Raw genomic sequence first — 54,337 nt, 5'->3', positions numbered from 1 at the left:
AGCGTGCCGTTGGCCCGGGTGACGAACGTGCCGTTCCACGGATCGGGGAGCCCGAACCCGGGCGCGGTCTGCGTGCTCTGCAGCAGGTCGGTCGCCGTCTTCGGCTCCGCCCCGTACCGCTCGTCCCACGCGGTGAGGAACGCGGCCCACGCGGCGGCCTCTTCGTCCTGCTGCTCCAGCTGGGCCGTGTTTCCGAGGAATCCGCCGATCTCGTGGAAGGCGAGGAAGCCGCCGGCGCCGCGCGCCCACCGGCGGAAGGACCGCATCGCGTAGTTCCCCTTCGGGGCGCCGCCGACGATCCAGGCCCGGGCCAGGAGCAGCAGGCTGTGCAGGAGGTGGGCGCGGTTGCCCGGGTCCTCCAGCCACTCGTCGAGGTCGGGGATCCGGAACCCAGTACGGAGGTCGGGGCGGGCGCACTTCGGGTCGAGCTGCACGAGGACGGTGCGCTGCGCGAGGTCGCCGCCGAAGCGGATGTTGTTGCCGGTGACGAGCCACAGCCGGTCGTTGGTGAGCCGGGCTTGCTCGCTGCGGCCCAGCACGCGGTCGTCCCACGCGGGGCTGGTGAGCAACTTCGCCAGCGTGGGCGCTTCGACACTGTCCTGATCGCCGACGTTGTCGAAGGTGACGACCGCGCTGGTCCCCATCAGGGCTGCGGTCACGGCCTTGCGCAGCTCGTCGTCGTCGCTGACCCAGGGCCGGACGACGGCGCCGTACAGGGTACCGATCACGTCGGCGAGGAGGGTCTTGCCGGAGCCCCGGTCGGAAGCGCTGATCGCGCCAAGGGGGATGAGGCCGCCGACGTACGGGCGGAGGATTGGCGAGACGAGGAGGGCGACGAAGTTCGCGCGGTCCGAGTCGGTCGCCCAGGGGAAGTCGCCGAGGACGTGGTCGAGGACGAACTCCAGCGCGGCGGCTACCTGCTCGGCCGTCGGGGTGGCCGGGACGACGGGCAGTTCGGAGTGCGGTGCGTAGTAGAACGCGGTCGCCGCGTCGTAGCCGGGGGTCTGGAGCACGGTGCCGTCCGGCCGGAGCACGGGCGCCCCGACGAGGTTGACGAGCGGCTTGACCCCAGGCCAGTTTGTTTCGGTGAGGACGGCCTTGCAGATGGCAACGGCCGGGCTGGCCGGGACCTCGGCCGGGGGCTCGTCCTTCTTCCCGGCCTTCAGCCGGTACACGTCTGCGTGTCGGGCGAGGAGTCGGCGGAGGCTGTCGGGTCCGATGCCCTGGATGGTGCTCTTCAGCATCTGCCGCTGCTCGGTGAGGACGTCGCCGCTGACCTCGGCGACCTGGACGAGCTCGCCGTTGCGGACGTACGAGTCGGGGATGGTGCCGTTGCACACGGCGTCGGTGATGTGGATGATCGCCTCCGGGTCGTGGGAGATGTCGACGCCGTAGCGGGTGGGGATCTGGTGGGGTTGCGGGGCGAGCGCGGCCGTGCCGTCGACGGCCGGTCGCGGGCTGGGTACCGAAGCGAGGTGCCGTACGGGCTCGGTCCGCTCGCCGTAGCCCTGGCGGCGAAGCTCGCGCGCGGCGCCGCTGTGGTCGCCGCCGTGGTTAAGCAGGGCGTACGCACCGAACTTCGTGTACGGGCGCTCGGCTACGAACTCGGTGCTCGTGGTGAAGACGTACAGCCGGTCGCGGTCCATGCGGTGCCCGGTGGTCGCGGACGGTTCACGGCCGTCCTTTCCGGGGCGCTGCCAGTAGGTGGTGCCCCCGGACTGGAACAGGGCGCGCCAGCCGTGCGGGGTGAGGATGTCCGTCCAGGGGGTGCGCTGCTCGAAGTCGTCCCCGGGGGTGAGGCCACCTGCTTCCGAGCTGGCCGGGCCTCCACCGCCGAAGAGGAACGCGGCCGCCTCGTCGAGGGGCGGGGTCGGCGCGGGCCGGTCCGTGGCGTGGTCGGTCGGCTCGTCGGCCGGGACGGTGTCGAGCATGCGGCACACCGCGTGGAGGGCCTGGTGCTCGGCGGCGGTGATGGTCGGCATGGACGCGGGCCCGCCGGCGAGGAGTTCGTACGGGCGGCCGGTCGCGTGCACGGTGCCGTGGCTCGGCGCGGTGACGACGAACCCTCCCTCGCCGCGGGTCTCGATCAGGCCCCGGAGGATCTTCTTGCGGGGGTGCCGGGCGAGAAGCTCGCGCTCCTGCTCGGTGAGCTCCTCGTCGCGGGCCAGGCGGGACGCGAGCTTGGTGTTCCCGGGGGCGCCGCAGTCGACGAGGTAGTGCAGGTGCAGGCCCCCGCTGGGCGAGCGTTCCAGCCACCCGGTGGCGAGGCGCTGCCACAGCTCGGTCATCCCGGAGTTGGCGAGGATCTCGACGAGCTGGTCGAGGACGCCCTCCTCGACGGCGCGGCCCTCCAGCTCCAGCATTTCCAGGCCCCCGGAGATGGCGCCGGTGATGACGCCTACTCCCTGATGGCCAGCGGAGAACCAGCGGTAGACCTGTTCCTCGGTGGCACGATCAGACTGGTAGGTCTTCCACTTGCCGAGCGGATGCTTCGAGCCGTCCGTCCTGACGGCGACCACCGAGCAGCCGGCCGCGTGCAGCGCGAGCGCCGCGGCGAGCATGTCGGGTGTGGTGTCGCTCAACTTCGGCTCCTCGTACTGTGCGGTGGGGTGGTGCGTAGAGCCCCGGGCGGGAGTCGACCCCGCGCCCTCGCGGCATGGATGCCGGGGCGGGTGGCAGGTCAGGGCTTGGGCTTCGCCGCGCACGGCTGGCAGAGGTCGCGCCAGGGCGTGCACACCCAGCCCTCGTGCTGCGTGAGGTGGTTCCTGGCGATCTCGTAGCGCTCGGCCTTGGTCATGTCGTCGCTGACGATGTAGTCGTGTTCGACGGCGTCGCCGCACTGGTCGCAGAAGACGCCGATGCGCGTTGGGTACTTCTGGCCGACGGGCTGGTCGCTCTCCGTGTAGCTCATGTGCTGCTCCTGGTGAGGGCGGTGCGAGGGCGGTGGGCTGGTCCGTCCGGGGCTGCGGAGGGGAGGGCGCGCAGCCCCGGACGGCGATCAGGTGGGGCCGGACTAGAACGGCGGGGGACTCAGCGGGGGCGCCGCCTGCTGGGCCTGCTGCTGTGCGACGAGCGCCTGGATCGCCGGGTTGGCGAGCTGCCCGGCCGGGGGCGCGGCGGCCGCGTACTGTGGTGCGGGCGCCGGGGCCGGGGCGGGCGCCGGGGCCGCCGCGGGGACGTACTGCTGCGGCGCGGGGGCCGGGGGTGCCGCGTACTGCTGCGGGGCCACGGTGCCGGGGTCAGGGGTGTGCAGGGCGTTCGCGGCCGCCGCGGTGTAGTGCGCGACGTACTGCTTGGGCGGGCTCATCCCGACGCCGGACGCCGTTCCGTCGTGGGTGTACTTCACGGCGAGGGTGCCGCCGACCTCGAGGCCCCTGGCCCCGGCGGCGCGGACTGCGTCCGCGATCGCGTTCTTCATCTGGCCCTTGACGAAGAGCCGACGGCGGCCGTCGTCGTCCTCGATGGCCGGGTCCCGCTGGTCGGTCTGGACGGTGACGACGAGCTGCATCATCGGGTTGCCGTCGGACCAGAACTTCTTGTCGCCGCTCTTGATGTCCCGCTGCTGCTCGACGGTCGGGCGCTCGGCGACGCGGCCGCTCACCGTGGTGCCGTACACGCCCGTCGGGAACTTGGCCGTGGGCGCGCCGCCTCCGCCCATCAGGAAGTCGTCGGCGTTGGGCGCCTGGTACTGCTGCGGTGTGGTCATGATCTGCTCCTGCTTCTGCTGGTGATCAGGCGATGAGCGCTTCGAGCGAGGCGCCCGCGTTGGGGTTGGCTGCCCCGGGGCAGCCGGTGGAGAGGTCGGTGCTGCCGGGCTTGAGCCAGGGGCAGAACCGGCAGTTCGGCTTGTCGGGGATGGGGATCTGCGCCCAGTTCTCGGGCTGGTGGTCGAGCTCCAGGGCGGCCGCGTGGTCGCGGATCCGGTCGAGTCGGGCGAGCGCGTCGAGCGCGATCTGCCGGTCATAGGCTTCGGACCACACGTGGACCATGAGCTCGTGGTGCCGGCCGATGAAGGTGACGGCGACCCTTGCGGGCGGGTGCCCGGCGTTCTCCTGGCCGAGGCCGTAGAGGTGGGCCTGCACGCGGTACTTCTCGCCGGGGCCCTGCCGCCGGTACTTGTCGTGCGACGACTTCCCGACGAGCTTCCAGTCGTTGTTCAGCTGGGCGAGCCGGTCGAACAGGTCGGAGCTGCCCGCGAGGGTCCCGGCCTCGGTGTGGCCCTGCCGTACGGTGACCCGCTCCTCGATGCGGTACCGGGGCCGCCCGTCGGGGAGCGGCGCCTGCCGGGCCTCGAACTGCTCGGCCATCCACATGTGGAACCCGGTGCCGATGATCGCGGCGATCGGGTCGCGGTTGGTGTTCGTCTCCGGCCAGTCGAGGATCTTGTACGAGAGCTGCCGCTCGCACGGCTCGCCGACCTCGCTCGGGCCGATGGCCCGCTGGCGGGACCTGCCGGAGTTCCTGTCCGCGTCGATGATGAACTCGCCGATGCGCTGCGCGAGGAGCTGCCCGTACTCGTCGCTCCCGGTGGCGATCACGACGCCGCCTCCGTCCGCGGCTTGTCGTGGCGGCGCTGCTGCCAGCGGGCCCCGGCCATCACGGCTTCGCTGTTCAGGCCGAGCGCCTCGTCGAGCTGGGCCTGCAGCTGGTCGGCGCGGCGGTCCTTCCGGGCGAGCGCCGCCTCGTGGGCGGCACGCTGCTCGGCGAGCTCGGCGCGGTACCGGCGGCACGCCGCGGCCAGCCGGTCCCGGCGCACCGCGGCCGGCGCGGCCTTGCGGTTCTCGGCCCGGCGGGCATCGGTGTACGCCTGCGCGTAGGCGTCGGCCCTCGCGACGAGCCGCTGGTAGGTGCTGCGGCGGATGAACATCAGGCGTCCTCCTTCGGGTAGTTCGGGGTGTACGAGACACGCCCCGGGGTGCGGCGCTCGCGCAGGTAGCCGTGCGCGGCGAGGGCCTGGAGGGAGTGCCGGGTGAAGTGGATCGGCGGCTTCGGCGTGACGTTCGCGGCCACCCACTGGTGGGCCTTCCCGGTGGTCCACTCCCCGCCGGTGTTGACGATGTGGTCGGCGAGGCGCAGCGCCCGCTCGTCGAGCCCGGGGGCGGAGCGTCCGCCAAGGAGCCCGGCGAGCTTGGCCCGCGTCTCGTTGTCGAGGAGCAGCGCCACGGGGCGCCCGTCCTCGGCGACGCAGCACACGGTCAGCGCGGCCTCGCCGGACTCCAGGTCGGGCTCGATGGAGCAGTCGATGCGGCGGACGACCAGCGGGTCGGCGGTGCTCATGCCGCCCTCCGGTCCTGCTGCCGGGGCAGCCACACTCCGTCGGCCGCGGCCGCCATCTCCGCGTCGTCCATGCGGTACTCGGCCTGGAGGCTGGTGCACCCCGGGTCGTGGCCGCAGGTGTTGCAGCAGGCGCCGCAGTCACAGCTCGGCATGGGTCGTCTCCTTCGCGAGGTGGTCGTTCGCGTCGTGGCGGTCGGCCGCGTTCCGGCAACGGGTCGAGCAGAAGGCGCGGCCCCCGGGGCTGGGCTCCTGGCACTCCGCGCACGGCGCGGGCAGGTCGCGGCCCTTGCTGTACGCGTGGTGCAGCGGCGAGTCGTGCGGGTCCTCGACCGGCGCGGACTGCTCGACGGCGATCTCGCGGATCCCGGTCGCCATCGCGTCGAGGAGGTTCACCGCGTCGTCGTCGCGGCCGGTGTCCTCCAGCAGGCGGGCCGCCTCGGTGAAGTGGCCCGCGCGGACCCGCTCCGACGCGGTGCTCGTGTCGAGCAGGGGCGCCGGCCTGGACCGTTCCGCCTCCAGCTCCGCCACCCGGGCCGCGAGCTGCGCGGCCTTGGCCTCACTGTTCAGCAGCCGGCGCAGCACCGGGGCCATGCGCTCACCCATGTACGCGGTGAGGTTCGTGCAGTACCAGTCCTCGTTCTGCGACGTGTGGTCGTGGCCGCGTCGGTCACGGACCGCTTCGCCGAGCGCCAGCAGGACGCTGACACGGGCAGGCTGAACGTCGCCGATCATCTCGGCCAGCAGCGCCGCCTGCTCCGTCTCCAACGCGGGCGCCCGCTCGGCCCGCAGCCGGGCCAGCTCGGCCGCCGTCTCCGGGGACTGGAGCAGCTGCGCCGCCTCCAGGTCGTACGCGAAGCCGGACGGCAACGTCTTGCCCCGCTCCATCGCAGCCCGGATGACACCGGCCGCGGTATCTACACGCTTCGTGTTCATGCCGCACGCTCCGCCGGGCTCGTCGCCACCAGCTCCAACAGCGCAACCGCGTCGTCCGTCGTCCGGCCGGCCACGTCGTTCCACCCGTCGACGTGCGCCTCCAGGGAGAAGACGTCCCCGTAGTCCGGACCGTCGTCGATAGCCAGGGCCAGGACCCCAATCGCCGTGGTCGCCAGCTGCGAGTCGCGGTGCGGGTTACCGGAGACCACGCACCGGATCGCCGCGACGATCGACATGGGGCGCAGGCAGTGCGGGATGCACATCTCGCGGTCCGACATGTCCGGGACGAAGTCGCCCTGCCACAGGCCGCGCTTCTCCAGCAGCCGGGCGGCAGCGAGGAACGTGCCCTCGACGGACGTCGGGGCAGACGGGCGGACCGGCAGCGCAACGCGGATCGTACGGCGGGAGCCGTGGGGGAGATCGGTGGGGCTAGGCTGGTGGTTCACGGTGTACCTCTCGTTCTTGTGGGTGAGGTGTGCCGAGGGGCCGCTGAGTTGGACCGGGCCAGGTCCGCGCGGCCCCGACCTATGCGGTCAGGCGGCGGCCGGAGTGTTCTCGGCGGCCGGGGCCCGGCGCCGGGCCGGGCTGGTGAGGATCGGGCGCAGTTCGTCGAGGTGCGCGTCGTCCGGGTCGGGGGCCTCAGCCACGCGGCGGTGGAGATAGGCCATGAACTCCGGGCCAAGGTGCGCAAGGCGCTCGGCGCGGGTCATGCGGCGATCTCTTCGATGAAGTCATCGACCTTGCCGCCGTACGTCCGCTTAAAGACGAGCAGCGTCTCCACGAGCGGCTTCCCCCGGTGGTTGATCAGCTTGGAGATGTGCGACTCGGCGAGTCCGGTGCGCTTCGCGATGGCGTACTGCGTGGTGTCGCCGCGATTGCCGGCCGTGTCCTTGAGGTGCGTGGTGTTGAGTCGGTACGTGGTCATGGGTCACCCCCTTGAGTCTGCCTACCTAGGCGGTTCTGCCTCGGTAGGCAGGACTCTACGCACAAAGCACCCTGCCTAGCAAGACAGGGTGCCCGCGTGGAAAGTAAAGATCCGGTGGAGAACAAGCGTTCGAGCGCCGATTCGAGCTGCCGCAATGCTTCTACCTGGCCAAACGTGCACCCTTGCTAGCAAGCAAGGGTGCTGCATCTCTCTACCTGGGCAGATACCTTGCATGCATGCGGAGTGAAGAGACGGTTCGACAGCGGTTCGGCAGGCTTATCGCCAGCGCCGCCCGGGCCACGGGCAGGTATGACCTTGACGGCCACGGCGGCAAGGCAGCGCTCGCGCGCGCAGCTGGCCTTTCAGAGAGCACCATGGGACGCGTACTCAGGGGGGAGGCCCTACCAGACCCGCGCTTCTTCGAGCCCCTCGCCGAAGCCGTCGACCTAGACGTCATGGACCTACTTGTCGAGGCCGGAATCCTCTCCCCCGAGTCGCAGTCAACCCCTGCGCAATCTCGGGCAACAGGGGTAGGCTCGCGTTCAATCACTCTGGACGAAGCAGCCGATGCGCTGGGCATTCAGACCGCGGTGGGGCGCGAGATGTTCGCCGCGGCAGTGGAACGGCTCCAACGCTCGGAGCGCACAGAACGCGCCACCGAAGAAGACGGCGGGGGCGCGACAGCACACGCATAACGGGGGTACGGATGGATCAGACAGGAACCACAGCCCGGGCCCGAGCGGCAGCCGCAATGTCGGGTGCAGTCATGACTTTCTCAGCCGGCATCGTCGCCTACGGAATCGCAGACAGCAGTACCCCCGCCGCGATCGGCGGCGGCCTCGTTGGGCTCGGGGCCGCAGCCATGATGCACCTCGCCAAGACCCGCGCCTGGAACGTCGAAGACACCATCGAACGCCGGCGCCTCGAAGATGAGTGTCGACGCCTCAAGGACGCACGACAGGAAGCCCGCGACGAGCGCACCCGCTATGTGGCTCTCGGAGCAGCCCAAGCGGAGGAGCACCGGCGGCGGGTACGCGACCTTGAGGCTGAACGCGTAGCGAACCAGCACGACCTGGCCGCAGCGAAGGCAGCCTTCGAGGAGAAGTTCGAGGCGCAGCGCGAAGCTCTCATCGTTGAGAGCATGGAGAGCGGCGTCCAGTACTTCCTTGCCGGGCTCCGCAAGGCGTCGACCACCACCACCGAGGCGAAGATTCTCCGCCTCCCCGAGCAGCAGCCCGCCCGCAGCCGGGCCGCCGCCCACCCTGCCGACGCGGCTACTCAGCCCGTCCGCGAGCGCGAGGCACGGCATCCCTAAATCCCGGCTCCCCGTACCACGAGAACGTCACCCGCTCCGGAGTCAGACGCCGCGCGCCAGCCCCCGCCGCGCGGTGCACCCGCACCGTCACCACCCGCCGGATCACCGTCCGCTGCTGCTCCAGATCCAGCGACTCCCACTCCGCGCCCACGTTCTTCGCGTCGATCAGCTTCTGTACGGCAGGGTGAGCTCCCCGCGGCAAGTTCGCCGCCGTACGCGCCTTCTCGATCTGCGGTTCCAGCGTCTTCTCCAGCGCGGCCAACGACCCAAGACTCAGCGCCGGCTCCCCGTGCTCGTTGAAGGTGCTGGCCATGTCCCGCGCCTCCTTCAACTGCCGCTCCAGCCCGCCCAGCCGAGCCTTGGCTGCCGACGCCGCGGCCCGGTCCGGCACAGCCCTGAACGCGGCAGCGTACTGCGGCGTCTCCAGCCGCAGCACGACGGCCTCCTCGATTGCGGCGTGCAGCATGTCCTCGTTGATCGAGACGTGCGTCCGCTGTGAACAGCGGTACGACCACGACTTCCCGTTCCGGTACGGGCGCATCACCGGCTCACCGCCCGTCTGCGCCAGCTCCGGATGCAGGCCGCACAGTGCGATTCCTGACAGCAGATGCCGCGGCTCAGACCCCTCCCCGCGCCCCCATGTCCGGCCCTCCTCGTTCAGGAAATTCTGTACAGCCTCGAACACGTGAGGCTCAACGAGCTTGGGCCACTTCGCGTCGCCCGTCTCGCGGCCCTGATGGACACGGCGACCCATGTACGCCGGGTTCCGTAGAACGCCGAGGACGAACTGCCGGGTGAGCGGCACCCCGTGCTGCGTGGTCAGCCCGTCGTCGTTGCATCGGATGACGATCCCGCGAATCGACCGGCCAGCCTCGGCCTCCTTGAACAGCCGACGGATGAGCGGGCCCTGCGTCGGGTCCTCGATCTGGTCGATCAGATCGCCGGACTTCGGGTCGTAGCGCCGCTGGTAGCCATCGAGCGGACGGCCGTGCGGCATGCCGGCTGCCGCGTTCAGCCGAACGGTACGCAGGTTCCGGGTGCGGATCGCGTCGCCCTCGACCTCCGCCTGCAGGGCGTCCTGCGCCGTGAGCTTGCGGTCGGTTGGGTCGCTCAGGTCGTAGATCTGGTTGTTGTAGCAGAGCAGGACCCCTGCCTCTTCGCAGGCGTTGCGGAGGCGGACGTACACCTCAAGGTCTCGGTAGTACCTGCTCGCCTCATAGGCAACAACGAGGCGGACGCGCCGCTCCCGGATGCCGACGAGCATCTCCTCGAAATCGTCGCGGGCACGGTGGGCGTAGCGGGTGGCGGAGACGCCGGTGTCCGTGAACTCTTCGACCACGGGCCAGTGCCAGGTGTCGGCGAGGTCGCGGCCGTCGTGAAGCTGGTCGCCGACCGACCTGCCGCGCTTCTTCGGGTCGCGGCTGCTGCGCCCGTAGAGGTAGCAGGGGAACGGCCCCTGGTGGACGAGGTGCAGGTACTGCGGGGCGATCGGCATAGGCGGAGCCTAGCGTCAACCTATGCGCTGTAGAAGGTTGTCGCCCGACAGCACGCACACCGTCGCCGGCGCCCGCGGCCCCGTCCCCACCTCCTCGATCAGGTCCGTCAGCGCCGCGAACGAGGCCGGGAACGCCGGCCAGTGCTCCAGATCGCTGCGGCGCCGCAGGTTCTCCCCGATCCGCGCCCACCGCGGACCCCGGGCACCCCGGCACAGCGCGGCGTTCCACGTCTCGGCGTCGTGGATCAGCGGCGGCATCAGCCACGGCAGCGAGGAGCCGATCAGCAGGTGGTCGTACGCCCCGTGCCCCGCCAGTGCGTTGTCCCGCAGCCACTGCTGCTCGGTCGGATCGAGCATCGCCCGCGCGTCCTCCGCCAGGACCCGCGCCGCCCGGGTGTCCACCATCAGCAGCCTGGTCCGCCCGAAGTCCCGCCGGTAGCTCCAGCGGACCGTCGCCGGATCGGTGTCCGCCCTGGCCGCGAAGGCGCGCAGCGGCTCCGTACCGTCCGGGGTGGCGCAGATCTCGGCATACAACCCGTCCTCCGCGAGCTCGGCGGGGGAGAGGTTGCCCAGGTGCTGGTGCACCCAGTACGACATCAGCCCGCTGAGCACCCGCTCCCGCCACCACGGGGTGGCCCGCATCTCCGCGACCCACGCCTCGCTCGTGTTCCAGTCGTCGATCACGTCGTGGTCGTCGAATATGTGCAGGCTCGGCACGGTCGACAGGAGCCAGCGGATCTCCGGGTCCAGCCAGGACTCGTAGTAGAGCCGGGTGTACTCCTCGTAGTCCGCGACCTGGGCGCCGGGGGCCTCCCGAAGGTCCCGCCGGGCCGCGATCCAGGCCCGGGTCTCGCGCGACAGCGCATCCGCGTACACCTGGTCGCCCAGCAGCAGCAGGACGTCCGGGCGCACCGCCTCGGGGTCGGCGGCCAGCCGCGCCGCCAGGGTGTCGAGCGCGTCCGCGCCGTGCGGCCCGCGCAGCCCTCCGGCAGGCGGCGCGGCCTGTCTGCAGGAGCCGAACGTGACGCGCAGCCCGGGCCCCGGCGCGGTCCGGCCGGAGCCGGCCACCGCAGGAGTGCTGATCGTGCTCGGCGGGAAGGAGCTGTCGGCGAGCGGCCACACCCGGGCCCCGTCGAGCAGTACCTCGTACGCCGTGGTGGCCCCCGGCGTCAGGCCGGTGACCGGCACCAACGCGTAGTGGTGGCCCGCCACCTGAAAGGTGCGCGCACGGCCGGACGCCCCGTCGGCGCACCGCACCTCGGCCGTGCACGGGCGGTCGGCCTCGACCCATATCGTGGCCGAACCGCCCGTGTCCCAGTCGACGTAGCGCAGCAGTGGCCCCAGACGCAGTCCGGCCATGCGACTCCCCCTCCTCCGTGTCCCCGATCCCCTGTGATCACGGTACGACGGGGAGGGGCGGCCACGCCTCCCCCTGGCGGGGGATAGATCGGCCGGAGGGGCCGGTCCGGGCGGGTGTCAGCAGCCGCTGAGGACGTTGCCCAGGGCGGTCTTCTCGCCGGAATCCATGCTCAGCGCGTAGTGCTGCTTCACCTGGACCCACATCCGCGCGTACGTACAGCGGTAGGCGGTGCGCGAGGGCAGCCACTTGCCGGGGTCGAGGTCGCCCTTGGCCTGGTTGACGTTGTCGGTGACGGCTATGAGCTGCGGGCGGGTCAGGTCGTTGGCGAACTGCTGGCGCTTCGACGTGGTCCAGGCGTTGGCACCGGAGCGCCAGGCCTCGGCGAGCGGAACCATGTGGTCGATGTCGATGTCGGAGGCCGCGGTCCAGGTGGCGCCGTCGTACTCGGAGTACCAGCTCCCGCTCACGGCGGCGCAGGCGGAGTCCTGGACGACGTTGACCCCGTCCCGCTTGAGGACGGTCTCGCGGGTGTTGCAGCTGCCCGAGACGGTGCTCCAGTGCGGGAAGAGGTCGCGGCTGTAGCCGCTGGTGGAGCCCTCGGCCTTGGGCGTGACCGTCGCGAGGTAGGAGCGGGCGGCCGCGGCGCTGATGGGGGTGGGCGGGGCGGCCTGGGCGGCGGGCGCGCTGACGAGGGACGTCAGGGCGGCGAGAGCGGCGGCCGAGGCGAGCACGCCGATTCGACGCGCGTAGACAACGGAGGTGAGTGCCATGAGGGCTCCCTGGATGCGGGGGGTGTGGCCGTACGGCCCCGGCGGGGCGTGGCCATGCTTGCGGCGCCGGGTTTCGCTCGGGTGGGCGCCAGGTGACAGCCTGACGACATGAGCACGTCACATCAAGGCGTCCAAGGCCCCTCATTTAAACGGAAGTTGAGATTCCGCAGTCGTTGGCGGTTCTTCGGTGCGCCTGCCGCGCGGGCCGGGGTGCCGCGGGGAGCGCCGGGCGGCGTCGCCCGTGGCGCGGTCTGCGGGGGGTGGGGGCGCGGTGTCCCGGTCGAGCGGGCGTTGTGCCGTCGGGGCCGGTGAGCGGTGTGGCTGCGCCCGCTAGGAAGGGGGTGTGGCGGCGGCGTGCCGGGGAGTGGTGCAGGCCCGCTGTGCCGGCGATGCCGGGCTCTCAGGCGTACGGGGTGCGGGCTTGGCGTGTGACCGCGGGGCGCGGAGTGTCGGGCCGACGACGCCCGGCCGTCGGGGAGTTCGGCGGGGTGGAGGGCGTGTCGAGAGCGATTGCTGCGGTGCGGAAGCCCGGCGTGTGCCGCGGTAGAACCGGGAGCTCGGGGATCGCTTCGGTGGTGGTCCGCACGCTGTCCGAGCGCGCCCGCCCGCGCGGGACGACCGAGGTCTGCGAGCGGGGCCGGGTGAGTGCGGCGCCGTCGGCGATCGGACCGGGCGGTCATGGCCGTGGTGGGTGCGCGCGGTCGTGGATCCGTGGCAGGTTGCCCGACCGGCCGCCGGGTTGCCGGGCCCTCGGACCGGAGGGGCGGCGTGGAGCCGGTGCTTGGGGTCCGCGGCGAGCCGTGCCAGTCCCTGGCCGGCCAGGTGGGGCGGCGTGCGTTCCGTCGCCAGGAGGCCGAGTTCGAGGCCCGCTGCCCCGGCGTCGCTGGCGAGCCGCTGGTCGGGGGTGTCCGCGGTCAGCGCACGCGGGCGTCCTGTCCACCCGCCCGTCGCCGACGCGGGGTGATCGTCCGGGAGTGGGAGTTGAGTGCGTGCCGCGACCGAGGCGCGATCTTGGTGGTCGGTTCGGCGGCGATGTGTACGTCAACCGGGGCGGTCCCGCTCGGGACGGCGAGGCCCGCGATGGGTGTCGTGCCTGTGGCGGGGTGTGTGCGGTCTGACGCGCGGCAGGTGCCCGACCGGACCGGCCGGCTCTGAGGGCCGGACGTCCGCCCCGGCAGGGTGGCCCGCGCCGGCCTCCCGTGAGGTGTGCACGGAACGACGTCAGCCGCCCACCGGGCGGTGGGCGGCTGACGTCGTGCTGCGGAAACGGGGCGGGCGAGTGTGCGGCTCCGGCTTACGCCCCGGACACCGTCACGTGGATCGAGCCGTCCGGGGCCGACGTGACGCGCAGGGCGGTCAGGTCGGGGACGTGGACCGTGGGGGCGTGCGCGCCTGCGCGCGGGCCCACGCCGATCACGCGCATGCCCGCCGCCTGACCGGCGGCGATGCCCGCGGCGGAGTCTTCGAAGACGATGCAGTCGGCCGGGTCCACGCCCAGGGCGGCCGCGCCCTTGAGGAAGCCCTCGGGGTGGGGCTTGCTGGACTCGACGGACTCGGCCGTGACCCGTACGTCGGGCATCGGCAGGGCGGCGGCGGTCATCCGCGCCGTGGCCAGGGCCGCGTCGGCGGAGGTGACCAGGGCGTGCGCCAGGCCGTCGAGCGAGGCCATGAACTCGGGGGCGCCCGCGACGGGGACCACGCCGTCGGTGTCGGCGGTCTCGCGGGCGAGCATCACCGCGTTCTCGGCGCGGTTGACCTCCATCGGGCGGTCCGGGAGCAGGACGGCCATGGTGGCGTACCCCTGGCGGCCGTGGACCACCTTGAGCGCTTCCTGCGGGTCCAGGCCGTGGGAGACGGCCCAGTCGCGCCAGCAGCGTTCGACCACCGCGTCGGAGTTGACGATGGTGCCGTCCATGTCCAGGAGCAGGGCCTTGGCGCTGAGGACGACGGGTGCGGTGGTGGTGGTGCTGGCCGGCATCGGCGGGGCTCCAGACGGGCGGGAAAAGAGAACAAGTGGTTCCGCCCACCGGTCAGGGAGTGAGGGCGGAACCACTTTGTTCCTACACGATACAAAACGCGGAGCGGTTCGCGCCACCGAGCGGGGTGTGACCCCTGTCCCTTCCGGTCCGGCCCTCCAGGGCCGCCCTCCAGGGGGTCGCCCTCCAGGGCCCGGCCGTGGCCGACGCCGCGTCGTCCTAGCCCTCCAGGGCGCGGCGGGTCACGGGGCCGTAGACGCCCCACTCCTCGTCGTCGATGCCGTTCTCGAACTGGAACGTCGACACCGCCCGCTCCACCCGCTCGTCGAACCGGCCGTTGATCTTGCCGCGGTACAGGCCCTGGTCCGCCAGGAGCCGCTGCAGCTTCTCCACGGCCGCACCCGAATCCCCGTACCGCAGGGTCGGGCCCTGCGCGGGCGTCGAAGGCTTGGGGCTGGGGGAGCGGCTCGCGCTCGGCGACGGGCTCGCGGAGGCGGACGGGGACGCCGACCGGGACGGGCTCGGCGAGGCGGACGGCGACGCCGACCGGGAGGCGCTCGGCGACGGGGAGCGCGAGGCCGAGGGCGACGGACCGGACGCCGAGGCGGACGGGGTCGGGGAGGGGTCGGCCGGGGCGACGCTCACCACGGGCGCCGAGGGTTTGGCGTCGAGCAGTGTCACCTCGTCGCCCGAGGAGTCGGGCATCGTCCACAGCGCCATGGCCGTGCCGCCGAGGGCGACCACGGCGGCGGCGCCGAGCAGGAGCGGCAGGAGCCGCCGGGGAACGGAGCCGGTGCGCTTCTCCGGGTCCCCGCCCCCGCCCCCACCCCCCGCCCCGAACTCGTACCCGTACGCGTGCTCGACGCCGGACGCTCCGCCCCGCGGGTCGTCGGGCGCGGGAGAGCCGCCCGGCGGTACGGCCTGCAGCTGCACCGTGTCGGCCGACCCCGGCGTCGAGCCAGGCCCGGGCCCAGGGGTCGCCCCCCGGCCCGCAGCCGGGCCCGCACCCGGCACTCGTCCCGCCCCGGCGCCCGCAGCCGGCGCGGAGCTCGGGCCCGGCCCGGCACCCGCAGCCGTGGCGGCTTCCGGGCCCGTCGGCCACGTCGGGTGCGACGGCGGTACGGGTGTGCCGTACGCCGGTGTGCCGTACGCCGGGGTGCCGTAGGCCGGGGTGCCGTTCGGTGACGCCTGAGCCACCCCACGTGATATCGGCGGTCCCGGCGACACCGGTGGCTGCGGAGCCGGGGTCACCACGCGCGGTACGGACGGCGCGGACTCCGGGGCGTCCGGTACACCGGGGTCGGACAACGTCACGTACGGACGGATGCGCATGGGGTCGAAACCCGCACTCGGCGCACACCCGCATCCGGCGCCGGACGCGCCGCAGTCCGGACAGTGTTTACCGCTCACTGGAATCCCTCCCTGGCCATTGCCTGCGATTATGCAGACCCGTCAAGGCCCTCCCAACCCGCCCGAGAGGCCATAACCGGACACACCGCTCAGGATGGAGATGTTGATCCGGCCTGAGGAGGAATCGATGGCGCAGGATGTGACCAAGGAGGCCGCGGACTCCGGTTCCGGCCCGCAGAAGTCCGGCCCCGCCGCCGAGCACGCCTCCCGCGAGGTGCTCGTCTCGATCGGCGCACTGCTGCTGGGCCTGCTGATCGCCGCGCTCGACCAGACCATCGTCTCCACCGCCCTGCCGACCATCGTCAGCGACCTCGGCGGCATGGCCCACCTGTCCTGGGTCGTCACCGCCTACATGCTCGCCTCCACCGCGGCCACCCCGCTCTGGGGAAAGCTCGGTGACCAGTACGGCCGCAAGAAGCTCTTCCAGTACGCCATCGTCCTCTTCCTGATCGGTTCGGCCCTGTGCGGCATCGCCCAGAACATGCCCCAGCTCATCGGGTTCCGCGCCCTGCAGGGCCTGGGCGGCGGCGGGCTGATGGTGTTGTCGATGGCGATCGTCGGCGACATCGTCCCGCCCCGCGAACGAGGCAAGTACCAGGGCCTCTTCGGCGGTGTCTTCGGTGCGACCAGCGTGCTGGGCCCGCTGTTGGGCGGCCTCTTCGTGGACCACCTGTCCTGGCGCTGGGTCTTCTACATCAACCTCCCCATCGGTCTCGTCGCGCTCCTCGTCATCGCCGCCTCCCTGCACATCCCGGCCCGCTCCTCGAAGCACACCATCGACTACCTCGGCACCTTCCTCATCGCCTGCGTCGCCACCTGCCTCGTGCTCGTCGCCTCCCTCGGCGGCACCTGGGGCTGGGGCTCCCCCCGGATCGTCGGTCTCGCCGTCCTCGGCGCCGTCCTCCTCCTCGTCTTCGTCCTGGTGGAGCGCAAGGCCGCCGAACCCGTCCTGCCGCTCGGGCTGTTCCGCGTCCGCACCTTCACCCTCTGCTCGGTGATCAGCTTCGTCATCGGCTTCGCGATGTTCGGCGCGATGGTCTACCTGCCGACCTTCCTCCAGGTCGTCCAGGGCGTGTCACCGACCATGTCCGGTGTCCACATGCTGCCGATGGTGATCGGCATGCTGATCTCCTCGACCGCGTCCGGTCAGGTCGTCAGCCGCACCGGCCGGTGGAAGGTCTTCCCGATCGCCGGAACCGCCGTCACCGCCGTCGGTCTCCTCCTGCTGCACCAGCTGCACCGCACCACCTCCACCTGGGAGATGAGCGTCTACTTCTTCGTCTTCGGTGCCGGACTCGGCCTGGTCATGCAGGTGCTCGTCCTGGTGGTGCAGAACGCCGTCAGCTACGCCGACCTCGGCGTCGCCACCTCAGGTGCCACCTTCTTCCGCTCCATCGGCGCCTCCTTCGGCGTCGCGATCTTCGGCACGGTCTTCACCAACCGCCTCGACGACCAACTCGCCACCGCCTTCGAGGGCGTCACGCTGCCGCCCGGCGTCGGGCCCGCCCAGCTGGAGGCCGACCCCCGTTCCGTCGCCGAGCTGCCCGCCGACCTGCAGACGCGCGTGCTCGACGCCTACTCCACCGCCATCACCGACGTCTTCCTCTACGCGGTGCCGATCGTCCTCATCGCCTTCGTCGTCGCCTGGTTCCTCAAGGAGGACACGCTCCGCGGTTCGGTCACCGCGCCCGACGTGACGGAGACCCTCGCCTCCAATCCGGTCCAGCGCTCATCCCGCGACGAGGTCGCCCGCGCGCTGTCGGTGCTCGGCACCCGCGAGGGCCGACGGCACGTGTACGAGAAGATCACCGAGAAGGCCGGCTACGACCTGCTGCCCGCCGCGAGCTGGCTGCTGCTGCGGATCAAGAAGTACGGCTACGCCGACCCCGCCGAGCTCGCCGAACGCACGAACGTGCCGCTGAAGGTCATCACGGACGCCGCCCGCCAGATCGAGGGGCGCGGCCTTGCCGTTCGGGACGGGCTGCCGCTGGTCCTGACCGACGCCGGGCGTGAGAGCGCGGCCAGACTGTCCGCCGCCCGGGAGGACTCCCTCGCCGAACTCCTCGGCGACTGGTGGGGCCCGAACCGCCCGACCGACCTGATCGCCCTGGTCCGGGAGATCAATACGGAACTCTGCGGTTCCGACGCCGAGGAGCCCTACGACGCCGCCCCGCGGCGCGACCACGCCGCGCCCTAGCCCCCCGCCCGGCCCCGACCCCGGCCCCGGCCCCAGCGCAGTCCGGCCCGGCCGCAGTCCGGCCCGGCCCCGCCGTCAGGCGGACGGTGCCGGCCGCAGGGTCTTCTCGAACCAGTGCTCCGCGTACGGGCCGGAGTTGTACGCCGGTATTTCCGCGTACCCGTGCCGCGCGTACAACGCCCGGGCTTCCACGAGGTCCGACCGGGTGTCCAGCCGGACGCGCTCGACGCCCATCTCGCGCGCCTGTGCCTCCAGGGCCCCGAGCAGGGCCGCGCCGCCTCCGGTTCCGCGGGCGCGGGGGTCGACGTACACCTTGGTGAGCTCGGCCGTGGCGGGGTCGAGCCGGCGTATCCCGCCGCAGGCCAGGGGCTCGCCGTCCCACCGGCCGACGACGAACCGGCCCGTCGGCGGTACCAGCGCGTCGTCCGGGAACTCCACGAGTCCCTCGTCGACCTCCGCCTCGGTGACCGGGCGGTTCCAGTACCGGCCGGCGACCTCCGCGTAGTACGCGCGCCGCAGGAGGACGGCGTCCGGGGCGGTGACGTGCTCGGGCACCACGGTCCACGCCCCGGACCGGGGAGGGCCCCCGCCGTCCGTGCCCGTGCCACCGGTGCGGACCGTGCCCGTGGCGGGCGGCAGGGCCCTCGCGCTCTGTTCGCGCTGTTCGCTGTATGTGTTCATGGGGTCATTGTGGAGTTCGCGCCCGAACTCCCGCGTGGAATATCCACAGCCTCGGACCGATGATAGGAAAAAGACCATCCGTGCACGTGGAGGGTGTGAACCGTCATGTCGGAGCATCCGGACTGTGCCCTGGTCCGCCGCGGTTACGAGGCGTTCGGCAAGGGCGACATGGAGACGCTGAGCACGCTGATGACGGCCGACGTCATCCACCACGTGCCCGGCAGCAGCCCGCTGTCCGGGCACCACAAGGGGCGGGAAGCCGTCCTCGACCTCTACCGGCGGCTCGGGCAGGAGACGAACGGCACGCTCAGTCTCCACCTGGAAACGGTCCTCGCCGACGGCCGCGGACACGTGATGTCGTTCCACACGTCCCGCGCCGACCGGGGGGACCGCGGCATCGAGATCCGCGGCGGCCTCTTCTTCACCGTCATCGGCCACAAGATCACCGACATCGACGAGTGCACCGAGGACATCGACGAGTCGGACGCCTTCTGGAGCTGAGGGCCGTCCCGCAGGGCCTGTCCGGCGGCCGACGCGGGCCGGGGCGCGATCGGAACGGCCCCGGACCGCCCCCGCGATCGAAGCGGCCCCGGACCGCCCCCGCGGTCGAAGCAGCCCCGGCCCGCCCCCGCCGCGCGTACCCGACCCGGCGCGTGCCCGCTGTCAGGCCTTCTTCGGCGCCGCCTGCTGCACGACCTCGAACGACCACACCGACGAACCCGAGGCCGCCGGCTTCGGACGCTCGCCGCCGCCCTCGCCGCCGCCCCCGCCCTGGTGAGCGGCCTTCATCGGCCCCTCCATCCACGCCTGGAAGTCCTCCTCCGAACGCCACCGGGTGTAGACGAGGTACTGGTCGGTGCCCTCCACCGGGCGCAGCAGCTCGAACCACTCGAAGCCGTCCGAGTTCTCCACGGTGCCCGCCCGGGAGGCGAAGCGCTTCTCCAGCACCTCCCGCTGCTCGGCCGGGACGGTGAGCGCGTTGATCTTTACCACGCTGGGCACAAGACACCTCTCAGGTAATACGGGCCGGGCGTCGTACCCGGCCTTGACGACGTGCCTGCAGTCTCCTACACCGGTCCGTCGTGGTGGCGTGAAGGACGTTCCCGCAGTTCGGGAGAGTCGCCCGGGGGGCCTCCGGGCGGGCCCGCGGCGGCCCGTTGATCTTCGGGTTGTTCGAGGGGGCCGTCCGGGGCATCGCGCGGGAGATATCGTCGTCCCGGTAATCACACGCGGTATGAAGCGCGGCAGCCAGGCGAAGTCGGGGTTGCGGTCAACAGGGCGGGAGGCCGGCGAGGCGTGGCGAACGCGGCGGAGCACAGTGGTGCGAACGGACATGCCGGGGACATAGGCGGTGGCGGCGGACTCGGGGCGGTGCGCCTCCTGCTGTGGGCGCTGGCGGGCGCGCTCGCCGTCAGACAGGCCGCCGCGGTGCTGCGCGTGCCGCCTGGAGACTGGCTGAGCGGCTTCCACCTCCCCGGCAGCCCGCCCGGCTCCCTCTACGAGGCCGGTGCCGGCCAGTTCACCGGCACCCCCTTTGCCGGGCTGGTCCTCAAACCGCTGACCGGCTTCGCCGCACCGTCGCTGGAGGTCGCCTGGACCTGCGTGACGCTCCTGTGCGTCGCCGCCATCGGGCTCGTCGCCGCGCGCGGCCTGCCCGACCCCGTGCCGCGGCGCACCGCGCTGCTGGCCGCGCCGGTCCTGACCGCGCTGCTGATGGTCTCGCTGCCGGTCCGGGAGGCCGCCTCGCCCGGCCAGACCGCCGTCCTGCCGGTCCTGCTGGTGCTGCTGGCCGTCTTCCGGGTGCCCGCCGAACGGCCCGCCGGTCTCCTGATCGGGCTCGCCGCCGCCCTCCAGCCCGCGCTGCTGCTCTTCGCCGCGCTGCTGTGGTTCTCGGGGCGCCGGCCCGCCGCGCGCACCGCCGCCGCGGCCTTCGCCGGCGCCACCGCGCTGTCCTGGGCGGCCCTGCCGCGCGACTCGTGGACGTACTGGTCCCAGCACCTGGCCGGGACCGGCCTCGGCGGCGCCCCCGACGGCCTCGCCAACCAGTCCGTGCACGGTGCGCTGCTGCGCCTCGGGCTCACCGGGCCGGTCGAGATCGCGCTGTACGCGGTCCTCGCCGCCGCCATCGTGTGGATCGGCCTGCGCCGCGCCGTCCGCTACGCCCGCGACGGGCAACTGCTGCTCGCGGTCGCCATCACCGGCTGCGCGGCCGTCGCCGTGTCCCCGGTCGGCTGGCGCCACCAGTTGCTGTGGGTGCTGCTCGCCGTTGCCGGCAAGGTCGGCACGCGTGCGGCGGACCGGCCCGTGTGGCCGGTCGCCGTGGTCCTCGCGCTGACCCTGCCGAGCGACGTGCTGCTGCCGAACCTGGCCGCCCTGGCCCCCGTACGCGACAACGTGCTGCTGCTCGCCGCGCTGGCCGCGGCCTGCGCCGTACCGTTCCTGCCGCGGTCGGCGCCGCACTGGGGCGCCCCCGTACCGACCGCGTACGGGCGTCCGGCGGCAGCCCGGTGGGCGTGGGTGCCGCTGCTGCCGTTCTGGCGGCGGGTGCTGTCCCGCCCGAACCTGCTGCTGGAGCTGCTGCTGATACGGGTCGGGTACTCGCTGTACTCGCACATCCGCGCCGCCGCCCCCACCAGCCGCTCGCTCGCCGAGGGCAACGCCGACCAGATCCACGGGATCGAGAAGGCGCTCGGCATCGACATCGAGCACGCCGTGAACCACGCCGTGGTGAACACCCCCTGGCTGGAGGCGTTCTTCAACTTCTACTACACGTCCTTCCACTTCGTGGTCCCGCTGGCGATCCTCGGCGTGCTGTACTGGCGCCGGCCCGGCGACTACCGGTGGGCGCGGGCCTCCCTGGGCCTGGCGACCGTGCTCGCGCTCGCCGGCTTCTGGCTGTACCCCCTCGCGCCGCCGCGGCTGATGCCCGCGCTCGGTTTCATCGACACGGTGCACGGGCCCCAGGACCTGGCCAACCCGTCGTACGGGGCCATGACCGCGATCTCCAACCAGTACGCGGCGATGCCCTCGCTGCACTTCGGGTGGTCGCTGTGGTGCGGCATCGTGATCGTGGTGCTGGCCCCGAAGGGCTGGCAGAAGCTGCTGGGTGCGCTGCACCCGCTGATCACGGTGTGCGCGATCGTCGCCACCGCGAACCACTGGGTGCTGGACGCGGTGGGCGGGGCGGCCGTGGTGGCCGCCGGATTCGGGCTCGTGTACGTGCTGTCCGGGCCGCGCGGGGCCGTCGCCTCGGCGGGGGGCGTGTCCCTGCCGAAGCCTCGCGGGGCGGCGGAGGGGGAGTCGGGTGCGCCGTCGGGCGTGGAATCGGACGCGGGGTCGGACGCGGAGTCGGGCGTGGGGGTGCCGGTCGCTGCGCGGCGGCGCTGAGGCGGGGGCGTTCCCGGGGGCGCTGCCCCCCGGACCCCCGCGCCTCAAACGCCGGCGGGGCTTGGTGGGGGCGTCCGGGCCGGGGCTCCGGGGGGTGCGGGGGCTCCGGATTCGGGGCTCCGCCCCGGACCCCGCGCCTCAAACGCCGGCGAGGCTGGATGGGGTGCCGGCCGGGGTGGATGGGGTTCCGGCCGTGTGGGAGCCGGTGGGGGTCAGGTGCGGGTTACGCGTAGTTCCTTGATGCCGTTCAGCCAGGCCGCGCGCAGGCGGCGCGGGTCTTCGCCGGTCAGGCGGAGGTCCGGGAGGGCGTCGGCCAGGGCGTTGAAGATCAGGTCGATCTCCATGACGGCCAGGGACTTGCCGAGGCAGAAGTGCGGGCCGCCGCCGCCGAAACCGAGGTGCGGGTTCGGGTCGCGGGTGATGTCGAAGAGCTCCGGGTTCCGGAAGACCTCGGGGTCGTGGTTGGCGGAGGAGTAGAACATCCCCACCCGGTCGCCCGCCTTGATCTTCTGGCCGCCCAGCTCGGTGTCTTGGGTGGCGGTGCGCTGGAAGGACACCACCGGCGTGGCCCAGCGCACGATTTCCTCCGCCGTGGTCGAGGGGCGGGTGGCCTTGTACAGCTCCCACTGCTCGGGGTGGGTCAGGAAGGCGTGCATGCCGTGGCTGATGGCGTTGCGCGTGGTCTCGTTGCCCGCGACGGCCAGCAGCAGCACGAAGAAGCCGAACTCGTCGGAGCCCAGGTTGCCCTGGCCCTCGGCGGCGACCAGCTGCGTGACGATGTCCTTGGCCGGGCACTCCTTGCGGGCGGCGGACAGGTTCATGGCGTAGCCGATGAGCTCCATGGCAGCGTTGGCGCCGACCTCTTCGGTGATCGCGTACTCGGGGTCGTCGTAGGCGATCATCTTGTTCGACCAGTCGAAGATCCGCGAGCGGTCCTCCTGCGGTACGCCGATCAGCTCGGCGATGGCCTGGAGCGGCAGCTCGCACGCGACCTGGGTGACGAAGTCGAAGCTGCCGTCGGCCGACGCGGCCACGGCCTCCTCGACGATCTTCCGGGCGCGGTCGCGCAGGGCTTCCTCCAGGCCGCGGACGGCCCGCGGGGTGAAGCCGCGCTGCACGATCTGGCGTACGCGGGTGTGTTCCGGCGGATCCATGTTCAGCATGATCAGTCGCTGGGCATCAATGGCATCACGCGGGATGTGCTCGTTGAAGCGGATGATCGCCGTGTTGGTGGTCGAGGAGTACAGCTCGGGGTGCGTGGACACGTACTTGACGTCCGCGTGCCGCGTCACGACCCAGTAGCCCTCGTCGTCGAAGCCGGTGATCCCCCGCCGCTGCGGACACCACCACACCGGAGCCGTCTGCCTCAACTGGGCGAACTCCGGGAGCGGGACACGGCTTTGGAGCAGGTCGGGGTCGGTGGCGTCGAAGCCTTCGGGCAGCGCGGGGCAGGACATCGGGCGACTCCAAAGTCTGACGGCCCATCAGAAGTTGGCTCGAAGGTAGTAACGAGTTCTAGAAGTGACAAGGGTCGGCGCGCCAACTGTTGCGTGTGGAATCCGTGCAGGCCGCGTGCAAGACCCTTGCGTGGCGGGGCTCCTAGTCATAAGACTGCGGGGAGAACTAGAACGCGTACTAGTTCGGGCGGGGCGCCGGGACGGCCCGCCGCGCTGGCGCTGTGCAGGAGAGGACGAGCTCATGGCCGCGGAACCCGTCATCGTCGAAGCCGTACGCACCCCCATCGGCAAGCGCGGGGGCGCGCTCGCCAACCTCCATCCCGCCTACCTGCTCGGCGAGACCTACCGCGAACTCCTGGCCCGGACCGGAATCCAGCCCGACTGCGTCGAGCAGATCGTCGGCGGCACCGTCACCCACGCCGGCGAGCAGTCGATGAACCCGGCCCGCAACGCCTGGCTCGCCATGGGGCTCCCGTACGAGACCGCCGCGACCACCGTGGACTGTCAGTGCGGCAGCTCGCAGCAGGCCAACCACATGGTCGCCAACATGATCTCCGGCGGCGTCATGGACATCGGCATCGCCTGCGGCGTCGAGGCCATGAGCCGGGTGCCGCTGGGATCGGGATCCAAGCACGGCCCGGGCAAGCCCTTCCCGGACGAGTGGAACGTCGACCTCCCCAACCAGTTCGAGGCCGCCGAGCGGATCGCCCGCCACCGCGGTCTGAGCCGCGAGGACGTGGACCGGCTGGGGGTGCTCTCCCAGGAGCGCGCCGCGGCGGCCTGGGCGGAGGAGCGCTTCAAGCGCGAGACGTTCGCCGTGCAGGTGCCGACGACCGAGGAGGAGCAGGCGGCCGGGCAGGGCATGTGGCGGCTGGTCGACCGGGACGAGGGGCTGCGGGACACCAGCATGGAGGCGCTGGCCCGGCTCAAGCCGGTCATGCCGACCGCCGTGCACACGGCCGGGAACTCCTCGCAGATATCCGACGGGGCCGCCGCCGTGATGTGGGCCTCGCGCAAGATGGCCCGCGCCCTCAAGCTGCGGCCGCGCGCGCGGATCGTGGCGCAGACGCTCGTCGGGTCCGACCCGCACTTCCACCTCGACGGGCCGATCGACGCGACGCGCGCGGTGCTTGGCAAGGCGGGGATGTCGCTGAAGGACATCGACCTCGTGGAGATCAACGAGGCCTTCGCCTCGGTGGTCCTCAGCTGGGCCCGGGTCTTCGACCAGGACCTGGAGAAGGTCAACGTCAACGGCGGCGGCATCGCGCTCGGCCACCCCGTCGGCGCCACCGGAGCCCGGCTGATCACGACGGCGCTGCACGAGCTGGAGCGCCGCGACAAGGAGTTCGCGCTGATCACCATGTGCGCGGGAGGCGCGCTGGCGACCGGCACGATCATTCAGCGCCTGTGACCCCCGCGGGCGCGCGCTGAACCCAGTGGGATGGGAAGACGAAGGCCCCGGTGGCCGGACCTGGGGAGGTCGGCCGTCGGGGCCTTCGCATGCGTGCTGCTCGCGCGGCTCGTGTCGCTCGCGCTGCCTGCACGGTTCGTGCTGTTCGTACGGCTGCTCGTGCTGTGCGTGGTTCTGCTCGTGCTGCTGGTTCTTCCGCGTTCACTCCTGCTTCTACCGCTGGTGCGGGAGCAGGGACGGGTGGTGCTGGTGATGCTGTTTCGGTGTCTGCTGCCACGGGGATGCCAAGCCGGGTCGGCTTAGTACCAGTGGTGCGACTGCCAGAAGTTCCAGGCGCCGACGGGGCTGCCGTAGCGGGAGTTCATGTAGTCCAGACCCCACTTGATCTGGGTGGCCGGGTTGGTCTTCCAGTCGGAGCCCGCGGAGGACATCTTCGAGGCCGGCAGGGCCTGGACCAGGCCGTAGGCGCCCGAGGACGAGTTCGTGGCGGTGTGGTTCCAGCCGCTCTCGCGGGACACGATGTTGTTGAACGCCGCGAACTGGGCGGGGTCCTTGATCATCTGCTGCGCGATCGCCTTGGCGTTCATCGGGGCGGCCTGCGCGGGGATGGTGGCGAGCATCGAACCGGCGACGCCCAGGGCGAGGGCGGAGCCCACGAGGGTCTTCTTGGAAGCGGCGATGCGGCGGATGACGGTGCGGGACACGGAAAGCCTTTCACAGGGGACAGGATCTGCCGCATGCATGCCGGAGACATGCGTGAGCCACTCACGCGGTGGAGAGGGGTTCGTCGGCGGGGGGTGAACCACCCGGTCCGCCTTGCGACTCATCCAGTTCTACAGACGCCCCGACCCCCTGGCAACGACCGCACTTACTAGCGGACCTCGCAGTCGGTGAGGATCGGCCCCCCTGTGCCCCGATCATCGTCCGTGCAGGTGGGGGGCGGTTCGGAGGGGGTGATAAAGGACCATTAAGGGCTACTAATCCGGTTCGTATGTGACGTGGGTCCTGTGGGGCGGGTCACCGGTGAGGGCCCCGAATCTCACGCTCGGTGGCCACTCGTACCCCTTTCAGGGGGGTGGTCGAAAACGGACTAAACCCCCGAATCGAAGGAAATTGGCGCATCGAACGCCGCTTTGCGGGTCGCCCGCCGCAGCGCCTTCAGCAGCGTGGCCCCCAGCGTCAGCGTCAGTACGACGGTCAGCGCGGCCCGGCCCAGGTCCCAGCCCAGCGAGGTCGCCAGGCAGTACGCGACGAAGCGCGTCAGGTTCGCCCCCACCGGGTCCCCGGGGTGGAAGGAGATGCCCTGGCCCATGCCCTGCAGGATCACCCAGCCCTGCAGATTCATGATCGTGCCGTACGCGAACGAGCCCACGAAGCCGTACGCCGCCAGCATCAGCAGCTCCGCCCGGCCCCGGATGCGCTCCGGGCCCGGCAGCAGCCCCGCGCCCAGCGAGAACCAGCCCAGGGCCAGCATCTGGAACGGCATCCACGGACCCACCCCGCCGGTCAGCAGCGCGGACGCGAACATGGTCACCGAGCCGAGGACGAACCCGAAGCCCGGACCGAGGACACGACCGCTGAGCACCATCAGGAAGAACATGGGCTCCAGGCCGGCGGTCCCCGCGCCCAGCGGTCTCAGCGCCGCCCCGACGGCCGCGAGGACGCCGAGCATCGCCACCGCCTTGGCGTCCATGCCGTTGTCCGCGATGGTCGCGACGACCACGGCGACCAGCAGGGGCAGCAGCGCGGCGAACAGCCACGGGGCGTCCTGCGAGTGCGCGAGGCCGGACTGCCGGTCGGCGAGGAGCGGCCAGCCGAAGGCGGCGATGCCGATGAGGGTGACCAGGACGAGGGCGGCCGCGGCGCGCGGGCCGATCCGGACGGGACGGCTCGCGGTGCGACCGGGTACGAGGTCGGCGGTGCTGCCAGCGGCGGTGCTGCCGGCGGCGGGGCTCGCGGCGCGGCTCGCGGGGTGGCGGGTCACGGGGCCTCCGCCGGTTCGAGGGGGTCGCGGGCGGGGGAGCCGTCGGCGGCCAGCGCCCGGGCCACCTGGGCCGCCGTGAGCCAGTGGCCCGGCGCCAGGATCTTGGCCACCTGGGGGGCGAAGGCCGGGGAGGACACGACGACCTCGGCGGTCGGCCCGTCGGCGACGATCTCGCCGCCGGCCAGGATCACCACCCGGTGCACCAGCTCGGCGGCCAGCTCCACGTCGTGGGTGGCCAGGACGATGGCGTGGCCCTGCGCCGCCAGGGTCCGCAGGATGTCGATCAGGCGGGCCTTGGCGGCGTAGTCCAGACCGCGGGTGGGCTCGTCGAGGAGCAGCAGCGCGGGGCGGCCGGTCAGCACCAGGGCCAGGGCGAGGGCCAGGCGCTGGCCCTCGGACAGGTCCCGGGGGTGCGTGCCGTCGGCGACGTCCGGGAGCAGGGCGGTGACCAGGTCCCGGCAGGTGCCGGGGGCCGCGCCGGCGTCGGAGTCCGCGGCGGCGCACTCGCCCGCGACGGTGTCGGCGTACAGGAGGTCGCGGGGCTCCTGCGGTACGAGGCCCACGCGCCGGACCATCTCCGGCGGCGGGGTGCGGTGGGGGGTGCGGCCGCCGACGGTGACGGAACCGGAGGCGGGGGCGAGGGTGCCGACGAGGGCGGACAGGAGGGTGGACTTGCCGGCGCCGTTGCGGCCCATGAGGGCGATGACCTCGCCGGGGGCCACGGTGAGGTCGATGCCGTGCAGGACCTCCGTGCGGCCGCGGCGGACGGTGAGGTTGCCGACATCGGCCGGTGCGGCTCCCGTGCCGGGGGCTTCGGTGGGCGGGCCGGTTCGCCGGAGCAGGCGCGCGAGCAGCCCGGGGGCTCCGCTGTCGGGGGCTCCGCCCCCGGACCCCCGCGCCTCAAACGCCGGCGGGGCTGGATGGGCCGGCTGCCGTGCGTCGGGAGGGCCGGATCGAGTGGGGGCCGGGCCGGGCGTGCGGGCGGGCGGGGCTGCACGGGTCAGCGGGGCTGGATGGGTCGGCTGGGCTGGAGGGGTCGGCGGGGCTGGATGGGCCGTCGCCGTCGGCGGCGGGGTTTGGGACAGGCGGGTGCGGAGGGGGGCGGCCCGGCGGCGGGCGTCGCGGACCGACAGGGGGAGCGGGGACCACCCCGCCAGGCGGCCCAGGGAGACCACCGGCGGGTGGACGGGCGAGACGGCCATGACCTCGGCCGGGGTACCGAGGACGGGGGCCGCCCCCGGGGCGGGCAGGAGCAGCACCCGGTCGGCGTACTGCACCACCCGCTCCAGCCGGTGCTCCGCCATCAGGACGGTGGTGCCGAGGTCGTGCACCAGCCGCTGGAGCACGGCCAGGACCTCCTCGGCGGCCGCAGGGTCCAGGGCGGACGTCGGCTCGTCCAGCACCAGTACCTCCGGGTGCGGGGTCAGGACCGACCCGATCGCCACCCGCTGCTGCTGGCCGCCCGAGAGGGTGGCGATGGGCCGGTCGCGCAGCTCGTTCAGGCCGAGGAGGTCGAGGGTCTCCTCCACCCGGCGCCGCATCACCGCGGGAGCCAGGCCCAGGGACTCCATCCCGTACGCGAGCTCGTCCTCCACGACGTCCGTCACGAAGTGCGCGAGGGGGTCCTGGCCCACCGTGCCGACCACGTCCGCCAGCTCGCGCGGCTTGTGCGTGCGCGTGTCGCGGCCCGCGACCGTCACCCGGCCGCTCAGCCTCCCGCCGGTGAAGTGCGGGACGAGCCCGGACACCGTCCCCAGCAGGGTGGACTTGCCGACGCCGGAGGGCCCCACGAGGAGCGTCAGCTCGCCCTCGGGGACCACCAGGTCGACGCCCCGGAGGGAGGGGGCGTCCGCGCCCTCGTAGGTGACCGAGACCTGCTCGAAGCGGATCACTGCGAAGCCTCCTTGGGCGGTACGGGTGCCACGAAGGCGGGCAGCAGGCCGATCAGGACCGCGGCCGCCGGCCAGAGCGGCAGGGCGGGCGCGACCAGCGGGACCACACCGGGGTGCAGGCCCTCGGGGTCCAGGGTGCCCGTGCGGACGAGGAGGGCGGCGACGGCCGCCCCCGATCCGGCGACCAGCCAGGCGCGCGCACCCCACCGGTCGGGGCGGTAGCGGGTGCGCACCGAGCGGCGCCCGCCGAGCCGCAGGCCCGCGAGGGCCAGGACCAGGCCGATGCCGAGCACGGGGAGCCCGTACGCGGCCCCCTGCGCGGCCAGCAGCCCGTACGTGCCCGCGCACATGCCGAGCAGGCCGCCGAGGGTGAGGACGTTGGTGGTGTGCCGGACGGCGGGCGGGACGTCGGCCGTGCGGCCGTACCCGCGGGCGTCCATCGAGGCGGCGGTGGCGACGGAGCGCTCCAGGGCGCCCTCCAGCACCGGCAGGCCGATCTGGAGGACGGCCTTGACCCCGCCGGTGGGGCGGCCGCGCAGCCGGCGGGCGGTCCGCAGCCGGACGACGTCGGCCACCATGTTCGGCGCGAAGGTCATGGCGACGACGACGGCGACCCCGGCCTCGTACAGGGCGGCCGGGAGGGACTTCAGCAGCCGGGCCGGGTTGGCGAGCGCGTTCGCGGCGCCCACGCAGACGAGGAGGGTGGCGAGCTTGGCCCCGTCGTAGAAGGCGAAGACCAGCTGCTCGGCGGTGACCCTGCCGCCGAACCGGATCCCCTGCGCCCAGGCGGGCAGCGGGACCTCGGGGAGCGTGAACAGGGTGTGCGAGCCGGGGATGGGGGAGCCGAGCAGCATGGAGAAGAGGAGGCGCAGGCCGATGACGAACAGGCCGAGCTTGAGGAACGCCCCGTAGGAGCGGGCCCAGGGCGCGGAGGTGCGGCGGGCCGCGACGACGTAGCCGGCCACGCCCACGATCAGGCCGAGGACGAGCGGGTTGGTGGTGCGGGAGGCGGCGGTGGCCAGGCCCAGGGCCCAGAGCCACCACGCGCCCGCGTGCAGGGCGTTGCCCCGGGTCGCCAGCGGCGGCTGCCAGGGCCTGCGGCGCTCGTACGGGGCCACCGGCGCGGGGTCGGCCGGCTCCCGGGCGCCGCGGCGGCCGTACGGAACCTCGCGGTCCGCCGCCGCGGCCCGTGGGCCGGGGAAACGGTTCGTCCGGGGTGCGGGCGGGGTCATCGGCCCCGGCGCCGGGACTGCCAGATGCCCGCCGCCGCCAGGGCCGCCACCGCGGCGACGCCGGCCAGCAGGCCCGCCGAGGGACCGCCGCCGCCCGGGGACGCCGTGGACGAGGGCGCCGCGGCCGGGGAGCCGGTGGCCGCCGGGGCGTCCTCCATCGGCTCCCCGCAGCCCTGCTTCGGGTAGCCGGAGATGGCGCACAGCAGGGCCGCGCCGTTGTAGCGCAGCGGTTTGGCGACCGCGGCGAGCGCCTCGGCCGTGGTCGCGTCCGGCGCCACCTGCGCGCAGGCCGTGCGCGGCGCGTCCTGGGGCGGGGCCTCGCCGGACGGGGCGTCCGCGGGGACGCCGAAGTCGACGACGAGGGCGACGCGCTTGCGGCCCTCCGCCGGGGCGGTGGCCCCGCACACCGCGGCGAAGTCGGCCGGGGTCCGCGGCTGCGCCGCCTCGTCCCCGGCGTCCTTGCTCACCGCGAAGCGGAAGCCCTGGACGGAGCCGTCCGCCGGGCGGGCCATCGAGGGGCCCTGGGTGGCGTACGTCCACCGGCCGCCCGCGCCGCCGGAGCCGCCCGTACCGTCCGCGCCGTCCCAGAAGGACCAGTAGCGGTAGCCCGCCGCCAGCGCCGGACCGGCGGCCAGGACGGACAGGACCGTACCGAGGGCCAGGGCGAAGGCCAGGACCCGGGCGGCCGGACCGCGCCGGGCGGTGGCCCGGCCCGGACGGGGGCGCCGGGTGCGGTGCCCTTCGGGGCCGGCCGGGTGCAGCGGCGGACGGCGGCGCATCAGAGCTGGTTCTTCTTCCGGCGGCCGCTCAGCAGGATGCCGATGCCCATGCCGGCCGCGGCGCCCGCGCCGACGATCCACCAGACGTTCGCGCTGCCCGAGTCGCCGTCCTTGCCGCTGTCCACCTTCGTGGCCTCGGTGTCCGCGCCCTGCGGGGCCGGGCCGGTGGCGTTCAGCTGGGCGACGAGGTCGGCGCCGCCGAAGGACTTCGGGTCGGTGCCCGTGGCGTGCGCGGCCAGGATGAGCGTGCCGAGGGCCGCGGGGCTGCCCTTGGCCCAGGGAGCCGAGTTGGCCTTGAGCCACTCCAGGGCGCCCGCCGCCGACTGCTCGTGTCCGGCCGCAGCCAGGGCGATCACCGCGTCGGCGGTGTTGCCGATGTCGGCCGTCGGCTGGTCCGCGCCCGGGGTCAGGGCCGTGAGGTGGCCGTCCTTCTTGAGGGCTTCCGCGAGGTGGCCGGCCGCGCCCTGGGCGGCGGCGGCCGGGTCGGCGGAGGCCGCCGGGCAGACCAGCGGGGCCGCCGGGGTGTCCGTGGTCGACTGCGGCACGGCCGCGCCCTTGCCGAGGCCGGCGAGCGTCGCGGCGGCCGTCGCGTCGGGGTTGGCGAGGAGCTTGCCGTCGACCGGCTGGTAGGCGAACGCGCCCCGGTCGGCGGCCGGTTCGGCGGCGCAGCCGAGCTGGAAGGAGAGCAGGCCCTCGTACGCCGACTTGCCGGCCTTGGACCGGAGCTCCGCCGGCTTCTCGCCGGCGACCGCGAGCGCGCTGATCACCAGGGCGGTGGAGTTGGCCTCGCTCGGGGAGCCCGGGACGTACGCCCAGCCGCCGTCCTCGTTCTGCACGGACTTCAGCCAGCCCACGGTCTTGGCGACCGCGGCGTCCTGGCCGCCGACGGCCTTCAGGGCCTGCACGGCCGCGGCGGCGGCGTTGGTGTCGTACATCGTCTTGTCGTCGCACGCCACGGACGGGTCGGCGCGGAAGGAGGCGTAGGCGCCGTTCGCGCAGCTCTGGCCGACCAGCCAGTCGACGGCCTGCCCGGCGGGCTTGACGCCCACCGTGTGCTGGGCGAGCAGGGCGAAGGACTGCCGCCACACGCCGTCGTACGTCGGGTCGTTCTTGCCGTACAGGCCGGAGGGGATCACCGGGGGCGCGGACGGGGAGGCGGGCGGCGCGGTGTCGGCGAGGGCTGCGGGGGCGGCACCCACGCAGAGCACGGCGGAGGCGGCGAGCGCGGCGGCGCTGCGGCGGACGATCATGGGGGCGGGTGCCTCTCGTGCTGGGGAGCGGGAGGCAGGCACGCGCAGGCACCGGGCTCCGGCTCCGTTTACCTCGACGGTGCCGGCCGCCGGGGGACCCGGCGGCACGAGCCGCGCACCTCCGCTACGGGGCATTCCGGCTCCCCGCCCGGCGGCGGCCGGGGCGGGTCACGGTTGCGGGTCAGCGCCGGATTCGCACCGGCTTCCCCCCGTACGGAAGTGTGGACGACCTGCCCACTGTACCGGCCCGCGGCTCCCGTGCCCGGGGCGCGGGCCCCCCGCGCCCCTTACCGGGCCGCGGCCGCGGGGGTGCCCGTACGGTTCACAGCGCCCGGTACGCCACCGGGTCGCTGCCCGGGACCGGTTCCGCGCGGCCCTGCTTCACCAGGCGCCGCAGGTGCGCCTCCGCTTCCGAGACGGCGATGTTCCGGGAGCCGTACGGGATCTGCTCCCAGGGCCGGTTCCATTCCATCCGCTCCGCCAGCGCCCACGGGGTCAGCGGCTCGGCGAGCAACTCCCACAGCCCGGTCAGCCGCTCCTCGTGGTGGTCCAGCAGCTCCCGCACCCGGGCGGGGGCGTCGGTGAAGGCGTGCTGGTGGGCCGGGAGGACCTCGGCGGGGCGCAGCCGGCCGATGCGTTCGAGGGAGTCGAGGTAGTCGCCGAGGGGGTCGGTGACGCGGGTCACGCCGTGCTCGTCGGGGGCCTCGTACAGGCCGATGTGGGGCGAGATCCCGGGCAGCAGGTGGTCCCCGGAGAAGAGGCGGCCGTTGCCGGGGAGCTGGGCGGGGTGCTCCTCCTCCAGGTGGAGGCAGACGTGGCCGGGGGTGTGGCCGGGAGTCCAGATCGCCCGCAGCCGGCGGCCGGCGAGGGGGAGCAGCTCGGTGGGGACGATCTCCCGGTCGGGGACGGCGGCCCGCAGCCCGGGCAGGGTCCGCATGCGGCCGCTCGCGCGGGCGGCGCGGAGCGGGGCGACGTGTTCCTCGGGGGCTCCGGCGGCGGCGAGCTTCTCGCTCATGTAGTCGAACCAGACGCCGGGCTCGGAGGCGCGGGTGCGCACGACGACCTCGGTGTCGGCGGCGTGCATGGCGATCCACGCCCCGGATGCCTCCCGGACCTGGCCGGACAGGCCGTGGTGGTCGGGGTGGTGGTGGGTGATGACGACGCCGTGGACGTCGGCGACGGACGTGCCGAGGGCGGCGAGGCCGCCGGCGAGGGCGTCCCAGGAGTCGGGGTCGTCCCAGCCGGTGTCGATGAGGACCGGGCCGCGGTCGGTGTCGAGGACGTGCACGAGGGTGTGCCCGAGCGGGTTGTCGGGGATGGGGACCTTGACGGCCCAGACGCCTCCGCCGTGGTCGGTGACCTGCGGGGGCGTCGGCGGGGCCGGGTGCGGGGCCGCCTCCGGCGTCACCCGCGGCGGTGCCTGCGGGGTGGTGTGCGACGTGTCCTCCGGCATGAGGGCCCCCTGTCTGTGAAACCCGTCGGTGCACGGGTCCGTCCGCCCGGCGGCGAACGAGAACTTGTTGCAGTAGTAGCCCAAGTCGACCATCTCCGGGCGCATCTGACCAGTCGTTCGATCTTCTCCGCCGTTCCGTCCTGGCCGTGGACTCCTAGAACTAGAACTGGTATCAGTTCGGGAACGCCAAGCCGCAGGAGGCATCAGCCATGACGGAGCTCGTGGAACACGGACAGCTGTTCATCGGCGGGGAGTGGACGGATCCGCTGGGCACCGGGACGATCGAGGTCGTCTCCCCCCACACCGAGCAGGTCATCGGCTCCGTCCCGCACGCCTCGGAGGCGGACGTCGACCGGGCGGTCGCGGCGGCGCGCAGGGCCTTCGACTCGGGGCCCTGGCCGCGGATGAGCCTGGAGGAGCGGATCGGGGTCGTCTCCCGGATCAAGGACGCCATCGCCGTACGGCACGAGGAGATCGCCCGCTCGATCAGCTCCCAGAACGGCTCCCCTTACTCCTGGAGCGTCCTGGCCCAGGCGCTCGGCCCGATGATGGTCTACGACGCCGCGATCAACGTCGCGCGCGCCTACCCGTACGAGGAGCACCGCCAGGGCGCCCTCGGACCGATCCTGGTGCGCCGCGAGCCGGTGGGGGTCGTCGCGGCCGTCATCCCGTGGAACGTGCCGCAGTTCGTGGCGGCGGCGAAGCTCGGCCCCGCGCTGCTGAGCGGCTGCTCCGTCATCCTGAAGCCCTCCCCGGAAGCCCCCCTCGACTCCTACATCCTCGCCGACATCGCGCGCGAGGCCGGGGTGCCGGAGGGGGTGCTGTCGATCCTGCCCGCCGACCGCGAGGTCAGCGAGTACCTGGTCGGGCACCCCGGCGTCGACAAGGTCGCCTTCACGGGTTCGGTCGCCGCCGGGCGGCGCGTGATGGAGGTCGCCGCCCGCAACCTCACCCGCGTCACCCTCGAACTCGGCGGCAAGTCCGCCGCCGTCGTCCTCCCCGACGCCGACATCGCGGCCGCCGTCGCCGGGATCGTGCCCGCGGCCTGGATGAACAACGGCCAGGCCTGCGTGGCCCAGACCCGCGTCCTCGCACCGCGCAGCCGGTACGGGGAGGTGGCCGAGGCCCTCGCGGCCGCGGCGGGCGCCCTCGTGGTCGGGGACCCCCTCGACCCCGCCACGCAGCTCGGCCCGCTGGTGGCCCGGCGCCAGCAGCAGCGCTCCCTGGACTACATCCGCATCGGCCAGGAGGAGGGCGCGAAGATCCTCACCGGCGGCGGCCGTCCGGCGGGCCAGGAGCGGGGCTGGTACGTGGAGCCCACCCTCTTCGGCGACGTCGACAACTCCATGCGGATCGCGCAGGAGGAGATCTTCGGTCCGGTCGTCTGCCTGATCCCGTACGGGGACGAGGAGGAGGCCCTGCGCATCGCCAACGACTCGGAGTTCGGGCTGAGCGGCAGCGTCTGGACGGGCGACGTCGAGCACGGCATCGACTTCGCCCGCCAGGTCCGCACGGGCACCTTCAACGTGAACACCTTCAGCCTCGACATGCTGGGGCCGTTCGGCGGCTACAAAAACAGCGGCCTGGGGCGGGAGTTCGGCCCGGAGGGGCTCGGCGAGTACCTGGAGCACAAGATGATCCACCTGCCGGCGGGCTATGAGGCGGGTGCCTGATGGGCGACCGCTGGCAGGTCGAGGTGGACCGCGGGGTCTGCATCGGCTCGGGGATGTGCGTGAACCACGCCCCGGAGGGCTTCGCCCTCGACACCGCGCGCCAGTCGCACCCGCGGGCGGCGCAGACGGACGCGAACGAGCCGGTCCTCACGGCGGCGGAGGGCTGCCCGGTCGAAGCCATCCTGATCACCCTGGCCGCCACGGGCGAACCGGTCTTCCCCCCGGAGGAATAACCCCTGGTCGCACCCGGTCCGGGCGGTGTGGCACACTCCTGCGGCGATCACCGGCGGACCCGCCTCCGGCGACGCCGCCGGGGGTGGGGACCGCATGCGTACGAGGACATGGGCAGGGGTCGCGGCGGTCGCCGCGGCCGCCCTGCTGACGGCTTGTGACCCGGACCCGGCCGCAGCCGGTCCGCCCCTGGGCGCCGGGGCGGAGCCGGCGCGGTCGGCGGTGGCCGCCGAGCTGACGGAGGTGGCCGGCCGGGCCGGACTGGGCTCCGCGCCGCAGCTCGACCTGCCGCACCAGCGGGAGATGCGCGCCGCCACGGGCGACTGCATCGCGGCCTGGGACAGCCGCGTGGACGTCGCGGCCGAGACCGTCAACGACCTGGCGGACGACCTGGCCCGCCGGGGCTGGACGCCCGCTCGCGGTGGGTGGTACGCGGAGGGCCGGACCCGCACCCTCGCCTTGACCAGGGGGGACTGGGAGATGGAGGTCGCCCACGTCGCCCCCGACGGCGACGGACGGCTCTCGCTGATCGCGACCCAGCGCACCGTCGCGTGCCTGGACGCGTTCTCGGAGACCGCGGCCCGCAACGGCGGGAGCGCGAGCCCGGATTCCTGAGCCGCGGACCCGGCTGTCCGCCTCAGGCGGGTGAGAGCCCGGAACCGGAATCTGCGGGGCGGCCGTCCGCCGGCATCCGGATGACCGGCAGGATCAGGACTTTTCCGGGGACGTCAGGTCGATCAGCCGGCAGACCGTTTCGATGTCGATCTTGACCTGGGCTATCGAGGCGCGGCCCGACAGCCACGTGATCAGCGCCGAGTGCCAGGTGTGCTCGATGACGCGGACCGCCGAGAGCTGTTCGGCCGTCGGCGGGGCCTCCAGGCCCATCGCGTCCAGGATGATCGCCGTCGTCAGCCGGGACACCGTGTCCACCTCGGGACTCACGCTGCGGTCCGCGAACGTCAGTGCCCGCACCATCGCGTCGGCCAGGTGCGGTTCCCGCTGGAGGGCGCGGAAGGCCCGCATCAGGGTCTCCGCGACCCGGGCCGCCGGGTCGTCGCCCGCCGGCGGGCGCTTGCGCAGCGTGGCGTGCATGTGCTGGAGCTGGTCCTGCATGGTGGCCACGAGCAGGTGCACCTTGGAGGGGAAGTACCGGTACAGCGTGCCGAGCGCCACGCTGGAGGACTCCGCGACCTCCCGCATCTGCACGGCGTCGAAGCCGCCCCGGCTTGCCAGTTGGGCGCTGGCGTGCAGGATCCGGCGGCGGCGCGCCTCCTGGCGCTCCGTCAGGGGAGGGGACGCCGGCGTGGTGACGGCCTTCGCTTCCGCTGTCATGTGTCCCGTTCCATGGCGTTCCGTGTCGTGTGCGGGGGCGGATGAGGGGGCAGGTTCCGGGCTGATCCGGAGCCAGCATGCCAGGCGCCGGAGTCGTGGCGCGAATCACCTGCTCCGCCTCTTACGGTGTAGTTTCCGGCCGGTAGATTCAATGGTCTTCGACGGATCAAGTCTGAAACTTGTTCTACATTATCCGAGCGGTTACGCTCCGGCGAAAGTGCAGGGAGATGGGGGCCGAGAGTGACCGCTGAGGCCATGGTGACAGGCCCTTTCGAGGGATCCGCCACTGACGGCGACCGCCCGATGCGCATCGCACTGCTCACCTATAAGGGGAACCCGTTCTGCGGCGGGCAGGGCGTCTACGTCCGCCACCTCTCGCGCGAGCTCGTGCGCCTCGGACACTCCGTCGAGGTCATCGGCGCGCAGCCCTACCCGGTCCTCGACACGGGCGCCACGCTCACCGAGCTGCCGAGCCTGGACCTCTACCGGCACCCCGACCCGTTCCGGACCCCCAAGCGCGACGAGTACCGGGACTGGATCGACGCCGTCGAGGTCGCCACCATGTGGACCGGCGGCTTCCCCGAGCCGCTCACGTTCTCGCTCCGGGCCCGGCGCCACCTCGCCGCCCGCGCCGGTGAGTTCGACGTCGTCCACGACAACCAGACCCTCGGCTACGGCCTGTTGGGCAACCTGGGCGCGCCGCTGGTCACCACCATCCACCACCCCATCACCGTCGACCGGCAGCTGGACCTGGACGCCGCCAAGGACCGCCGCAAGCGGGCCTCCGTGCGCCGCTGGTACGGCTTCACCCGCATGCAGGGCCGCGTCGCCCGCCGCCTGCCCTCCGTGCTGACCGTCTCCGGCTCCTCCAAGCAGGAGATCGCCCAGCACCTCGGCGTCCGGGACGAGCGCATCCACGTCGTCCACATCGGCGCCGACACCGACCTCTGGTCGCCGGACGAGTCCGTCGCCGAGGTCCCCGGCCGCATCGTCACCACCTCCAGCGCCGACGTCCCGCTCAAGGGCCTCGTCCACCTCGTCGAGGCCCTCGCCAAGCTGCGCACCGAGCAGCCCGCCGCCCACCTCGTCGTCGTCGGCAAGCGCGCCGAGAAGGGGCCGGTCGCCCGCGCCATCGAGACGTACGGGCTCCAGGACGCCGTGCGCTTCGTCAAGGGCATCACCGACGCCGAACTCGTCGACCTCGTCCGCAGCGCCCAGATCGCCTGCGTCCCCTCCCTGTACGAGGGCTTCTCGCTGCCGGCCGCCGAGGCCATGGCCACCGGCACCCCGCTCGTCGCCACCACCGGCGGCGCGATCCCCGAGGTCGCCGGCCCCGACGGCGAGACCTGCCTGGCCGTGCCCCCCGGCGACGCGGGCGCCCTCGCCGCCGCGCTGGGCCGGATGCTCGGCGACCCCGAGCTGCGCGCCAGACTCGGCGCCGCCGGGCGCGAGCGGGTCCTGTCCCGCTTCACCTGGGCCAAGGCCGCCGAGGGCACCGCGGCGCACTACCGCGCCGCCATCGCGGCGGCCGCCGCCCGCACCCCCGGTACCCGGTGACCTTCCGCCCCGGCCGGTTCCCCCGATCCACGCCCCGCCCCCACCCCCTCCACCCCCGCGACCGCGAAGGCAGGACCCCGTGCTGACCGTCGATTTCTCCCGGTTCCCGCTCGCCGCAGGCGACCGCGTACTCGACCTGGGCTGCGGCGCAGGCCGGCACGCCTTCGAGTGCTACCGGAGAGGCGCCCAGGTGGTCGCCGTCGACCGCAACGGCGAGGAGATCCGCGAGGTCGCCAAGTGGTTCGCCGCCATGAAGGAGGCCGGCGAGGCCCCGGCCGGCGCCACCGCAACGGCCATGGAGGGCGACGCGCTCGCGCTGCCCTTCCCCGACGACTCCTTCGACGTCGTCATCATCTCCGAGGTGATGGAGCACATCCCCGACGACAAGGGCGTCCTCGCCGAGATGGTCCGCGTCCTCAAGCCCGGCGGCCGCATCGCCATCACCGTCCCGCGCTACGGCCCGGAGAAGATCTGCTGGACGCTCTCCGACGCCTACCACGAGGTCGAGGGCGGCCACATCCGCATCTACAAGGCCGACGAGCTGCTCGGCAAGATGGAGGCCGCCGGCCTCAAGCCGTACGGCACGCACCACGCCCACGGGCTGCACTCCCCGTACTGGTGGCTCAAGTGCGCCTTCGGCGTCGACAACGACCAGGCCCTGCCCGTCAAGGCGTACCACAAGCTCCTGGTCTGGGACATCATGAAGAAGCCCCTCGCCACCCGCCTCGCCGAGCAGGCCCTCAACCCGGTCATCGGCAAGTCCTTCGTGGCGTACGCGACGAAGCCGCACCTCCCCGTCGGCGCCGCCCAGTGACCTCACCCGGGCGCACCGAGCCGGAACACCTCGTCCTGGACGGCGTACTGACCGCCGAACAGGCCGCGCTGACCGTCGCCGGCATCCTCGCCGCGCAGCGGTCCGACGGGGCCATCCCGTGGTTCCGCAGCCACCACCTCGACCCGTGGGACCACACCGAGGCCGCCATGGCCCTGGACGCGGCCGGCGAGCACGAGGCGGCCGAGCGGGCGTACGCCTGGCTGGTCCGCCACCAGAACCGGGACGGCTCCTGGTACGCGGCCTACGCCGACCGGCCCGCCGGGGTGGACACCGCCGAGCCGCAGGACGCGAGCCGGGAGTCCAACTTCACCGCGTACATAGCCGTCGGCGTCTGGCACCACTACCTGTCCACCGGCGACGACGCCTTCCTGGACCGCATGTGGCCGGCCGTCTACGCGGCCGTGGAGTGCGTACTGACCCTCCAGCAGCCCGGCGGGGAGATCGGCTGGAAGCGGGAGGCCGACGGCACGCCCGTCACCGACGCCCTGCTGACCGGCTCCTCCTCCATCCACCAGGCGCTGCGCTGCGCCCTGGCCATCGCCGAGCACCGCGAGGAGCCGCAGCCCGACTGGGAGCTCGCGGCGGGTGCCCTGCGGCACGCCATCCGGCGCCACCCGGAGCGCTTCCTCGACAAGAACCGCTACTCGATGGACTGGTACTACCCGGTCCTGGGCGGGGCCCTGACCGGCGCCGAGGCGTCCGAGCGCCTCGCGGAGCGCTGGGAGGAGTTCGTGGTCCCCGGCCTGGGCGTGCGCTGCGTCCTGCCGAACCCGTGGGTCACGGGCGGGGAGTCCTGCGAGCTGGCGCTCGCGCTGTGGGCGACGGGGGAGTCCGACCGGGCCCTGGAGGTCCTGCGGTCGATCACGCACCTGCGCGCCGACAACGGCATGTACTGGACGGGCTACGTGTTCCAGGACGAGGCGGTCTGGCCGGTGGAGCAGACGACGTGGACCGCCGGGTCCCTGCTGCTCGCGGTCGCGGCGCTGGGCGGGGACGAGGCCACCACCGAGGTGTTCGGCGGGGCCTCGCTCCCGGCCGGGCTGGAGCCCGACTGCTGCGGTTGAGGCGGCTGGTGCCGCGGGAACCGGTCGTGCCGCTGGTGCCGTCGGACCGGCGGCACCGTCAGCGGCGGTAGAGCCAGCCGGCGACGGCGTGGCCTATGAGGAGGTAGGCCACGGCGGCGACGCCGTAGCCGACGACGACCTGGACCCATTCACGGCTGAAGGTGAAGAGGTCGTAGGACCAGCCGGCCAGCCAGCTGGCGGCGTCGTGGATGAAGTCGACGAGGCCGTTGGCCTGGTTCGCCTCCAGGAGGTACAGCAGGATCCAGAGGCCGATCACGAAGGCGAGCACGTCCGCCACGAGTGCGACGGCGCGGCCTGCCTGACTGCTTCCCCGGGTACGCGTCCGCGTGTGTGATGTCATGCACCCCGTGTTGCCGCCCGGGCGTGTCGTAAACCTGCCGTAAAGACGAACGTGCACCCGAACGGGCCCTCCCGGAGGGCGGATCCGGGCGGCCGGGGCGAGGCTGCGGAGGACACCTCAGTCCCCGGAGGCAATCGTGTCCGTACCCACATCCGTCCGTTTCCGTCGATCCCTCGCCGCCGTGGTCCTGTCCACGTCGCTGTTGGCCGGCGCCACCGCGTGCGGCGGCGGCGGTGAGAGCAGGGCCCAGGGCGAGAGCGTCTCCATGGCCTCGGCGGCCGAGCTGGCGGCCCTCGCGGCCGCGGTGCCGGCCGCGAACGAGGCGGACGAGGCGGCCGCCGCGACGCCGTCGCCCAGTACGAGCGCCGAGAAGCAGAAGTTCGCCAAGACGCGGTTCGTCGCCAACGCCGGTCTCGCGGCCGGGGCGACGTACCAGTGGATCATCAAGCCGTACCAGGCGGGCAAGTTCAAGAAGGGCGCGAAGGGACGTACGTTCGCGCTGGTCAAGGCCGGTCTCGCCGGTGCCTTCGCGTACAACAGGCTGAAGGCCGCCGGTGACAACGCCAAGGGCGACCCGCTGCTGTCCAAGGCGATGGTCCCGCTGACGGCGGGCATCGAGTCCCTCAAGGGGCTCGGCACCAAGCTCCGCAAGGGCCAGGCCGGCGACGCCGACATCGGCGCCTTCCAGGACGTCATCAACGGCGTCAAGGAGGCCGGCAAGAGCGCGGGAGCCACGGTGACCGACAAGGTCCCCAGCGTCTCCCAGCTCGGCGGGTAGCCGGCGGGCCCCGCACGCGGGATCCGGGCGGCCGGTCGGACCCGGCCGCCCGCTCCGCGTGCCCGGGCGGGCGGCCGGGGCGGGCGGCCGGGGCGGCCCGGCCTGTTTCAATGGGACGTGATCGAAATCGTGGTGGCCGTCCTCGCGGCGGCCGGGGCCGGCTGGCTGCTCCGCCGCAAGCACCTGCGCCGGACGGCGGCCGGACCGGTGCCGGGGATCCCCGGCATGGCCCGGCAGCCCGCCGGTACGGGCCGCTGGCGCCCGGGCCGGGTGCACGCCGACGGGGGAGCGGCCCGCTGGATCCCCGTACGGGGCGAGCCCGCCCCGCTGCCGCACGGCCGCGCCACCGCGGTACGGGCGCCCTCCGTGAAGGAGGCGATGTCCATCAACCCCGGCTCGCGGATCGTGACCTGCACGTACGGGGACGGCGGCGACGGCGGAACCATCGAGATCGCCGTCATGGCCCTGGACCTGCACGAACTCCTGGAGGCCATCCCACGACCGAACCCGGACCCGGAGCCGGACCCCGGGAGCTAGAGCCCGGTCCGGTGCGGGCGGGTGCCGTGCACGGCGGGCAGCCGGGTCCGGGTGTACTCGAAGGCGTCCTGATGGGGCGTCAGCGGGTGCCACGGAAAAGGCGGCAGGGGGTAGTCGTCGCGCAGGACGCCCTCCGGGAGCACCCCGGTCGCGGGCATCGGCGATGTCTCGGCAGGGTGGGCGAGGTACGCCCAGACCCCGCTGTCCAGCGGCACCAAGGCCCCGCGGTCGCCGGTCGGGCTCCAGGTCGCGCCCGTGAGGGGGTGCCGGGGCACGAGGAGCACGTCGGGCCAAGGGTGCGGCGCGGGGACCCCCGGCCCGGCGAGCCCGAGGGACCGGGCACCGGGCCCGGCCGGGAGGTACCGGTCGAGGGCGTGGCCGAGCAGGTCGGCGAGGGGCCCGGCGGGAAGGGTCACGGGCCGGTCCCCGGTCACCGCCACGAGGTGGGCCAGGGCGACGCCGACCGCCGCCTCCCAGCGGCGGCTCCACCACCCGTCGAGCTCGACGGGCGGGACGCGGTGCTCGGGACGGCGCAGGTCGTCCCAGTCCGGGGGCGGAACGGCGGGGAGCCCCGAGGGTCGGCGCACGACCGCGTCGGGTTCCAGCCACACCGTCTGCCACGATCCGCAGTCGTCGACGCGGGTCGCCACGGCCCGCCCGCACCCTCCGCACGCCAGGTTGGGGCCCGTCCGGCCGTCCACGCCACGGCAGTAGCCCTCGCACTGCTCGGGGATCAGTCCCATGGACCGGGAGTCCCCGGGGGCGATGACGATCCTGTTCCGCGCGCCGAAGGAGACGAAGTACACCGGTGCGTACACGCCCTGCCGGGCCGCCGCCTCCTCGCCGACCTCCTCCCACGGCCGCCACGGCGGTCCGCTGGGCAGGGGCTCGACGGCGTACGTCGAGGGGTCCATCAGCGGGGGATGGAGTTCCTCCCACCCCCCGTGGTGGGTGTGGACGGGGAGGGCGTCGACCCGGGACACCGGCGCCGTCAGCTCCGTGCCGCACCCGGCACACGCGAACACGTCCAAGCAAGCTCCCCGCCCCGGCCCCGGCTGTCCCGCGGATTGTGCCTGGCGGGCCGGTGGGGGATCCACCGGATTTCGAACCGCCGGGAGGGCTCTTCCGGGAACGGGACAGCCGTCAGCCGTCAGCCGTCAGCCGTCAGCCGTCAGCCGTCAGCTGTTGAGTTCCGCCAGGACGCGCAGGGTGTGGGGGTCCGGGGCCGTCAGGAGGAGGTCCGTGACGGGGCCCTTGCGCCACAGTTCGAGGCGTTCGGCGATCCGCTCGCGGGGGCCGATCAGGGAGATCTCGTCGGCGAAGGCGTCCGGGACGGCGAGGACCGCCTCCTCCTTGCGGCCGGCCAGGAACAGCTCCTGGATGTGGCGGGCCTCGTCCTCGTACCCCATGCGCGCCATCAGGTCGGCGTGGAAGTTGCGGGCCGCGTGGCCCATGCCGCCGATGTAGAAGCCGAGCATGGCCTTGACCGGCAGCAGGCCCTCGGCGACGTCGTCGCAGACCTTGGCGCGGGCCATCGGCGCGATCATGAACCCGTCGGGGAGGTCGGCGAGGGAGGCCTGGTAGACGTCGGTGCGGGTCGGCGACCAGTAGAGGGGGAGCCAGCCGTCGGCGATGCGGGTGGTCTGGGCGATGTTCTTCGGTCCCTCGGCGCCCAGCAGGAGCGGCAGGTCGGCGCGGAGCGGGTGCGTGATGGGCTTGAGCGGTTTGCCGATGCCGGTGCCGTCCCCGCCGCGGTACGGGTGCTGGTGGAAGCGGCCGTCGAGGGCGACCGGGCCCTCGCGGCGCAGGACCTGGCGGATGACGTCGACGTACTCGCGGGTCGCGGTCAGCGGGCTCGCGGGGAACGGGCGCCCGTACCACCCCTCGACGACCTGCGGTCCGGACAGGCCGAGGCCCAGCATCATCCGGCCGCCGGAGAGGTGGTCCAGGGTGAGCGCGTGCATGGCGGTCGCGGTGGGGGAGCGGGCGGCCATCTGCGCGATGGCCGTGCCGAGGCGGATCCGCGAGGTGTGGGCGGCGATCCAGGTCAGCGGGGTGAAGGCGTCCGAGCCCCAGGCCTCGGCGGTCCACACGGAGTCGTAGCCGAGGCGCTCCGCCTCGGTGGCGAGGTCGAGGTGGTCCGGGTTGGGGCCGCGGCCCCAGTAGCCGAGTGCGAGTCCCAGGCGCATGTACGGTCCCCTCCGCGCGATGCCGTTCCTGACGATGCGTCAGGTGACTGTAGGGCAACGGCCCCCCGCCCGGAAGGGGGCGGGGGGCCGTTGCCGACGGTCCGAGGCGCGGGGGCGCGGGGGCTCAGCCGCGCTGGATGTTCGACGTGTCGTTGAGGACGCCGCGGCGGCCGTCCTGGGTCTGGGCGATCAGCGTGGACGGGCCGCGCTGGTCGACGGCCAGGTACCAGGTGCCCGGGGCGAGCTCCGCGATGGGGGCGGGGGAGCCGTCCTCGCCGAAGAGGGGCCGTGCCACCGGGACCGCGAACCAGAACGGGGTGAAGTCCGCGGCCGGGGCCGGCTGGCCCCCGCGGGACGCGTCCTGCGGACCCGGGCCGGGAGTCGGGGTCGGGGTGGGGGTGGGCTCGTGGGTGCCGCCGTAGGGCGGGACCGGCTGCGGGGTGTTCCCGTACGGCTGCTGCTGGTGCTGCTGCCCGCCCGGGTAGCCGTAGCCGGCGCCCGGCTGGGGCTGGCCGCCGTAGGGCGGGACCGCGGCCGGCTTCGGCTCCGGCACCAGGCCGCCGGCGAGCGCCGGGACCTTGGAGCCGAACAGGGCCACGCCGGCGAGGAGCAGGGTGGCGAGGAAGGCGATGACGGCGCCCGCGCCCAGGTCGATCGAGCTCGGGCAGGTGATCAGCGCCCACAGCGCGGACCAGGCCGCCGACACCGCGAGCACGGCGCCCCAGGCGCCGAGCGGCAGGCCCAGCACCTTGCGGGTCTCCGGCTGGAAGCGGGCGGCGACGAGCAGGCCGGCCGCGATGAAGCCGATCAGGAAGACGCTGGGGAGGACCAGCCGGTAGGCGTCGGTGTCCCATGCGCTCGGGGTGTCGATGCGGGGGGAGGAGTAGAAATCGAGGAACGAGGCGATGAACAGCAGCACCGCTGCTCCGATCACCACGCCGTCGCCTCGAGTGAGGGAGCGGATGTTCACGTCTTAGGTGTCCTTCTCGGTCTCGGTCGTCTCGTGGTGCCGCGGTCGCAGAGCGTGCCTGGAGCGGGGCGGGCGGCACCATGGTACGGAGGTCACCGGCGGCCGAGGGGGTCGGGGCGGCGGGCGGTCCCGGCGGGACCGCCCGTGGGGACTACCCGCCGAGGAAGCCGACGATGCCGTTCGCGATGCCCAGGGCCGCCTTTTGCCGCCACTCCGGACTCGTCAGTTGCGCCGCGTCCTTGGCGTCACGCATGTTGCCGCATTCGATGAACACCTTGGGGCGGGTTGACAGGTTCAGTCCGCCCAGATCGTCGCGGACGACCAGTCCGGTCCCGCCGCCGAGGTAGTTGGCGGGGGCGGAGCCGGTGGTCCGGGCGAAGTTCCCGGCGATCCGCTCGCCGAGTTCGCGGGAGGGTCCGACGATCTTCGCGGTGTCGGCGCCGCCCGCCTTGACGGTGGCCGGGAGGATGACGTGGAAGCCGCGGCTGCCGGCCGAGACCCCGTCCGCGTGGACCGAGACGACGGCGTCGGCCGCCGCCTCGTTGCCGATGCGGGCGCGCTCGTCGATGCACGGGCCCCAGGGCCGGTCGGCCTGGTGGGTGAGGACCACCTTGACGCCCTGCGCCTCCAGGACGGCCTTGAGGCGCAGCGAGACGTCGAGGGTGAACTCGGCTTCCATGTAGCCGGAGTTCGTGGTGGTGCCGGTGGTGTCGCACTCCTTGCGGTTGGTGCCGATGTCCACCTGCTTGTTGATTTCCCTGCTGTGCTTGAAGTTGCCGGTGTTGTGGCCGGGGTCGATGACGACCGTCCGGCCGGTCAGCGGCCCCTTGGCCGGGGCGGGCGCCGCGGAGGCCGCCGGGGAGGGTGAAGCGGAGGCGGAGGCGGACGCCGATGCGGAGACCGGGGCCGAGGGGCTGCCCGTCGCCGGGGCGGCGCCGGGCTTCGCGTCCGGGCCGGACGCCGCGGACGCCCCGGGGGGCCGCTCCCCGGCTCCGTCGGAGACCAGCACCTGGGTCAGCAGCCAGCCCGCCAGGCAGGCCGGCGCGACTGCGGCGGCCGCGACGACGAGCGTGGAGCGGCGGGCGTACCAGGGACGGTCCGGGCTGACCGCAGAGCCGGACTCGGGGGAGGGGGAACTGTCGTCGTAGCGCACGCGGCGATGCTAGACCTGCGCTCCCGCCCCCGTACGGACCCTGGGCCATCCGGGGGCGCGGTGCGGTTATATGCCGGGTCGGTGTGCTTGTGTGCCGGGTCGGTACGCGCCTTACAGGCCGGGACCGGTCCGGCGCAGCACGCGCAGCGAGTCCGTGACGGAGGTCTCCTCGAAGGCCCCGGAGGCCAGGGCGCGCTGGTGGATCCGGTACGGGGCCTGCCCGCCGTCGGCCGGGTCCGGGAACACGTCGTGGATGACGAGCGTCCCGCCCACGGCGACGTGCGGGGCCCAGCCCTCGTAGTCGCCGGTGGCGTGCTCGTCGGTGTGACCGCCGTCGATGAAGACCAGCCCGAGCGGACCGGCCCAGGCCGCGGCGACCCGCGGGGAGCGGCCGACGACCGCGATCACGTGGTCCTCCAGCCCGGCCGCGTGCAGGGTGCGGCGGAAGGTGGGCAGCGTGTCCATCAGGCCGACCTCCGGGTCCACGACGGTCGGGTCGTGGTACTCCCAGCCGGGCTGCTGCTCCTCGCTGCCGCGGTGGTGGTCGACGGTGATCGCGGCCACCCCGGCGTCGCGGGCGGCGTCGGCGAGCAGGATCGTGGAGCGCCCGCAGTACGTGCCGACCTCCAGCAGCGGGAGCCCGAGTGCGGCGGCGGCGACGGCCGCCTCGTACAGGGCGAGGCCCTCCCGTACGGGCATGAACCCCTTGGCGGCCTCGAAGGCGGCGAGGGTCTCCGGCTTGGGGGTGGCCATGTCGTCTCCGGCGGGGTGAAGGGGTGGTCGGGCCTGGGCGCTCATGTTGCCCTACCGCCCGGTAGCGGTCCATGGCGGGGGCCGGGCGGCCCGGGATCGGCGGTCCGCGGGGCGTCGCACTCGAACCAGACCGTCTTGCCGACGGGCAGCGGCAGGCAGCCCCAGCGGTCGGTCAGCGCCTCGACGAGGAGCAGGCCCCGGCCTCCCCCGGCGGGTTCCCCCGGGCCCGTGTGCGCGGGGGCGGGGCGGACCGGATCCGGGCAGGCGTCCGACACCTCGACCCGCAGCCCGTCCGGCTGCCGCAGGATCACCACCCGGCACACCTGCCCCGGCACGTGCCGCACGACGTTCGCGACCAGCTCGGTCAGCGCCAGCTCCGCGTCCCCGGCCAGTCCGGCCAGGCCCCAGTGGCGCAGGAACGCGCGCAGGATCCGCCGTATCGGCCGGGCCGAGTGCTCACCGACGGTGAAGCCCATGCGATAGCTGTCGCCGATGCCCGCGGGGAGCAGGTCAGTTGCGTGATTCATGACACCAGGGTGGAGCGGGATGGTTACGCTCGGCTACGGCTCGAAACGAACGCCGCATCGCGTGAACTTGGGGGTGACCGCCTCATGGTCAACATCCGTGATCTGGACCCCGGCGCCTCGCCGCTGGACTACTACGGCTCGGAACTGCGCCGCCTGAGGGAGGACGCGGGCCTGAAGCAAGGTGCGCTCGGCAGCATCATCTTCTGCACGGGCTCCCTGATCGGGCAGATCGAGACGGCGCGCAAGGTCCCGACCAGGGACTTCTCGGAACGGGTGGACGCGGCGCTGGGGACGGGAGGGATGTTCTCGCGACTGGCGGGCTTGGTGCTGCGGAGTCAACTCCCGACTTGGTTCCAGCCGTACGCCGAGATGGAGGCGAGGGCGGCGTACATCTCCTCTTTCCAGGCCCAGCTGGTGGACGGGCTGATGCAGACGCCAGCGTATGCACGGGCTCTGCTGGGCGGCCGGTCGCCGAAGGGGCTCGACGCGAAGGTGGAGGCCAGGATGGACCGCCAGCGCATCCTGGACCGCGAGAATCCGCCACTGATGTGGGTGGTGCTGAGCGAGGCTGTACTGCATCAGGAAATCGGCGGCCGGGAGGTCATGCGGAACCAACTCGCCCACCTGTTGGCGCTGGAGGAGCGGGAGTGGGTGAAGGTGCAGGTTCTGCCCTTCGAGGTGGGCGCCCACGCCGGGTTGATGGGCTCCTTCAACCTGTTGCGGTTCGACGACGACCCTGATCTCGTCTACACCGAGGACTTCGTGCAGGGCCACATGACGGCCAATCCACAAGCTTTCCGGGAAGGTTCGCTCCGTTACGATCACGTGCAGGCCGCAGCCCTCTCCGTGAAGGACTCGGCGGCGCGGATCGCCCGTGTAATGGAGGAACGCTATGGACACCATCCAGCACCTGTCGGGCGCGCAATGGCGTAAATCGTCGTACAGCGGCGACACCGGCGGTCAGTGCGTCGAGTGCGCCCCCCTGGGCGGTGCCGCTTGGCGTAAGTCCTCGTACAGCGGCGACACCGGCGGTGAGTGCGTCGAGTGTGCCCCCCTCGGCGGCGCCGCCTGGCAGAAGTCCTCGTACAGCGGTGACACCGGCGGGGATTGCGTCGAGGTTGCCGCGCAGCCTTGCCGGATCGCCGTGCGGGACTCCAAGAATCCCGGCGGGCCCGCCTTCACCGTGGCTCCGGCCGCCTTCTCGGAGTTCGTGCGGAGCCTCTGACGCCGGACGTCGTCCCGTTCGGTCACCCTTGCCTTCGTCCTGCATCCAACTGGCCCTAGTCTGTGGCGGGTTCGAACGGCCGGGCGGCCGGTTCGGGCGACCACAGGGGATCACCGGGGGCGGGCAGCATGGGCAGTGCACTGAACGACGACGACAACGTCGACGGCGGCATAAAGCCGCTCGCGGCCGGGGATCCGACCCGGATCGGCCCGTACGTTCTGCTGGGGCGGCTCGGCGCCGGCGGCATGGGGCGGGTGTTCCTGGCCCGGTCCGAAGGTGGGCGCACGGTCGCGGTGAAGGTGGTGCACGAGGAGCACGTGTCGAACGCGCAGTTCCGGGCCCGCTTCCGCCACGAGATCGACGCCGCCCGGCGCGTCGGCGAGCGGTACACCGCCCCCGTGCTGGACGCGGACGCCGAGGCCGACCTGCCCTGGGTGGCCACGGGGTACGTGCCGGGGCTCTCGCTGGAGCAGATCGTGCGCCGGTACGGTCCCCTGCCCGTGGGCTCCGTACACGCCCTGGCCGACGGACTGCTCCACGCCCTCCAGGACATCCACTCGGCGGGGATCGTGCACCGCGACCTCAAGCCGTCGAACGTGATGCTGACCGTCGAGGGCACCCGCGTCATCGACTTCGGCATCTCGCGCGCCCTGGAGACGTCCGTCGAGTCGCTGCTCACCAGCACCGGCCTGGTCGTCGGCTCGCCGGGGTTCATGTCGCCCGAGCAGGTGCGCGGGCAGCGCGCCGGCGCGAAGAGCGACGTGTTCACCCTCGGCTGCGTCCTGATGTACGCGGCCACGGGCGAGCTGCCCTTCGGGCGCGGCGCGAGCAACCAGCACGCGGTGATGTTCCAGATCGTGGAGGGCGAGCCGGCGCTGGAGCGGATCGGGGACGAGGCGCTGCGCGCGTTCGTCGCCCGGTGCCTGGCCAAGCCCGTCGACGAACGGCCTGGCGTGGAGGAGCTGCTGGAGGATCCCGAACGGGTCCGTCCGGCGGTGCTCGCCGGGGCGTGGCTGCCGCCGAAGGTGGTGGCGCGCCTCGCCCGGCAGGCGGCGCGGCTGCTCGACGTGGAGGCGGTGCCCGAGCGCGCGGCGCGGACCCCGGCCGGTGACACCGACCGGGCGACGGTCGATCTGCGGCCGGCGGAGGCGTCCGGCGGGGCGGTGGCCGGGGCGGTCATCGCCCCAGTTGCCGATCTGGTGGACGCCTCCGTGCCGGGTCCGGTGCCCGGCCCCTCGGCCGGCGACTCGGCCGGCCCCGAGCGGGGCCCGGAGCCCGGCCCGCCGGCCGGGGGCGCCACGGCCGGGGGCGGGAGGTCCGGGCGCAGGCGCCGCCTGACCATCGCCGTTCCGGCCGTCTTCGTGTTCGGGGTCGGGGGCGGCACCGTGGCCCTGATCCAGCCGTTCGGCGGCGGCGCCGGCACCGGAGCGCAGGCCTCGCCCCCGGCCGCGAGCGCTCCCGCGGTGCCCGGCACCCCCGGCGGCTCCCCCTCCGGGGCGGCAGGTTCACCGACCCCGGGCGGGCCCGGCTCCCAGAGCCCCGCCGCCCCGGCGCCGGACGGTCAGGTCGGCGGCCAGGTCGGCGGCGCCTCGACCCCGGGCGGCGCCGCCGCGCAGGGTGCCGCGTCGGGCGCGGGGACGCCCGGCGGCGCCGCCGGCACCCCGGGGGGAGCGGGCGGTACGGGTACCGATGCGACCAAGGGCACCGGCTCGGGCCCCGCCGCCGGAGGCGCGGGCGGCGGCGCCACCCCCGGCGGCGGCTCGGGCGCGACTCCGGGCGGTTCCGGTGCGCCGGGCGGCGGCGGTTCGCCGAGCGGGGGCTCCTCCGGGGGCGGCGGGCTCCCCGCGTACTTCGTCGGCTCCTGGACCTACAAGGAGCAGGTCAACATCAATCAGCCGGTGACGGTGACCATCGCGTCCTCCGGGGCCGTGCGGCTGATCAGCAACACCGCCATGGGCCACTGCGAGAACACCGCCAAGGTGACGTCGGTGGCCTCCGGCGGGTCCCGGATCAACATCGGCGCCGCCGCGGTGGACAAGAGCAGGTCCACCGGCCAGTTCTGTGCGGTCCTGGAGGCGTCCTTCTTCAGCAGGAGCGAGCCGGCCGGGCTCCAGCACAACGTGGGCCCCGCGCACGCCGACGGGTACTACTACCAGCGCTCCTGACCCCGCGAAGCGGCCGGGCATGCCCCCGCACGCGGCACACCCGGGCAAGAACGCGTTGCAGTTCTGACCTTCCGTCAGATTGGAACGTGTTCTAGTCTGCCGCGCATGGGCATCGGAATCACGCAGGAACAGCGGGAGTTGGCCGAGGCCGTGCGCGGCTGGGTCGCGCGGGTCGTGCCGCCCGAGGAGGTGCGCAAGCTGCTCGACAGCCCGCCGCGGACCGGGGTGCGGCCCGCCTACTGGGACGCGCTGGCCGAGGCGGGGCTGCTGGAGCCGCACCTGGAGGGCGGGACCCTGCTCGACCTCGCCGTCGTGGTGGAGGAGGCCGCCCGCGGGGCGCTGCCGGGGGCCTTCCTGCCGAGCGCGCTGGCCTCCGTACTGCTGGACCGGGCCGGGGCCGAGCCGCTCGCCGGCCGGGTCGGCGCGGTGGCGCTGGGCCCCGGCAGTCTGACCGCCGTCGCGGTCGAGGGCGGCGGCCACCTGCTGGACGGGGACGCGCCCCCGGTGCTCGGCGCCGGCGAGGCGGACCTCGTCCTGCTCGCGGCGGAGGCCGCGCACGGCACCCGCTGGTTCGCCGTGGACGCCGCCGCGCTGGACATCCGTACGCACGAGGCCGCCGACCCCACCCGGCCCACCGCCGAGGTGCGGGCGCGCGGGGTCGCCGTGCCGGCCGGGCGGCTGCTGGAGCTGGACGCGGCCCTGGTGCGGGACCTGGCCTGCACGCTGTTCGCCGCCGACGCCTGCGGGACCGCCGCCTGGGCGGTGCACACCGCCGCCGAACACGCCAAGGTGCGCGAGCAGTTCGGCCGGCCCATCGGACGGTTCCAGGGGGTCAAGCACCTGTGCGCCGACATGCTGGTCCGCCTGGAGCAGGCCCGGGCGCTCGCCTGGGACGCCGCGCGGGCGGTGGACGAGAGTGCCGACGTACGGTCGCTGACCGCCGCGCTGGCCGCCGGGACCGCGCTCGACGCCGCGTACTCCTGCGCCAAGGACTGCATCCAGATCCTCGGCGGCATCGGCTTCACCTGGGAGCACGACGCCCACATCCACCTGCGCCGGGCCCTCGTCGCCCGCCAGCTCCTCGGCCCCGGCGACGGGCACCGCGTACGGGCCGCCCGGCTCGCGGCGGCCGGCGCCCGGCGCGAACTGCGCCTGGAACTGCCGCCGGAGGCCGAGGCGCACCGGGCACGGGCCCGGGCCGCCATCGAGGACGCGCGCGGCCTCGACCCCGCGGCCGCCCGCCGGGTGCTGGCCCCGACCGGCTACGCGGCGCCGTACCTGCCGCCCCCGTACGGGCTGGGCGCCGGACCCGTCGAGCAGCTCGTCGTCCAGCAGGAGCTGCGGGCGGCCGGGGTCAGGGTCGCCGACCTGGGGATCGCCACCTGGGTCGTGCCCTCGCTGCTCGCCTACGGCACCCCGGAGCAGATCGGGACGCACCTGCTGGCGACGCTGCGCGGGGACACCACCTGGTGCCAGCTGTTCTCGGAGCCGGAAGCCGGCTCCGACCTGGCCTCGCTGCGGACCAGGGCGGAGCGCACCGGGGACGGCGGCTGGAAGGTCAACGGACAGAAGGTGTGGACGAGTTCCGCGCACAGCGCCGACTTCGGGATCCTCCTCGCCCGGACCGACCCTGCGGCGCCCAAGCACAAGGGCCTCGGCTACTTCCTCGTCGACATGAAGAACACCCCCGGCATCGAGGTCCGGCCGCTCAAGGAGCTCACCGGCGAGGCGCTCTTCAACGAGGTGTACTTCGACGACGTGCACCTGCCCGCCGACGCGCTCGTCGGGGCCGCCGACGGGGGATGGAAGGTGGCCCGCAACACCCTGGGCAACGAGCGGGTCCACATGGCCGACCAGATGACCTTCGACACCGGCCTGGAGGCGCTGATCGCCCGCTCCGACGCGCTCGACGGCGCGTACCGGGCCCGGATCGGGGCGCTGGCCGCCGAGGCGCACGCGCTGGCCTGCATCGGGATGCGGACCACCCTCCAGCAGGTCTCGGGGCTGGAGCCGGGCGCGGGCGCGTCCGTGCGCAAGCTCGTCCAGACCCCGCACCAGCAGCGGACCGCCGAGCTCGCGCTCGAACTGCTGGGGCCCGCGGGCGCGGTGCGGGAGGGGGCGGGGGAGCGGGCGGTGCACGGGATGCTCATGTCCCGCTGCCTGACCATCGCCGGGGGCACCACGCAGGTGCAGCTCAACGTCGTCGCCGAGCGGATCCTCGGCCTCCCCAGGGACTGACCGGACGCGCAGGGACCGACCGGACGCGCAGGGAACCGACCGAAGGGACAGCAGGGGCATGAAGTCGTACATCGTGGGCGTCGGCATGACGAAGTTCGAGAAGCCGGAGTCGAGGGACTGGCAGTACTGGGACATGGCGAAGGAGGCCGGGTCGGCGGCGCTCGCGGACGCGGGCGTGGACTACGGCCTGGTCGAGCAGGTGCCGGTGGGCTACTGCTTCCAGGCCTCCACGGCCGGCCAGCGGGCGGCGTACGAACTGGGGCTGAGCGGGGTCCCGGTCTACAACGTCAACAACAACTGCGCGACCGGTTCGACGGCGCTGATGATGGCGCGCCAGTTCGTCGAGGGCGGCATCAACGACTGCGTGCTGGCGCTCGGCTTCGAGAAGATGAAGCGGGGGGCGCTGGGCGGCGGCGCCGACGGCGGGGACTTCGCGACCTCGCCGGTGGCCCGGCACTACGGGATCATGGCCGCCGGGCACGGCTTCGAGATGTCCCCGCCCACCGCCCAGATCTTCGGGAACGCGGCGCGCGAGCACATGGAGCGCTACGGCACCACGGCCGCGCAGCTGGCGGCGGTCGGCGCCAAGAACCACCGGCACTCGGCGAACAACCCGAACGCGCAGTTCCAGGACGTGTACTCGGTGGAGGACGTCCTGGCGGCCAAGCCGATCCACGACCCGCTGACCAAGCTCCAGTGCTCGCCGACCTCGGACGGCGCGGCGGCGGCGCTGGTGGTCTCGGAGCGGTTCGTGGTGCGGCACGGGCTGCACGACAAGGCGGTCGAGATCGTGGCGCAGTCGATGACGACGGACACGGAGGCGTCGTTCGCGTCGGGCTCGTGCATCGACGTGGTCGGCAAGCCGATGACGGCCGCGGCGGCGCGGCAGGTGTACGAGGCGTCGGGGCTCGGCATCGAGGACGTGGACGTGGTGGAGCTGCACGACTGCTTCTCGATCAACGAGCTGCTGACGTACGAGGCGCTCGGCATGTGCGGGGACGGCGCCGCCGGGGAGCTGGTGGAGAGCGGGGCGACGACGTACGGCGGGCGGTGGGTGGTCAACCCGTCCGGCGGGCTCATCTCGAAGGGGCACCCGCTGGGGGCGACCGGACTCGCGCAGGCGGCGGAGCTGGTGTGGCAGCTGCGGGGCGAGGCGGGGGCGCGGCAGGTGCCGGGGGCGGGGGTGGGCCTCGCCCACAACATCGGCCTGGGCGGCGCGGCGGTGGTCACCCTCCTCCGCCGCTAGCCTCCCGGCGGGGGGCGGGGGGCGGGGGCGGGGGGCGGTACGGCGGTGCGGCGGGGGCGCGGCGGGGCGGCGGTACGGACCCGGGGGGGCGCCCCCCCCCCCCCGGGGGGGCCCCCCGCCCGGGGGGGGGGGGGGGGGGCGCCGGGGGGGGGGGGGGGGGGGGGGGGGGGGGGGGGGGGGGGGGGGGGGGGGGGGCCCCCCCCGGGGGGGGGGGCCCGCCCCCCCCCCCCGGGCCCGGGGGGTCCGGTGGCGGAGGAGGGAGCGGGGCGCCGGGCGGGATGATCCGGCCGGAGAGCGGGGCGCCGGTCATCAGTTGTAG

At 73.5% G+C, this 54,337-nt stretch carries 53 protein-coding genes, 1 pseudogene and 1 riboswitch (1 of these 55 cut by a window edge); of the genes and pseudogenes, 20 read left to right on the top strand and 34 right to left on the bottom strand.

What is annotated here, in order from left to right; genetic code table 11:
- The 11 genes from ACZ6S8_RS21430 to ACZ6S8_RS21380 all read right to left on the bottom strand — a co-directional run.
- Positions 1-2,582: the 5' portion of a bifunctional DNA primase/polymerase gene (locus tag ACZ6S8_RS21430; RefSeq protein WP_469458004.1), read on the bottom strand. Its footprint begins 163 nt before the window's first position; only the first 2,582 of its 2,745 coding nucleotides appear in the window; the start codon lies at positions 2,580-2,582; its stop codon lies beyond the left edge, outside the window.
- 98 nt (positions 2,583-2,680) lie between these two features.
- Positions 2,681-2,911, bottom strand: coding sequence for a hypothetical protein (locus ACZ6S8_RS21425; RefSeq protein ID WP_469458002.1), 231 nt, complete (start codon positions 2,909-2,911; stop codon positions 2,681-2,683).
- Between the two features lie 102 nt (positions 2,912-3,013).
- Positions 3,014-3,706: a hypothetical protein gene (locus tag ACZ6S8_RS21420; RefSeq protein ID WP_469458000.1), complete on the bottom strand. Its 693-nt coding sequence runs from the start codon at positions 3,704-3,706 to the stop codon at positions 3,014-3,016.
- A 25-nt stretch (positions 3,707-3,731) separates the two neighbouring features.
- Entirely contained in the window at positions 3,732-4,538 is an 807-nt protein-coding gene (locus tag ACZ6S8_RS21415; RefSeq protein WP_469457998.1) for a hypothetical protein, read from the bottom strand.
- Positions 4,535-4,867: a hypothetical protein gene (locus ACZ6S8_RS21410; protein ID WP_469457996.1), complete on the bottom strand. Its 333-nt coding sequence runs from the start codon at positions 4,865-4,867 to the stop codon at positions 4,535-4,537. The genes ACZ6S8_RS21415 and ACZ6S8_RS21410 overlap by 4 nt, the downstream gene beginning before the upstream one ends.
- Positions 4,867-5,277, bottom strand: coding sequence for a hypothetical protein (locus ACZ6S8_RS21405; RefSeq protein ID WP_469457994.1), 411 nt, complete (start codon positions 5,275-5,277; stop codon positions 4,867-4,869). Before ACZ6S8_RS21405 ends, ACZ6S8_RS21410 begins: the two co-directional genes overlap by 1 nt.
- Positions 5,274-5,429, bottom strand: coding sequence for a hypothetical protein (locus ACZ6S8_RS21400; protein WP_469457992.1), 156 nt, complete (start codon positions 5,427-5,429; stop codon positions 5,274-5,276). The genes ACZ6S8_RS21405 and ACZ6S8_RS21400 overlap by 4 nt, the downstream gene beginning before the upstream one ends.
- Positions 5,416-6,210, bottom strand: coding sequence for a DNA gyrase inhibitor YacG (locus ACZ6S8_RS21395; protein ID WP_469457991.1), 795 nt, complete (start codon positions 6,208-6,210; stop codon positions 5,416-5,418). The genes ACZ6S8_RS21400 and ACZ6S8_RS21395 overlap by 14 nt, the downstream gene beginning before the upstream one ends.
- Positions 6,207-6,656: a DUF6197 family protein gene (locus ACZ6S8_RS21390; protein ID WP_469457990.1), complete on the bottom strand. Its 450-nt coding sequence runs from the start codon at positions 6,654-6,656 to the stop codon at positions 6,207-6,209. Before ACZ6S8_RS21390 ends, ACZ6S8_RS21395 begins: the two co-directional genes overlap by 4 nt.
- An 87-nt stretch (positions 6,657-6,743) precedes the next feature.
- Positions 6,744-6,920: a hypothetical protein gene (locus ACZ6S8_RS21385; RefSeq protein WP_469457988.1), complete on the bottom strand. Its 177-nt coding sequence runs from the start codon at positions 6,918-6,920 to the stop codon at positions 6,744-6,746.
- On the bottom strand, positions 6,917-7,135 hold the full coding sequence (locus ACZ6S8_RS21380; RefSeq protein ID WP_469457986.1) for a helix-turn-helix domain-containing protein: 219 nt from the start codon (positions 7,133-7,135) through the stop codon (positions 6,917-6,919). The genes ACZ6S8_RS21385 and ACZ6S8_RS21380 overlap by 4 nt, the downstream gene beginning before the upstream one ends.
- 236 nt (positions 7,136-7,371) lie before the next feature.
- Here ACZ6S8_RS21380 and ACZ6S8_RS21375 point away from each other — a divergent pair, with 236 nt between their 5' ends.
- Positions 7,372-7,830 (top strand): helix-turn-helix domain-containing protein, encoded by a 459-nt coding sequence (locus ACZ6S8_RS21375; RefSeq protein WP_469457984.1) that lies wholly within the window; start codon positions 7,372-7,374, stop codon positions 7,828-7,830.
- 71 nt (positions 7,831-7,901) lie between these two features.
- Complete coding sequence (locus ACZ6S8_RS21370; RefSeq protein ID WP_469457982.1) at positions 7,902-8,450, top strand: hypothetical protein; 549 nt, start codon at positions 7,902-7,904, stop codon at positions 8,448-8,450.
- On the opposite strand, the gene ACZ6S8_RS21365 is transcribed toward ACZ6S8_RS21370, so the two are convergent.
- The 5 genes and pseudogenes from ACZ6S8_RS21365 to ACZ6S8_RS21345 form a co-directional block, all read right to left on the bottom strand.
- Positions 8,410-9,945, bottom strand: a complete 1,536-nt coding sequence (locus ACZ6S8_RS21365; RefSeq protein WP_469457980.1) for a recombinase family protein — start codon at positions 9,943-9,945, stop codon at positions 8,410-8,412. The two genes, ACZ6S8_RS21370 and ACZ6S8_RS21365, sit on opposite strands and share 41 nt — an antisense overlap.
- Positions 9,946-9,984: 39 nt before the next feature.
- Positions 9,985-11,304: pseudogene (locus ACZ6S8_RS21360) on the bottom strand (alkaline phosphatase D family protein); the annotation flags it as partial.
- A 117-nt stretch (positions 11,305-11,421) separates the two neighbouring features.
- Complete coding sequence (locus ACZ6S8_RS21355) at positions 11,422-12,075, bottom strand: HNH endonuclease family protein (protein ID WP_469457978.1); 654 nt, start codon at positions 12,073-12,075, stop codon at positions 11,422-11,424.
- 1,294 nt (positions 12,076-13,369) lie between these two features.
- Entirely contained in the window at positions 13,370-14,053 is a 684-nt protein-coding gene (locus ACZ6S8_RS21350; protein ID WP_469457976.1) for an HAD-IA family hydrolase, read from the bottom strand.
- A 217-nt stretch (positions 14,054-14,270) separates the two neighbouring features.
- The gene (locus ACZ6S8_RS21345; protein ID WP_469457974.1) at positions 14,271-14,984 is read right to left on the bottom strand and encodes a peptidoglycan-binding domain-containing protein; all 714 of its coding nucleotides are present in this window, start codon (positions 14,982-14,984) and stop codon (positions 14,271-14,273) included.
- Between the two features lie 604 nt (positions 14,985-15,588).
- Here ACZ6S8_RS21345 and ACZ6S8_RS21340 point away from each other — a divergent pair.
- The gene (locus ACZ6S8_RS21340) at positions 15,589-17,658 is read left to right on the top strand and encodes an MDR family MFS transporter (protein ID WP_469457972.1); all 2,070 of its coding nucleotides are present in this window, start codon (positions 15,589-15,591) and stop codon (positions 17,656-17,658) included.
- Between the two features lie 75 nt (positions 17,659-17,733).
- Here ACZ6S8_RS21340 and ACZ6S8_RS21335 read toward each other — a convergent pair whose 3' ends face one another.
- Positions 17,734-18,339, bottom strand: coding sequence for a GNAT family N-acetyltransferase (locus tag ACZ6S8_RS21335; protein ID WP_469457969.1), 606 nt, complete (start codon positions 18,337-18,339; stop codon positions 17,734-17,736).
- A gap of 105 nt (positions 18,340-18,444) precedes the next feature.
- Here ACZ6S8_RS21335 and ACZ6S8_RS21330 point away from each other — a divergent pair, with 105 nt between their 5' ends.
- Positions 18,445-18,840 (top strand): nuclear transport factor 2 family protein, encoded by a 396-nt coding sequence (locus ACZ6S8_RS21330; RefSeq protein ID WP_469457967.1) that lies wholly within the window; start codon positions 18,445-18,447, stop codon positions 18,838-18,840.
- A gap of 162 nt (positions 18,841-19,002) precedes the next feature.
- Here the strand turns inward: ACZ6S8_RS21330 and ACZ6S8_RS21325 are convergent, their stop codons facing one another.
- Complete coding sequence (locus tag ACZ6S8_RS21325; protein WP_386524252.1) at positions 19,003-19,341, bottom strand: antibiotic biosynthesis monooxygenase family protein; 339 nt, start codon at positions 19,339-19,341, stop codon at positions 19,003-19,005.
- A 294-nt stretch (positions 19,342-19,635) separates the two neighbouring features.
- Here ACZ6S8_RS21325 and ACZ6S8_RS21320 point away from each other — a divergent pair, with 294 nt between their 5' ends.
- Complete coding sequence (locus ACZ6S8_RS21320; protein WP_469457964.1) at positions 19,636-21,726, top strand: bifunctional glycosyltransferase 87/phosphatase PAP2 family protein; 2,091 nt, start codon at positions 19,636-19,638, stop codon at positions 21,724-21,726.
- Positions 21,727-21,938: 212 nt separating this feature from the next.
- Here the strand turns inward: ACZ6S8_RS21320 and ACZ6S8_RS21315 are convergent, their stop codons facing one another.
- Positions 21,939-23,183, bottom strand: a complete 1,245-nt coding sequence (locus ACZ6S8_RS21315; RefSeq protein WP_469457962.1) for a cytochrome P450 — start codon at positions 23,181-23,183, stop codon at positions 21,939-21,941.
- A 241-nt stretch (positions 23,184-23,424) separates the two neighbouring features.
- Between ACZ6S8_RS21315 and ACZ6S8_RS21310 the strand changes: the two genes are divergently transcribed.
- Together ACZ6S8_RS21310 and ACZ6S8_RS21305 are read left to right on the top strand one after the other, a co-directional pair.
- Entirely contained in the window at positions 23,425-24,594 is a 1,170-nt protein-coding gene (locus ACZ6S8_RS21310; protein ID WP_469457960.1) for a steroid 3-ketoacyl-CoA thiolase, read from the top strand.
- A 93-nt stretch (positions 24,595-24,687) separates the two neighbouring features.
- Positions 24,688-24,897 (top strand): hypothetical protein, encoded by a 210-nt coding sequence (locus ACZ6S8_RS21305; RefSeq protein ID WP_469457958.1) that lies wholly within the window; start codon positions 24,688-24,690, stop codon positions 24,895-24,897.
- Here the strand turns inward: ACZ6S8_RS21305 and ACZ6S8_RS21300 are convergent.
- The 7 genes from ACZ6S8_RS21300 to ACZ6S8_RS21270 all read right to left on the bottom strand — a co-directional run bounded on the left by ACZ6S8_RS21300 (position 24,894) and on the right by ACZ6S8_RS21270 (position 33,184).
- Entirely contained in the window at positions 24,894-25,298 is a 405-nt protein-coding gene (locus tag ACZ6S8_RS21300; RefSeq protein ID WP_469457956.1) for an aggregation-promoting factor C-terminal-like domain-containing protein, read from the bottom strand. The two genes, ACZ6S8_RS21305 and ACZ6S8_RS21300, sit on opposite strands and share 4 nt — an antisense overlap.
- Before the next feature lie 386 nt (positions 25,299-25,684).
- Positions 25,685-26,470, bottom strand: a complete 786-nt coding sequence (locus ACZ6S8_RS21295) for an ECF transporter S component (RefSeq protein ID WP_469458379.1) — start codon at positions 26,468-26,470, stop codon at positions 25,685-25,687.
- 104 nt (positions 26,471-26,574) lie between these two features.
- Entirely contained in the window at positions 26,575-28,470 is a 1,896-nt protein-coding gene (locus ACZ6S8_RS21290; protein ID WP_469457954.1) for an ABC transporter ATP-binding protein, read from the bottom strand.
- Positions 28,467-29,702 carry an energy-coupling factor transporter transmembrane component T gene (locus ACZ6S8_RS21285; RefSeq protein ID WP_469457952.1) on the bottom strand — a complete coding sequence of 412 codons (1,236 nt, stop codon included), beginning with the start codon at positions 29,700-29,702 and terminating at the stop codon, positions 28,467-28,469. Before ACZ6S8_RS21285 ends, ACZ6S8_RS21290 begins: the two co-directional genes overlap by 4 nt.
- Positions 29,699-30,481 (bottom strand): SCO2322 family protein, encoded by a 783-nt coding sequence (locus ACZ6S8_RS21280; protein WP_469457950.1) that lies wholly within the window; start codon positions 30,479-30,481, stop codon positions 29,699-29,701. The genes ACZ6S8_RS21285 and ACZ6S8_RS21280 overlap by 4 nt, the downstream gene beginning before the upstream one ends.
- Positions 30,481-31,731, bottom strand: a complete 1,251-nt coding sequence (locus ACZ6S8_RS21275; protein ID WP_469457948.1) for a prenyltransferase/squalene oxidase repeat-containing protein — start codon at positions 31,729-31,731, stop codon at positions 30,481-30,483. The genes ACZ6S8_RS21280 and ACZ6S8_RS21275 overlap by 1 nt, the downstream gene beginning before the upstream one ends.
- A gap of 162 nt (positions 31,732-31,893) precedes the next feature.
- Positions 31,894-31,962, bottom strand: a riboswitch (cobalamin riboswitch).
- Between the two features lie 91 nt (positions 31,963-32,053).
- Positions 32,054-33,184 (bottom strand): MBL fold metallo-hydrolase, encoded by a 1,131-nt coding sequence (locus ACZ6S8_RS21270; protein ID WP_469457947.1) that lies wholly within the window; start codon positions 33,182-33,184, stop codon positions 32,054-32,056.
- Positions 33,185-33,393: 209 nt separating this feature from the next.
- Here ACZ6S8_RS21270 and ACZ6S8_RS21265 point away from each other — a divergent pair, with 209 nt between their 5' ends.
- The 3 genes from ACZ6S8_RS21265 (at position 33,394) to ACZ6S8_RS21255 (ending at position 35,703) form a co-directional block, all read left to right on the top strand.
- Positions 33,394-34,857, top strand: a complete 1,464-nt coding sequence (locus ACZ6S8_RS21265; RefSeq protein ID WP_469457945.1) for an aldehyde dehydrogenase — start codon at positions 33,394-33,396, stop codon at positions 34,855-34,857.
- Positions 34,857-35,090 carry a ferredoxin gene (locus ACZ6S8_RS21260; RefSeq protein WP_386524273.1) on the top strand — a complete coding sequence of 78 codons (234 nt, stop codon included), beginning with the start codon at positions 34,857-34,859 and terminating at the stop codon, positions 35,088-35,090. The genes ACZ6S8_RS21265 and ACZ6S8_RS21260 overlap by 1 nt, the downstream gene beginning before the upstream one ends.
- Before the next feature lie 94 nt (positions 35,091-35,184).
- Positions 35,185-35,703 (top strand): hypothetical protein, encoded by a 519-nt coding sequence (locus tag ACZ6S8_RS21255; protein ID WP_469457942.1) that lies wholly within the window; start codon positions 35,185-35,187, stop codon positions 35,701-35,703.
- Between the two features lie 93 nt (positions 35,704-35,796).
- Here ACZ6S8_RS21255 and ACZ6S8_RS21250 read toward each other — a convergent pair whose 3' ends face one another.
- A complete protein-coding gene (locus ACZ6S8_RS21250) occupies positions 35,797-36,420 on the bottom strand; it encodes a TetR family transcriptional regulator (RefSeq protein WP_469457940.1) in 624 nt (207 codons plus the stop codon).
- Positions 36,421-36,660: 240 nt separating this feature from the next.
- Here ACZ6S8_RS21250 and ACZ6S8_RS21245 point away from each other — a divergent pair, with 240 nt between their 5' ends.
- The 3 genes from ACZ6S8_RS21245 (at position 36,661) to ACZ6S8_RS21235 (ending at position 39,876) form a co-directional block, all read left to right on the top strand.
- Positions 36,661-37,977 (top strand): glycosyltransferase family 4 protein, encoded by a 1,317-nt coding sequence (locus ACZ6S8_RS21245; protein WP_469457938.1) that lies wholly within the window; start codon positions 36,661-36,663, stop codon positions 37,975-37,977.
- Between the two features lie 79 nt (positions 37,978-38,056).
- Entirely contained in the window at positions 38,057-38,791 is a 735-nt protein-coding gene (locus ACZ6S8_RS21240) for a class I SAM-dependent methyltransferase (RefSeq protein ID WP_267725400.1), read from the top strand.
- Entirely contained in the window at positions 38,788-39,876 is a 1,089-nt protein-coding gene (locus tag ACZ6S8_RS21235) for a prenyltransferase/squalene oxidase repeat-containing protein (protein WP_469457934.1), read from the top strand. The genes ACZ6S8_RS21240 and ACZ6S8_RS21235 overlap by 4 nt, the downstream gene beginning before the upstream one ends.
- Positions 39,877-39,934: 58 nt before the next feature.
- Here the strand turns inward: ACZ6S8_RS21235 and ACZ6S8_RS21230 are convergent, their stop codons facing one another.
- Entirely contained in the window at positions 39,935-40,237 is a 303-nt protein-coding gene (locus tag ACZ6S8_RS21230; RefSeq protein WP_267725394.1) for a hypothetical protein, read from the bottom strand.
- A 136-nt stretch (positions 40,238-40,373) separates the two neighbouring features.
- Between ACZ6S8_RS21230 and ACZ6S8_RS21225 the strand changes: the two genes are divergently transcribed.
- On the top strand, positions 40,374-41,015 hold the full coding sequence (locus ACZ6S8_RS21225; RefSeq protein ID WP_469457932.1) for a hypothetical protein: 642 nt from the start codon (positions 40,374-40,376) through the stop codon (positions 41,013-41,015).
- A gap of 117 nt (positions 41,016-41,132) precedes the next feature.
- Complete coding sequence (locus tag ACZ6S8_RS21220; RefSeq protein ID WP_469457930.1) at positions 41,133-41,552, top strand: hypothetical protein; 420 nt, start codon at positions 41,133-41,135, stop codon at positions 41,550-41,552.
- Here the strand turns inward: ACZ6S8_RS21220 and ACZ6S8_RS21215 are convergent.
- The 6 genes from ACZ6S8_RS21215 to ACZ6S8_RS21190 all read right to left on the bottom strand — a co-directional run bounded on the left by ACZ6S8_RS21215 (position 41,549) and on the right by ACZ6S8_RS21190 (position 47,144).
- Positions 41,549-42,577 carry a hypothetical protein gene (locus ACZ6S8_RS21215; protein ID WP_469458377.1) on the bottom strand — a complete coding sequence of 343 codons (1,029 nt, stop codon included), beginning with the start codon at positions 42,575-42,577 and terminating at the stop codon, positions 41,549-41,551. The two genes, ACZ6S8_RS21220 and ACZ6S8_RS21215, sit on opposite strands and share 4 nt — an antisense overlap.
- 153 nt (positions 42,578-42,730) lie before the next feature.
- The gene (locus tag ACZ6S8_RS21210; protein ID WP_469457928.1) at positions 42,731-43,741 is read right to left on the bottom strand and encodes an LLM class F420-dependent oxidoreductase; all 1,011 of its coding nucleotides are present in this window, start codon (positions 43,739-43,741) and stop codon (positions 42,731-42,733) included.
- Between the two features lie 124 nt (positions 43,742-43,865).
- Positions 43,866-44,711 (bottom strand): hypothetical protein, encoded by an 846-nt coding sequence (locus ACZ6S8_RS21205; protein ID WP_469457926.1) that lies wholly within the window; start codon positions 44,709-44,711, stop codon positions 43,866-43,868.
- Positions 44,712-44,862: 151 nt separating this feature from the next.
- On the bottom strand, positions 44,863-45,864 hold the full coding sequence (locus tag ACZ6S8_RS21200; protein WP_469457924.1) for an N-acetylmuramoyl-L-alanine amidase: 1,002 nt from the start codon (positions 45,862-45,864) through the stop codon (positions 44,863-44,865).
- Positions 45,865-45,975: 111 nt separating this feature from the next.
- Positions 45,976-46,617 carry a class I SAM-dependent methyltransferase gene (locus ACZ6S8_RS21195; RefSeq protein ID WP_469457922.1) on the bottom strand — a complete coding sequence of 214 codons (642 nt, stop codon included), beginning with the start codon at positions 46,615-46,617 and terminating at the stop codon, positions 45,976-45,978.
- 41 nt (positions 46,618-46,658) lie between these two features.
- Positions 46,659-47,144, bottom strand: a complete 486-nt coding sequence (locus ACZ6S8_RS21190; protein ID WP_469457921.1) for an ATP-binding protein — start codon at positions 47,142-47,144, stop codon at positions 46,659-46,661.
- A gap of 84 nt (positions 47,145-47,228) precedes the next feature.
- Between ACZ6S8_RS21190 and ACZ6S8_RS21185 the strand changes: the two genes are divergently transcribed.
- The 5 genes from ACZ6S8_RS21185 to ACZ6S8_RS21165 all read left to right on the top strand — a co-directional run bounded on the left by ACZ6S8_RS21185 (position 47,229) and on the right by ACZ6S8_RS21165 (position 54,018).
- Positions 47,229-48,077 carry a helix-turn-helix domain-containing protein gene (locus ACZ6S8_RS21185; RefSeq protein ID WP_469457919.1) on the top strand — a complete coding sequence of 283 codons (849 nt, stop codon included), beginning with the start codon at positions 47,229-47,231 and terminating at the stop codon, positions 48,075-48,077.
- On the top strand, positions 48,037-48,369 hold the full coding sequence (locus ACZ6S8_RS21180) for a DUF397 domain-containing protein (protein WP_469457917.1): 333 nt from the start codon (positions 48,037-48,039) through the stop codon (positions 48,367-48,369). Before ACZ6S8_RS21185 ends, ACZ6S8_RS21180 begins: the two co-directional genes overlap by 41 nt.
- 128 nt (positions 48,370-48,497) lie before the next feature.
- The gene (locus ACZ6S8_RS21175; RefSeq protein ID WP_469457915.1) at positions 48,498-50,534 is read left to right on the top strand and encodes a serine/threonine-protein kinase; all 2,037 of its coding nucleotides are present in this window, start codon (positions 48,498-48,500) and stop codon (positions 50,532-50,534) included.
- Between the two features lie 105 nt (positions 50,535-50,639).
- Complete coding sequence (locus ACZ6S8_RS21170; RefSeq protein WP_469457913.1) at positions 50,640-52,772, top strand: acyl-CoA dehydrogenase; 2,133 nt, start codon at positions 50,640-50,642, stop codon at positions 52,770-52,772.
- Between the two features lie 58 nt (positions 52,773-52,830).
- Positions 52,831-54,018: a lipid-transfer protein gene (locus tag ACZ6S8_RS21165; RefSeq protein WP_469457911.1), complete on the top strand. Its 1,188-nt coding sequence runs from the start codon at positions 52,831-52,833 to the stop codon at positions 54,016-54,018.
- The last annotated feature ends 319 nt before the right edge of the window (positions 54,019-54,337 follow it).

Source organism: Streptomyces sp. NPDC048461 (assembly GCF_055587105.1).
This window is presented reverse-complemented; position numbering and strand designations above follow the sequence as displayed.

Coding starts and splice junctions, on each gene's coding strand:
- ACZ6S8_RS21425 (WP_469458002.1), bottom strand. CDS start 2,911: ATGAGCTACACGGAGAGCGACCAGCCCGTCGGCCAGAAGTACCCAACG.
- ACZ6S8_RS21420 (WP_469458000.1), bottom strand. CDS start 3,706: ATGACCACACCGCAGCAGTACCAGGCGCCCAACGCCGACGACTTCCTG.
- ACZ6S8_RS21410 (WP_469457996.1), bottom strand. CDS start 4,867: ATGTTCATCCGCCGCAGCACCTACCAGCGGCTCGTCGCGAGGGCCGAC.
- ACZ6S8_RS21405 (WP_469457994.1), bottom strand. CDS start 5,277: ATGAGCACCGCCGACCCGCTGGTCGTCCGCCGCATCGACTGCTCCATC.
- ACZ6S8_RS21400 (WP_469457992.1), bottom strand. CDS start 5,429: ATGCCGAGCTGTGACTGCGGCGCCTGCTGCAACACCTGCGGCCACGAC.
- ACZ6S8_RS21395 (WP_469457991.1), bottom strand. CDS start 6,210: ATGAACACGAAGCGTGTAGATACCGCGGCCGGTGTCATCCGGGCTGCG.
- ACZ6S8_RS21385 (WP_469457988.1), bottom strand. CDS start 6,920: ATGACCCGCGCCGAGCGCCTTGCGCACCTTGGCCCGGAGTTCATGGCC.
- ACZ6S8_RS21380 (WP_469457986.1), bottom strand. CDS start 7,135: ATGACCACGTACCGACTCAACACCACGCACCTCAAGGACACGGCCGGC.
- ACZ6S8_RS21375 (WP_469457984.1), top strand. CDS start 7,372: ATGCGGAGTGAAGAGACGGTTCGACAGCGGTTCGGCAGGCTTATCGCC.
- ACZ6S8_RS21370 (WP_469457982.1), top strand. CDS start 7,902: ATGACTTTCTCAGCCGGCATCGTCGCCTACGGAATCGCAGACAGCAGT.
- ACZ6S8_RS21365 (WP_469457980.1), bottom strand. CDS start 9,945: ATGCCGATCGCCCCGCAGTACCTGCACCTCGTCCACCAGGGGCCGTTC.
- ACZ6S8_RS21355 (WP_469457978.1), bottom strand. CDS start 12,075: ATGGCACTCACCTCCGTTGTCTACGCGCGTCGAATCGGCGTGCTCGCC.
- ACZ6S8_RS21350 (WP_469457976.1), bottom strand. CDS start 14,053: ATGCCGGCCAGCACCACCACCACCGCACCCGTCGTCCTCAGCGCCAAG.
- ACZ6S8_RS21340 (WP_469457972.1), top strand. CDS start 15,589: ATGGCGCAGGATGTGACCAAGGAGGCCGCGGACTCCGGTTCCGGCCCG.
- ACZ6S8_RS21335 (WP_469457969.1), bottom strand. CDS start 18,339: ATGAACACATACAGCGAACAGCGCGAACAGAGCGCGAGGGCCCTGCCG.
- ACZ6S8_RS21330 (WP_469457967.1), top strand. CDS start 18,445: ATGTCGGAGCATCCGGACTGTGCCCTGGTCCGCCGCGGTTACGAGGCG.
- ACZ6S8_RS21315 (WP_469457962.1), bottom strand. CDS start 23,183: ATGTCCTGCCCCGCGCTGCCCGAAGGCTTCGACGCCACCGACCCCGAC.
- ACZ6S8_RS21310 (WP_469457960.1), top strand. CDS start 23,425: ATGGCCGCGGAACCCGTCATCGTCGAAGCCGTACGCACCCCCATCGGC.
- ACZ6S8_RS21285 (WP_469457952.1), bottom strand. CDS start 29,702: ATGACCCCGCCCGCACCCCGGACGAACCGTTTCCCCGGCCCACGGGCC.
- ACZ6S8_RS21280 (WP_469457950.1), bottom strand. CDS start 30,481: ATGCGCCGCCGTCCGCCGCTGCACCCGGCCGGCCCCGAAGGGCACCGC.
- ACZ6S8_RS21275 (WP_469457948.1), bottom strand. CDS start 31,731: ATGATCGTCCGCCGCAGCGCCGCCGCGCTCGCCGCCTCCGCCGTGCTC.
- ACZ6S8_RS21270 (WP_469457947.1), bottom strand. CDS start 33,184: ATGCCGGAGGACACGTCGCACACCACCCCGCAGGCACCGCCGCGGGTG.
- ACZ6S8_RS21265 (WP_469457945.1), top strand. CDS start 33,394: ATGACGGAGCTCGTGGAACACGGACAGCTGTTCATCGGCGGGGAGTGG.
- ACZ6S8_RS21260 (WP_386524273.1), top strand. CDS start 34,857: ATGGGCGACCGCTGGCAGGTCGAGGTGGACCGCGGGGTCTGCATCGGC.
- ACZ6S8_RS21255 (WP_469457942.1), top strand. CDS start 35,185: ATGCGTACGAGGACATGGGCAGGGGTCGCGGCGGTCGCCGCGGCCGCC.
- ACZ6S8_RS21250 (WP_469457940.1), bottom strand. CDS start 36,420: ATGACAGCGGAAGCGAAGGCCGTCACCACGCCGGCGTCCCCTCCCCTG.
- ACZ6S8_RS21230 (WP_267725394.1), bottom strand. CDS start 40,237: ATGACATCACACACGCGGACGCGTACCCGGGGAAGCAGTCAGGCAGGC.
- ACZ6S8_RS21210 (WP_469457928.1), bottom strand. CDS start 43,741: ATGCGCCTGGGACTCGCACTCGGCTACTGGGGCCGCGGCCCCAACCCG.
- ACZ6S8_RS21195 (WP_469457922.1), bottom strand. CDS start 46,617: ATGGCCACCCCCAAGCCGGAGACCCTCGCCGCCTTCGAGGCCGCCAAG.
- ACZ6S8_RS21190 (WP_469457921.1), bottom strand. CDS start 47,144: ATGAATCACGCAACTGACCTGCTCCCCGCGGGCATCGGCGACAGCTAT.
- ACZ6S8_RS21185 (WP_469457919.1), top strand. CDS start 47,229: ATGGTCAACATCCGTGATCTGGACCCCGGCGCCTCGCCGCTGGACTAC.
- ACZ6S8_RS21180 (WP_469457917.1), top strand. CDS start 48,037: ATGGACACCATCCAGCACCTGTCGGGCGCGCAATGGCGTAAATCGTCG.
- ACZ6S8_RS21175 (WP_469457915.1), top strand. CDS start 48,498: ATGGGCAGTGCACTGAACGACGACGACAACGTCGACGGCGGCATAAAG.
- ACZ6S8_RS21170 (WP_469457913.1), top strand. CDS start 50,640: ATGGGCATCGGAATCACGCAGGAACAGCGGGAGTTGGCCGAGGCCGTG.
- ACZ6S8_RS21165 (WP_469457911.1), top strand. CDS start 52,831: ATGAAGTCGTACATCGTGGGCGTCGGCATGACGAAGTTCGAGAAGCCG.